Here is a 57,671-nt window from a genome sequence, read left to right on the forward strand (position 1 = left end):
CACCTTCATGTGCCCCGGCCATGAGCGCTGGCATCCCAACCCCGCCTTTTATTACGAAGTCGGCGGCGGGCCGATGCTGGATATGGGACCCTATTACATCACCGATCTCGTCAACCTGTTCGGCCCGGTCGCCAAGGTGGCGGGTTTCGCCTTTGCGCCGCGCAACGAGCGTCTCATTACCAGCGAGCCAAAGAACGGCGAAAAAATCCCCGTCCATGTCGCCACCCATGTTTCCGGGGTGCTGGCTTTCCAGAATGGAGCCGTGGTGCAGGTGGGTATGAGCTTCGATGTGGCCGGCCACAAACATGTGCCGCTGGAAATCTACGGCACGGAGGGCACGTTGATCGTGCCTGATCCGAACCATTTCGGCGGCGAGGTGCAATTGCTGAAGAAGGGCGGCCAGTTCGAGCCGCAGGCGCTGTCGTCGCCCTATGCCGATGGCAACTACCGCTCCATCGGCGTCGCCGACATGGCCTATGCGATCCGCGAAAACCGCCCGCACCGCGCCAATGGCGATCTTGCCCTGCATGTGCTGGAGGTCATGGAAGCCTTCCAGACGGCATCGGACAGCGGCGCCACCATTTCCATCACCACCGAGGTGGAGCGCCCTGCTCCCCTTGAAACTTCGCTGGTCGACGGCCAGCTCGGCATATAATCCCGAGGAGGAAATAAATGCGCGAAGCACTCATCGTCTGGGGCGGCTGGAGCGGCCATGAGCCGCAGGAATGCGCCACCATCGTCAAGGACATATTGGAAGAGGACGGCTTCAAGGTCTATGTGGAGCACAGCACGGAGGCATTCGCCGATCCTTCCGTGCATGATCTGAGCCTTGTCGTGCCGATCGTCACCATGTCGAAGATCGAAAAGGAAGAGATCAAGAACCTCACCGCCGCAGTGGAAAACGGCGTCGGCATCGCCGGCTTTCACGGCGGCGCTGGCGACAGTTTCCGTGACTGCGTCGAATACCAGTTCATGATCGGCGGCCAATGGGTCGCCCATCCGGGCAATATCATCGACTATCACGTCAACATCACCCGTCCCGATGACCCGCTGATGGAGGGAATTTCCGATTTCCCCTACACGTCGGAGCAATATTACATGCATGTCGACCCATCCAACGAGGTGCTGGCAACGACAAAATTCACCGGCGACCACGCCTGGTGGATCGACGGCGTGGTGATGCCGGTGGTCTGGAAACGCAAATACGGCAAGGGCCGCGTCTTCTATTCGGCGCTCGGCCATCAGGCCAAGGAGTTTTCCGTGCCGCAAATGAAGACCATGTTCCGCCGCGGCGCCAACTGGGCGGCGCGCTGAGATTTTAGGTCGAGGCGGCCAAACAAGGCCGCCTTTTCCTTTCATCAACCCCGAACGATCTCTTCCGCAGCCATCGCCGCGACCAGAACATGATCATCCGTGCCGTGCAGGCCGGAAAGCAGCAGGCCAACGGGCATTCCCGCCTCACCGGTGCCGCAGGGTATGGAAACGCCGCAGAGATCGAAAAAATTGCCGATCTGGGTGTTGCGCAGGGTCTTTGCATTCATGGCGAAGAAAGCCTCGTCATTCTCGACAAGCGGCGCGACCTTGGGCGCGACATGCGGCAGTGTCGGCGACACCAGCAACTCGTTCTTGCCGATCATGTCCGAAAAAGCCGCTGTCATGCGTTCGCGCGCCTCGATAATGGCGATGTAATCCGGCATGGAGATATTCGCGCCGAGTCTGGTTCGGGCGACCACGCGCGGATCCATGCGCGCGGCATCCGTGCCTTCCAGCCGCGCTTTGTGTAGGGCGAAGGCTTCCGCCGTCACCAGCGCACCCTTTTCCTTGATGAGATCGAACAATTGCGAAAAGATCGGGAATGCCTGCCGCCGGACCGAAGCGCCGGCGCGGGAAAGCCGTTCCACTGCATGCTCGAAAGCGACGGCGACGCCCTCCTCAATGCCGTCGAAAAACACCGTTTCCGGCACGACCAGCGACAGGCCGGACAACGGCGCACGCATCGCATCGGCAGCGGTCTTGCAGCGCATGGCGGCATCCACCCACACGGCATCCTGCACGGTGCGGGTGAGTGGCCCGAGTGAATCGAGGCTTTTCGAAAGCGGATAAACGCCGCGCATCGAATAACGGCCACGGCTTGCCTTGTAACCCACCACGCCGTTGAAGGCGGCGGGAATGCGCACCGATCCGCCGGTATCCGTACCGATCGCCACCGGAACCAGACCAGCGGCAACCACAACGCCCGCGCCGGAGGAAGAACCGCCCGGCAGCCGATGGCCGTCCGTGGAGGCGGGATTGCGCGGCGTGCCGTAATGCGGGTTAATGCCGAGGCCGGAAAAAGCGAATTCGCTCATATTGGTGCGACCGACGCAGACCATTCCAGCCTCTTTCAGCGCTGTCACCACATCCGCGTCACGGGACGCGGGCACATTGTCCGACAGCACCGTCGATCCGGCGGTGGTCACTGTGCCTTCAAGATCGAAAAGGTCTTTCCAGGCCACCGGAATGCCGTCGAGCACGCCACAGGAACGGCCCTCGCGAATGCGCTTCGAGGCACCTTCCGCCTCCGCCATGGCCCGTGCCGCCGTCAGACCGACAAAGATCGCTCCATCTTCCGATTTTCCGATTGCATCGAGCGTCTCCTCCGCCAGCGCGCGTGGATCGAGATGGCCGCTCTGGATGAGAGTGGAAAGCTGCGCGATGTTTTTGCCCGTGTGAGCCATGATATGTTCCTTGAAACCGGCTTGTTGCACACAACATGCCGGTTATCGGCCGCTTGGCAAGGCCAATGGCCGCAACATCTACAGCCGGAAACCGGTTTGGGAAACGCGCAGAGGAGGCCATAAAGCATCTGCGAAGCCGGCGTCTGCCTCCCGTTTCGCACGATCTGATTTTTCAACCTAAGGTATAGGTACGCCGCACCTTATATAAGCGACGACTATAAAAAGACGGATTAATTCTTAATCGCATCTAAACTTTGTTGAATTATTTAGCAGACATCGCTGAAATACATGCCCTATAAAAATTCCATAAAACAATCATAACGCGACATCGCGGGGGAATATCGCGAATGGAAGAGACTGCCTATCGGGGGATAGATAGACAGGTTGAAGCCGGCCAAACGCTTCACTCAACGACGCAGCCGGCAACAGGCCGATTTTCGCGGCGGCGTTCGCTCGCCAGCAAGATAACCATGATATTTCTGGGCGGCGTGATCTTTTCCTACAGCATCGGGGCGCTCGTCGGCTGGTACATGTTCGTTGCCGCCGCCAGCGAGCAATGGCTTAACCAAGCCCGCGTCAATTCGCAGATTGCCAGCGCCACCCTGCGCAGCATCTATACCTACGTCAGCGTCACCGCCGACACGGACGGACAGGTAAACGGCATCTTGACCGACAAGCCGATTGGCGACGACGCATCCATTCTCGTTACCGGCTTCAACCCCAGCGACGTTCTCGCGCTCATCGGCGCGCAAACCAAAAATGCAGTCTGGCTTTTCCGTTACGACGAGACCGATTCCGGCTTCCGTCAAATCGCGGCGGCCTTCGACAACGCCACCGACGACGACGAAAAACCGATCGCCACCGATCCCATCTTCTCCAGAGACGCGGTCGCCGCGCGTTTCGCCACCGGCTTTGCGACGATTGGCGATTCCAGTCACTTTATCGGCCTGCTGCCGATCATCAGTACGGAAACGAAAAAACCGATTGGCGCGGTCGCCGTCAGCATCGGCGGTTCGGATGCGCTCTATGGCGCGCAGCGCAAGCTGATCTACAATTCGCTCGTCGCCCTGATCGTGGTTCTGACCGTCACCGGCGTCCTCGTGACGCTGATCGCCAGACACTTTCTGAAACCGGTTCCGGCTCTGGTACAGGCGACACTCAGGATAGCCCGCGAGGAAACCGATGTCGTCACACCGTTTCAGGAGCGACGGGACGAAATCGGCGACATGGCCACCGCCATCGAAACGCTGCGGGAGGCGGTTCTGGAACGCGGACGCCTCCGGCAGATACGCGACATGGCGCAGCAGCTGGAACATATGGCCCATCACGATGCGCTGACCGGACTTCCCAACCGCGTGTTGCTGATGAAGACGCTGGAAAACCGTCTCGAACTTCTTTCCACCTCCGGCCAGCCGTTCAACGTCATGCTGCTCGACCTCGACCGGTTCAAGGCCGTCAACGATACGCTGGGACATGCGGCCGGCGACGCGCTGCTTGTAGCCGTGGCCTCGCGGATTTCCTCCGTGCTCGGTGAAAACGACATGGTAAGCAGGCTCGGCGGCGATGAATTCGCGATCATACAATCGGTGACCGACGATTGTCGGGAGGATGCGGGCGCGCTGGCAAAGCGGGTTGTGCATGCGGTTTCGCGCAGCTTCGGCCTCGAAGGCAGCCATATCAGCGTCGATACCAGCATCGGCATCGCCTGCGCACCCGATCACGGTACTTCCGGCACCCAACTTCTGCAACATGCGGATCTCGGCCTCTACCGGGCGAAATCCATGGGATGCGGCTTCTTCGTATTTTACGAGCCCGGCATGGACATGGCGGCGCAACATAAGCACGCGCTCGAAATAGACATGAAATCCGCCCTCGAAAACCACGAATTCGAACTGCATTACCAGCCTGTGGTCAACTTGCAGAGCGGCCGCATCGTCGCTTACGAGGCCCTTGCCCGCTGGCGGCACAGCAAGCTCGGCATCATCACGCCGGACCGTTTCATCTCGCTTGCCGAAGAAAACAATTTCATCAAGCCTTTGGGCGAATGGGTTCTGGCGCAGGCCTGCATGGACGCCATGACCTGGCCGAAGGATATCCGGCTCGCCGTCAATCTTTCCGCCGTGCAGCTTTACAATGACGATATCGTCCCGATCGTCGGCAAGGCGCTTGAAACATCCGGCTTTCCGGCAGAGCGACTGGAACTGGAAGTGACCGAAACCGCGATGCTGGAACGCGACAGCAGCGCCAGGGCTCTGAAATTACTGAAGGAAAGAGGCGTCCGCCTCGTACTCGACGATTTCGGCACCGGTTATGCCGGCTTGAGCACGCTGACCCATGTTGCCTTCGACAAGATCAAGATCGACCGTGAATTCGTTTCCGGCCTGCCGGAAAACCCGATGTGCTCGGCCATCGTCAATACCATCATCGACATGGCGGAGCAGATCGGCCTGAAAGTCACGGCCGAAGGCGTGGAAAACAAGGAACAGGTCGAGGCGCTGAAGCTTTCCGGATGCGACGAGGCGCAGGGTTATTATTTCGCCGAGCCGGCGCCGCTTGCCCGGATATTCAAGAACCGTACCGTCATCGCCCAGACCGGAAACGAGGAGCAGTCGCCTCACGACGCCGGTCTACCGATGCAGGAAACCTATTATCCGCCACAAAAAGCGATTTGAGAAACCGGCCCGCCAGCCAAGAGGACATAAAATGCGTATTTCAGTATTTTGCCTTTTCCTCACATGCTTTGTCCCCGCCACCGCGTTGCAGGCTGCAGGCGAAAGCGACACGCTTCGGCAGATCGCCAAGACCGCAAAAATCCGCATCGGTTATCGTGAAGCCGAGCCGCCCTTTTCCTACCAGCTGCCGGACGGGGAAGTCACAGGTTTCTCAACCGATCTCTGTCATGCGATCAGCGAGGATATCCGCAAGCAGCTGAAGCTCGACAAACTCGACATCGAATATGTGAAAGCCACGCCTGCGACCCGCTTCATTCTCGTGCGCAGCGGCAAGATCGATATCGAATGCGCGGCAACGACCAACAACACCGAACGCCGGAAAATGGTGGATTTCTCCTATCCGAATTTCATGACCGCGACGCAGTTCCTCTCGCGCAAGCAGGATAATCTGAAAAGCCTTGCCGATCTGGCCGGAAGGTCGGTCACGTCCGCCTCCGGAACGGTCAACATCGAGCAGCTGAACGCTGTGAACCGGCAAAAGAACCTCAATATTTCGGTGATGCCGACGAAAACCAACGAGGAGGCCTTCGAACTCGTGGTTGCCGGAAAGGCTTCCGCCTTCGTCATGGATGGCATATTGCTGGCGGCGCTGGCGGCGACATCCGAAAATCCTGACCTCTACGCGCTTTCCGAGGAAACGCTAAGCGCACCGGAGCCTTACGGCCTGGTTTTCCGGCGCAACGACCCGGACTTCAAGGCGGCGGTCAACGAAAGCCTGCGGCAGATCTTCACCGGTCCCGCAATTTATGACCTTTATGAAAAATGGTTCACCAAGCCCATTCCGCCGAACGGCATGAACCTGAACCTGCCGATGACGACCTCTCTGAAACAAGCCTATGAACATCCAAGCGAATACCGGGACTGAGGGCGCAACGCCCCCACCATGCCTCTATTTTTATGAAAACGTTTTGACAGATAATTTTGGCTGGAGATGCGCGATGCAGAGATCGACATTGTGGCTCATACTGGGGATTTTAGGTCTTCTGCCCACCATTGCGGCGGCCGACGACACCCAACCGCCTACACTCGAAACCATTGCCCGAACCGGCACCATCCGGCTGGGTTATGCCGACCGCAATCTTCCCTTCTCCTATCTGGGCACAGGCCCGGAGCCGATCGGCTACAGCATCGAGCTGTGTTTGAACGTGGCGGACTCCATCAAGAAAAAACTGGGTCTGACGGAATTGAAGATCGATTTCGTCAAGCGCACCCCTAGCAACCGCATCACGCTTCTCAATGACGGCACGATCGACATGGAATGCGTGGCGAGCACAAATACGGAGGAAAGGCGCAAGGCCGTCTGGTTTTCCTACAGCCACTTCATCACCGGTACCCGCTATGTCGCGCTGAAATCGAGCGGCATGAACAGCGTCGGCGATCTTGCCGGACGAACCGTGGTGGTGACGACGGGAACCATCAATATCAGCCAGCTGAATGTGCTCAACAGAAAATTGGGACTGAACATCGCCGTTCTGCAAAATGACAGCACCGAGGGCAGTTTCGACATGGTGACCGAAAACCGCGCCTCGGCCTTCGTCATGGACGACATTCTTCTGAGGTCCTTCGTCGCCGAAACCGGCAGGCCGGACGACTATTCCATCTCGAACGAATATCTCGCGCCGCCGCAGCCCTATGGCCTGATGCTCCGGCACGGCGATACCGACTTCAAAAATACCGTCAACGAAGCGTTGGGGCAAATCTATGCAAGCGGTGAAATCGAGAGAATCTACGACAAGTGGTTCAACGCTCCGATTCCGCCGAACGGCATAAACCTCAAGCGCCCGCTTCCCGGCGATCTGGCCGAGGTATTTCGAAAACCCCTCGATACGACGGCCGAATAAAAAAAACGCCGCCCGGCAAGGGGCGGCGGCTTTCTTAAAAAACGTCACGCGGCGCGCAGGTCGGCACTCAAGGGGATTTCGACATCGATCTCCAATATGGAGACGTGCTCGTCGCGATCCATCTTCACATGCACCCGGTCGTTGTCGATCTGCACGTGTCTGGCGATGACGGCGAGAATTTCTTCCCGGAGGACGGCGACGAGATCGGTTCCCGACGACGCCCTTTCGTGAGCGAGCAGCACCTGCAGGCGCTCACGCGCAAGCGGTGCCGACTTCTGTTTACGGAACAGGGCGAAAATGCTCATGCAGCCCTCCTTGCAAAAATCTTGGAGAAGATACCCCGCTTCTCGCCCGGAATGACCATCGGAATTTCCTCGCCGGCCAGGCGGCGGGCGGCATCGAAATAGGCCATGGCCGGCGCGCAACGGGCATCCGCCAGCGTAACCGGCGCGCCAACGTTGGAGGCGCGCAGCACATCCATGCTTTCGGGAATGATGCCGAGCAGCGGTATGGACAGAATTTCCAGAACGTCGTCGACCTTCAGCATGTCGCCGCGCTCAGCGCGGGCCGAATCGTAACGCGTCAGAAGCAGGTGCTTTTCCATGCGCTCGCCGCGTTCGGCCTTCAGCGTCTTGGAATCGAGCAAGCCGATGATACGGTCGCTGTCGCGCACCGAGGAGACTTCCGGATTGGTGACGACGACGGCCACATCCGCATGGCGCATGGCCAGCGTCGCGCCGCGTTCGATACCGGCCGGGCTGTCGCAGATCACCCAGTCGAAATGTTTCTTCAACTCGGCAATGACCCACTCGACACCTTCCGGCGTCAGATTGTCCTTGTCTCGCGTCTGCGAGGCAGGCAGCAGGAACAGCGTCTCGAGGCGCTTGTCGCGGATCAGCGCCTGCGTCAGCTTGGCGTCGCCCTGGATGACGTTGACGAGATCGTAAACCACCCGGCGTTCAGCACCCATGACGAGATCGAGGTTGCGCAGGCCGACATCGAAATCGACAACCACGACCTTCTGCTTGTTCTGCGCCAGCGCGGCGCCAAGCGCTGCGGTCGAGGTGGTCTTGCCAACCCCGCCCTTGCCGGAAGTAACAACGACTACCTTCCCCATACGGCTCTCCTGTTCCTGTGTTGTTTTCTCTATGTCGTCAGCCAAGTTTTTCGGCCTTTATCGTATCGTTTTCCAGCCACAGCTGAACGGGCTGGCCGCGCAGCTTTTCGTCAATATCCTCGGCGACCTTGTAGACACCATCTATCGCCAGCAGCTCCGCCTCCAGCTTGCGGCAGAAGATGCGCGCAGAAACATTGCCGAGCGAACCGGCCATGGCACGGCCGCGTAACGCCCCGTAAATATGCACCGAACCGCCCGCGATGATTTCCGCGCCCGAGGCGACCGAACCGATGACGGTCACATCGCCTTCGGGAAACATGATCGACTGGCCCGAGCGAACCGGCTCGTTGATGACCAGCGACTGTACGACGGCGCGAACCTCGCTTGACGCACGCGGCTTCTCCTCCGGCAATTCGGCGGAAGCGACGGCGACCGGCTCAACCTCGACATCGGAAGCGGGCTTTCCGCCCTTCAGCGACGGCGGCATACCCGGCTCGATCATCGAGGGGCGAACGCCCTCAATCCCCATGATGCCGACATTGCGCTCCGTCAGCGCCGCCAGCAGAGCCTTCAGCCCGGCCTTGTCGAGCGACAGATCGGAGGCATCCAGAACCACTGGACGCGACAGGAAGAACCCGGCCGAACGCGCAGCAAGATCATCCAGCCGTTCCAGCCATTGATCGAGCGGAGCTTCAGGGGACAGAACGACCGCGAGGAAGGAGCGGCCTTTGATACGGATCGAACGCTGGTCTGTTAGCACTTTGGTCATCTTGGTAAACAAATCATTGACAATTAGGTACCTCGGATATGGTTAACAAATGGTTAACAACACCCCTAAAACGACGGTTTCGTTAAGGGAATTCCGCTACGAAATTTTTCATGCGAAACATTCAAAAATTTCGCCTACCTTTTGATTTTACCTATTTTTGTTTCTTTTCAAAACTCACAATAGCAGTTGATCCTTGCTGCAACCTGACGCCCCGCACAGTTTGATGGAGGACGCCGTCTCTTCGCCTCGTCCTGCCGAGTCGCAGGCAGGGCAAGCTGACCGATTCCGGAACAATATCCATGGCTGACCGACAGGCCGCCGTTTGGCGGAAAAACGATTCCGTTATGCCTGCCGATACTATAGACACGAGACAGCCCCATACATCCAACGGAAGAATGCAATGCACAGCAAAGTCCCACCGACCTTTTCTCGCGAGTATGCCGCCTTCCTGTTCGACATGGATGGAACGCTGCTGAATTCTATTGCGGTGGTAGAGCGGGTCTGGCGCGAATGGGCTGTGGATAATGGCATAGAGCCAGAGGCCTTCCTGCAGCGCATCCACGGCATGCGCGCATCGGAAGTGGTGCGTCGCGAGGCGGTTCCGGGTCTCAATGTCGAGGAACAGGCGGATATGCTGCTGCAAAAAGAAATGGACGACGTCGACGGCATTCTCCAGATCCCGCAGACAGCCGCCTTTCTTGAAAAATTGCCGGTCGGAAAATGGGCCATCGTCACCTCCGCGGCCCGCGCACTCGCCGAACGGCGGCTGGCCGCAGCCGGCCTTACACCGCCTGCGGTGATGATCTGCGCCGAAGACGTGGTGAATGGCAAGCCGGATCCCGAGGGATACAAAAAAGCGGCGGAAAAACTTGGCGTCGCGCCTGAAGACTGCGTCGTGTTCGAGGATGCGCCCGCCGGCATTCAGGCGGGAGAACGCATGGGCGCGACAGTCGTCGTCATCAACGCCACCCATTCGCACCCCATCGAAACACCGCATCTTTCCATCGGTGGGTACGATGAGCTGGAGGTTACCATCGGCAGCGATGGCGGCTTAAAGCTCGCATATGACAAAGGCTGAAACGTCAATGAGGCAGCACACGGAACAATGATTTCGTGTGCAAGCCAAACGGTACGCCATACGCTTTTCCGCCAATCCCGGATTGACAGCACCGCATAAATGCTCCCTAATAAAATTGGTAAGACAATCTTACCGCTTGCGCGACGGGAGGAGACCTTCGCGCTGGGAGGATATCATGTTTGTGGCACTGGAGCCGCGCCGCCTTTATCGGCTGGTCGCGGAACAAATTCGCTTGCTCATAGAGAGCGGGGAACTGGTGGATGGCCAGCGCCTGCCGGCGGAACGCGACCTTGCGGAACGCTTCGGCGTATCCCGCCCGACGGTGCGGGAAGCCCTGATCGTTCTGGAAGTGGAAGGCCATATCCATATCCGCATGGGTTCCGGCGTCTACGTGAATGCGTCCCGCAAGGCAGATAAGGAAAAGCCGCCGGTACCGGACGCTCACGGTCCATTCGAAATCCTGCAGGCGCGCTGCATCATCGAAAGCGCAATTGCAGAGGAAGCAGCGCGGCTTGCCACGCCCGCATGCATCGCCAGGCTGGACGATATCATCGAACGCATGGCCGGTGCGCTCGACAACTCGCCGCAGGCCCTCAACCTCGACCGCGCCTTCCACACCGCCATCGCCGATATCATCGGCAATTCGGCACTGAACCGTTTCACCGGCCTGATCTACGACGAGCGCAGTCTTTCGCCCTATTTCGAGAAGCTGGCCAGCTATTTCGAGGGACCGCATACATGGATCCTTGCCGTTCAGGAACACCGGTTGATCCGCAACGCGATCGCCGCGAATGACCCGGAAGGCGCGCGTGAAGCGATGCGGCAGCATTTGACGCTGTCGCAAAAGAGATTTTCCGAGAGTTTCGGGGAGGAACCGCTCGGAGAGGAGTGACCGCCGCCAAGACCGGCGACGGGGAAATACTGAAATCTGTCTTTAATTCGGGAGGAATTAAGAATGAAAATCAGATTGTCGACTTTGATGGGCGCAACAGCCGCAGTTCTGCTTTCGGCTCTGGCGGCCCAGGCGCAAACCGCGCTCAAATGGGCGCATGTCTACGAAACATCCGAACCGTTCCATACGGATTCGGTCTGGGCGGCGGAAGAGATAGCCAAGCGCACCGACGGCCGCTACAAGGTGGATGTTTTCCCCGCCTCGCAGCTCGGCAAGGAAGCCGATATCAACCAGGGCCTTAAGCTTGGCACGGTGGATATCATCATCTCCGGCTCAAGTTTCGCCGCGCGGGATCACAAGCCGATCGGCGTCACCTACTTTCCCTATATCTTCCGTGATCCGAGCCATTTGATCGCCTACACCAAAAGCGATGTCTTCAAGAAGCTTGCACAGGGCTACGAGGAAAAGACGGGCAACCATATCGTCGCCGTCAGCTATTACGGAACGCGCCATACGACCTCCAACAAGCCGATTGAGAAATGCGCCGACATGGCCGGCCTGAAAATGCGCGTACCCGATGTTCCGGCCTATCTCGCCATGCCGCGCGCCTGCGGCGCCAACACGACGCCCATCGCCTTTGCCGAAGTCTATCTTGCGCTTCAAAACGGCACCGTCGAGGCCCAAGAAAACCCGCTGACGACGATTGAGGCGAAGAAATTCTTCGAGGTTCAGAAGAACATCGTTCTGACGGGCCACATCGTTGACCATCTCAACACGCTTGTTTCCAAAACCCGCTGGGCCAGCCTGTCGGACGAGGACAAAAAAATCTTCACCGAAGTGATGCAGGAGGCGGCGGCCCGCACAACGAAGACGATCGAAGCTCGTGAAAAGGCTCTGGTCGACGAGTTCAAATCCAAGGGCATCACCGTGGCGGAAGTCGACAAGGCGGACTTCGAGAAGAACGTCATCGACAAGGTGAAGCTTGAAGACTTCGGCTACGAAAAAGCCGACTGGGACGCTATCCGCGCCATCAAGTAACGCGTGAAGCTGTCCCGGCGCTATCCGGCGCCGGGACAGTTCAACCGAGACCCTCGGACTGGAGTTCCCGCCAATGACCGATCCTCACAACGCGCCCATCAGCGTGGAAGAAATGGCGCATGCCTTCGAAGAAGACACCGGCCCCGTCGATCTTTCGCCCTATGCGGTGGAAGACTGGGTAACCCTTGCCGTGTTCTGGGGCATGGGTCTGAGCGTCTTCCTGCAATTCTTCACCCGTTACGTGTTGAACGACAGTTTCGCCTGGACGGAAGAAATCGCCGCCAATTGCCTCGTCGTCGTTGTCTTTCTCGGCTCTGTCATGTGCGTGCGCATGTTTCGGCATATTCACGTCGACCTGATCTATCGCTTCGTGCCGAAACCCGTCGGACGGTTTCTGGAACTGATCGTAGATCTCATCACCATCGGCTTTTTCGCCTACATCACCTGGCTGATGTGGCGTTATCTGGAAATCGTCGGCGATGAGCGCATGGTCACCGTCGACCTGCCGCGCGGCATTGTCTTCTACACCGTTTTCGCCGCTTTCGCGCTGATGTTCCTTCGTGCCCTGCACAATTTCATCAAGGACCTCACCGGCAAGCAAACCGTGCGTGAAAAGGCTCAGGAAGCCGTAAACACACAGGGAATCTAGACCATGCTTTTGCTCATCGGCTCCTTTCTTCTGCTTCTTATCATCGGCACGCCGGTGGCCGTTTCCATGGCCGTCAGCTCGCTTCTTTATCTCATCATCTACAACGTCGCGCCCGATATCATCGCCGCGCAGCGCATGATTGCCGGCGTCGAAAGCTTTCCGCTTATCGCCGTTCCGTTTTTCATCCTTGCCGGCAATCTGATGAACATTGCCGGCGTCACAAGCCGCATCTACCGTTTCGCGCTTGCGCTCGTCGGCTGGATGAAAGGCGGCCTCGCCCAGGTCAACATCATCGGCTCGGTGGTTTTTTCCGGCATGTCGGGAACCGCGCTCGCGGACGCCGCAGGCATCGGCACCATCGAAATCAAGGCCATGAAGGATCACGGTTATCCTGTCGAGGCGGCCGTCGGCGTCACGGCAGCTTCGGCGACGCTCGGCCCAATCTTCCCGCCATCTCTGCCCTTCGTGATCTACGGCATGATGGCCAACGCGTCGATCGGCGCGCTGTTTATGGCGGGCATCATACCTGGCGTCGTCATGACCGTGCTGATGATGGTGACGGTCTATATTTTCGCAAAACGCAAGGGCTGGGGCTCTGACACGCCCTTCGAGCTGAAGCAGCTGCTTTCAGCAGCGCTGGAAATAGTGATCGTCTTCAGTTTCCCCGTCGCTGTCTATCTGATGATCCTTGCCGGCGTCTCGCTCAATGTCGCGGTCCTTATCGGGCTTGCGGTGCTTGTCGCACTCGACTGGTATTATGATTTCTCGGCCGTGATGGCGTTGATGACGCCGGTTCTTCTGATCGGCGGCATGACAATGGGCTGGTTTACACCGACCGAAGCAGCTGTCGCCGCAGTGCTTTGGTCGCTTTTCCTCGGCTTGGTTCGCTACCGCACCATGACGTTCAGGACATTGGCCAAAGCCAGCTTCGACACGATAGAAACGACAGCGTCCGTTCTTTTCATCGTGACAGCGGCATCGATCTTTGCATGGTTGCTGACGGTCAGTCAGGCGGCTCAGCTGTTCTCCGACTTCATGTTCGCGATGACGGATAACTGGTGGACCTTCCTCATCATCGTCAACATCCTGCTTCTGATTGTCGGCGCGTTTCTGGACACCATTGCCGCCATCAGCATTCTGGTTCCTATCCTGATGCCGGTTGCCGCCCGATACGGCATTGACCCTGTCCATCTCGGCCTGATTGTGACGCTCAACCTGATGATCGGCCTTTTGACCCCGCCTGTCGGCATGGTGCTGTTCGTCCTGTCGCGTATTTCGAAAATGTCGGTGGAGCGGACCACGCTCGCCATCCTGCCCTGGATGATCCCGCTTTTCGTGGCTCTGGCGCTGATCACGTTCATACCCGCGATCACGCTCTGGCTGCCCACCCAGCTCGGCCTTATTCGCTGACCGAAAAGAACCTGCGCGCCCCCCCCGGCGTCGCGCAGTTCTCCAACAGGAATGCCAATGAAAGGACCCCATCATGCAGACACGCGTGGCACGTTTATACGGCGCTAAGGACATCCGCGTCGAAACGCAGGACCTAGCCGCCCCCGGTCCCGGCGAAGTGCTGCTTACCATGGCGGCCGGCGGCATTTGCGGCTCCGATCTTCATTATTATCAGGATGGCGGTTTCGGCCCCGTCCGGGTGCGTGAGCCGATCATCTGCGGCCACGAGGCATCCGGCCATGTACGGGCGCTGAGTGAAGGCGTCAGCGGGCTTACCATCGGCCAGCTCGTCGCCGTCAATCCCTCGCAACCCTGCGGCCATTGCCATTTCTGCCTGAAGGGCCAGCCGATCCATTGCCTCGAAATGCGTTTCATGGGCAGCGCCATGCGCCTGCCGCATGAACAGGGCATGTTTCGCGACCGGCTCGTCGTGCCAGTGACACAGTGCGTGGCTTTCAAAGAGGGTACATCGCCAGCCGAGGCCGCCTGCACCGAGCCGCTCGCGGTTTGCCTGCATGCTGTCGCCCAGGCGGGAGACCTGAAGGGCGCAAAGGTGCTGGTAACAGGTGCAGGGCCTATCGGCCTCCTGACCATCGCCGCTGCCCGCCATGCTGGCGCGGACATCATCGTCGCGACGGATCTGACCGACGCCGCGCTGGAGCGGGCGCCCGCCATGGGTGCCGACCGCACGATCAATGTCGCCAAAGACGCCGAAGCGCTTCTGCCCTATCAGGACAATAAGGGTTATTTCGACGTCATTTTCGATTGCTCCGCCGCAGCGCCGGCGCTCCGCACGGCATTTGCCTGCGTGCGGCCGCGCGGCACCATCGTGCAGGTGGGCGTCACCGGCGACATCACCATTCCGCTCAACGCGCTGGTCGGCAAGGAAATCCTCTGGCGCGGCTCGCAACGTTTCCACGAGGAGTTCGCGATCGCCGCAGGGTTGATTCCCACGCGGGAGATCGATGTGCGGCCGATCATTTCCCACAGCTTCCCGCTTTCCGAGGCGAAAGCCGCATTCGAACAGGCGGGAGACCGCTCCACCGCCTGCAAGGTACAACTGACATTTTCCGCAGAATGATATTTGAGGATTAAAGATGAGACACACATGGCGCTGGTTCGGTCCGGTGGACAAGGTCACGGTTCAGGATGCGGCTCAGGCGGGAGCGGAAGGCATCGTCAGCGCGCTGCACCACATCGCAACTGGTGACGTGTGGCCGGCGGATGAAATCGCCAAACGACATGAGGCGATCAAGGCCGGTGGACTTTATTGGGACGTTGTCGAAAGCGTACCGGTTTCCGAAGAGATCAAGACGCAGACGGGCGACTGGAAAAACCATATCGCCAACTGGCAGGAAACGCTACGCCGCCTCTCCGCCTCCGGCATTCGCACCGTCTGCTATAATTTCATGCCGGTGCTGGACTGGACCCGTACCGACCTGCGCTGGGAAACGAAGCACGGCGCAAAAGCGATGCGTTTCGACCTCACCGATTTCTCGGCCTTCGATATTCACATCCTGAAACGCCCCGACGCTAAAACCGATTATCCCGACTGGTTGATCGAGGCTGCGGCAAGACGTTTCGCCGAAATGCCGGACGCAAAAATCTCTGCACTCGGGCGCAATATCGGCGCGGGCCTGCCCGGCTCGGCGGATGGGTACACGCTCGATCAGCTTCTGGAAAAACTCCGCTCCTACCATGGTATCAACCGTGAGAGGCTGCAGCAAAACCTGATCGATTTTCTCTCGGAGGTCGCACCCATTGCCGATGAAGTCGGCATTAATATCTGCGCCCACGGAGACGATCCGCCATGGCCGCTGCTCGGCCTGCCGCGTATCCTCTCAACTGAGGCAGACTACGCCCATATGTTGTCGCAGGTCGATAGCCGCGCCAATGGCGTGACGCTGTGCACCGGTTCGCTCGGTGCGCGGGCCGACAACGACCTGCCCTTCATCGCCAGCCGTTTTGCCGATCGCATCCATTTCGTGCATCTGCGCAACGTGACGCGCGACACCGACACCGTGCCCTGCTCCTTCTTCGAGGACGAGCATCTGGAAGGTGGAACGGATATGGTGGCCGTTATTGCCGCCCTTCTGTCAGAGGAAGCCCGGCGCCGGGCCGAAGGACGTGAAGACCACACCATTCCGATGCGGCCCGATCACGGCCAGGAAATCCTTGATGACCTGACGCGCGGGGCGCAGCCGGGTTATCCCGCTATCGGCCGCCTGAAAGGGCTCGCCGAACTGCGCGGTATCGAGCGCACGCTGTCGCATGGCCGTTTCGGATTGGCGAAACCAGCGCATTGAGCGGAAATATTGGCCGCCGGCAGCTCCTCAGCTTGCGGCCAATCGCGTCCTGAACAGGAGATATGAACAGACAGCAAGCCCGCCAGCGATGGCACCTGCGGCTTTCACCACCGCATCCATCATATGCGGATGCCGCGTCGGCGACAGAAATTGCAGCGCCTCGATGCCGAAAGCGGCAGCGACACCCGCCGCTATGACGGCAAGCCAGTAACGCGGATAGGCCACCACAAAGGCGGCGGAACAGAAGGCAAAAGCGGCGGCGCGGTCCAGACCGACCGTGGTCAGCGTGTGGGGCCGAAGTCCGATCGGGCAAACCGTGACAATCACGATCAGCAAAAAAATTGACCAGGCGACGTATTTCGGAAATCTGTTTGTCATCATGGCGTCACAATAGAGCGCCGTGCGCGTAAACGGAAGATCGTCTTTTTCTTTCACCGCCCAATAAATCACACTTTTTGAACGGATACTGCACAAACCGGCTTTCGCTGACGCCCTACTCGGGCTAAGGCAGAAGGCGACCGGACAAGGATCGCGGCTGATGGCCATGAGGCTGTCGCCCTTCGGTCCGGTTTTACGGTATCGGGTGGATTTTCCACACAGGATCAGATTTTTCAGGGAAGAGCACAATGAGTTTCAAGCCGCACGGCAAACATCTGGTTGCAGGAGAATGGGTCGCTACGGATGCGAAATTCCGCAGTGAGCCTGCACATGGCGAAGCTTTCGATTTTTCGGTCGGCACCGTCGATCTGGTGAATGCGGCCGCAGAAGCAGCCGAAGAAGCCTTCTGGAGCTATGGTTACACCACCCGCGAAGAGCGCGCTGCATTCCTCGACACCATCGCCGATGAAATCGAGGCCCGCGCCGACGCCATCACGGAAATCGGCTCGTCCGAAACCGGCCTGCCCGCAGGACGCCTGCAGGGTGAGCGCGGCCGCACCACCGGCCAGCTTCGCCTGTTCGCATCGCATATCCGCAAGGGCGACTATCTCGACCGCCGCCATGACGAAGCGCTGCCTGACCGCCAGCCGCTGCCGCGCCCGGATATCCGTCTGATGCAGCGCCCGATCGGCCCTGTCGCAGTGTTCGGCGCTTCCAACTTCCCGCTCGCCTTTTCGACGGCTGGCGGCGACACGGCGGCCGCTCTGGCAGCCGGCTGCCCGGTTGTCGTCAAGGGCCATTCGGCCCATCCCGGCACCGGCGAAATCGTGGCTGAAGCGGTTCTCGCAGCCGTCAAGAAGCACAATCTGCATCCCGGCGTCTTCTCGCTGATCCAGGGCGGCCGCCGCGATGTCGGTTCCGCGCTCGTCCAGCATCCGCGCATCAAGGCAGTCGGCTTCACCGGCTCACTCGCCGGTGGCCGCGCGCTGTTCGATCTCTGCGCCCAGCGCCCCGAGCCGATCCCGTTCTACGGCGAACTCGGTTCTGTCAACCCAATGTTCCTGCTGCCGGAAGCCGTTTCCGCGCGCGGTGAAGCCATCGCCAAGGGCTGGGCCGGTTCGCTCGCCATGGGTGCCGGCCAGTTCTGCACCAATCCCGGCATCGCCGTCGTTCTTGCTTCGCAGGCCGATGCAGTGGCGGAAACTGCCCGTGCAGCTCTTTCCGAAGTCGGCCCGCAGGTGATGCTGACCGACGGTATCGCCGCTGCCTATCGTGACGGTCGTGACCGTATCGCTGCCGGTAGCGGCGTGCGCGACGTGCTGACCACCAGCTGCGACCTGCGCAACGCGACACCCTATCTGTTCCGCGTTTCCGGCAAGGACTGGGTCGCCAACCACGCGCTTTCCGAAGAGGTCTTCGGACCGCTCGGCCTGATCGTGACGGTCGACAGCGCCGAGGAAATGATCGAAGTCGCAAAAAGCTTCGAAGGCCAGCTGACGGCGACCATGCATCTCGATGCCGGTGACGCCGAACTTGGCCGCAAGCTTCTGCCGATTCTCGAACGCAAGGCAGGCCGCGTTCTCGCCAACGGGTTCCCGACCGGCGTAGAAGTCTCCGAAGCCATGGTTCACGGCGGCCCTTATCCGGCCTCGACGAATTTCGGCGCAACCTCGGTCGGCACAATGTCGATCCGCCGCTTCACGCGCCCGGTTTCCTACCAGAACATTCCTTCGGACGTTCTGCCGCAGGATATCCGCTGATCAGAAAAATGGGAGGGCGCTCACGCGCCCTCCCATTCATTGAATAAAACCAGGGCTCAGGCCGACTGGATTGCCTGTATCTTCTCGACGCCGCCGACCGTGCCGGCGAAATCCTGCCAGACACCCTGCGCGCCCTTGCGCCATTCATCCAACGCTTCCGGCTGCAACACCTTGCCGCCCTTAGAGACCGCAAGCTCGACGGATTTCGCCTCGTCCTCGACGATCAGCTGGTTGAAATAGAGAGCGCCTTCGCTGGAAGCCTCCGAGAGAACCTTCTTCTCCTCATCGTCCAGCTGGTTCCAGAAAGCCGCACCGTAATAAACCACGCCCGATGCCCAGATATGGCCGGTCTCGGTCATATAGGGCACGACCTCGTAAAGCTTGAATCCGGCATAGGCCGACTTGGTCAGATCCATGGCGTCGGCCACGCCGGTTGACAGCGCATTATAGGTCTCGGTGATGGGAATACCGACCGGCGTGGTGCCGAAGGCGCTCCACAGCTTGGTGTGCAGCGGGCTCTGGATGACGCGGATCTTCTTGCCTTTCAGTTGCTCCGGCCGGGTCACCGGCTCCTTGGTCAGGAGATGGCGCGCGCCGTAATTGATGAAGTCCACGGCAACGAACTGCTGCGCGCCAAGCTTGGTCTTCAGCTCGCTGCCGGTCTCGCCCGTCACCACTTTGCGCACATGGTCGGCATCGCGGAACAGGAAAGGCAGATCGAGGATTTGCAATTCCGGAACCCAGCCGGAGAGCGAGGAGACCGTGGAAAGGCTCGCCTGAACCGATCCGAGACGGATGTTTTCCGCCACTTCCTTTTCACCGCCCAGCGCACCGCTTTTGACAATGTTGAAACGGAAACGGCCGGGCAGCTTCGCCTCCACCAGCTCGCTGATCTTCACCCAGATTTTCGTCTCCGGCTTGTCGTCGGCAAACAGCGAGGCGACCGTAATGTTACGGGTCCTGGCGTTTGCGGTGCGGACGAAGGCGGGCGCGGCAAGTGCCGCAGCGCCTGCTGCGGAGAGCTTCAGGAGATTGCGACGATCGATAATAGTCATGAATAAAACCCCGAATTTAGAAGACAATGGCCCAGGCGCACAGAATGGCGAGGGAAACGAGAAGGGATAAGAGATAGGGAATGACGGCCTGGAAAAGCGCCGTCGCTGGAATGCGGGTGACGCCGCTGACCACGAAGATCAGCATGCCGAGCGGTGGTGTGAGGCCATGGATCATCAGGTTGACCACCAGAATGACGCCGAAATGGATCGGATCGATACCGGCGGCAACGGCTGCGGGCAACAGGATCGGCCCGAACAGCAGGATGGCCGCACCGATATCCAGCACCAGCCCGACCGCGAGCAGGATGAGGTTGGAGAGCAGAAGCACCGCGATCTTGCTGCCGCCGAGCAGGGTGACGAAATCCGTGACGAGGCCTGAAACATTGTCCACCGCCAGCAGGAAGGCGAAGGGACCCGCCGTGCCGATCAGAAGGCCGATGGCCGCCGCCTCCCCGGCCGATTGCCGGAAGGTTGCGAAAATACGGCCCGCGCCCAGCCGGTAACCGAAGCCGAGAAGCAGCGTATAAAGCGCCGCAAGTGCCGCCGCTTCCGTGGTGGTGACGACGCCGATGCGGATGCCGACCACCACGATGACGCCGAGACCGAAGGCGGGAATGGCCGCCACGGCCGAACGCCAGCGTTCGCTACCCGTGGCGCGCGGCAGCGTATCAACGCTGCGCACGCTCAAATGGATCGCCACCGCAAGGCAGATCGCCATCAGCCCGCCGGCAAAGAAGCCGCCGACCAGCAGCGAACCGACCGACAGGTTGGTGGCCGTTGCAAGGATCAGGAAAGCGATGGAGGGCGGGATGACATTGTCAAGCACCGAAGTGGCAGCGATGATCGCACCCGCCTGTGCCGGCGGATATCCGTGTTTCACCAGTTCCGGCTGGAAGGTGGAGGCGCCGAAGGCGGCGTTGGCGACCGAGGAACCGGATGCGCCAGAAAACAGCACGCTGGTCAACAGCGTCGTTTGCGCCAGTCCCGCCCGACGATGCCCGACCATGGAAGCGGCGAACCGGACCAGCTGGTTGGCGACGCCCGATTCCGTCAGCAGGCTTCCGGCCAGCAGGAAGAAGGGGATGGCGAGCAACAGGAATTTCGACATGCCTGTTACCGTCGAGGAAACGATGGCCGGCTCCGGCAAGGTGCTACCGAAGGCGATCGCCACATAGGCGGCCGCGAGAAAGGCATGGGCGAGCGGTGCCGCCAGCACCAGCCCCACCGCCGCCGTCAGCGCCAGAAACAGGCTGGGCGGCAGGCTGGTATCGACGAAAACTTCCGGCAGACCGACATAGGCCAGAATTGCGATGGCGAGAGACGCGAGAACGGCAAGCGCCTTACCTTCACTGACGCGCTGAAGCGCGAGATAGAGAAGGATCAGCGCACCGCCTGCGCCGAGAAAGCCGAAACGCACCCATTCCGGCAGGCCGAGCGTCGGAGAGGTTCCGCCCAGCATCGCCGCGATCTCCACCCCGCCGAAGGCGAGGATGAGCGCTGCGACGAAGGAGAAGGCGTCGGCCAGAACTTCAGTTGCGGCGTGAAAACGCTCAGGCAAAAATCGCACGAAAACATCGAGCCGCATGGCAAGCGCACTTTTGAGACTGAGCGGCGCGCCAACCGCGATCATGGCCACATGCAGCCAGATGCCGAGGTCTTCCGCGCCGATGAAGCCGGTGTGAAACAGATAACGCAGGGCGACATTGACCAGCACCACCACAAGAAGCGTGGCAAGGATGGCAGCGGCGACCGCGCCGAGCGCCTTGTCCAGAACGGCAAGCGCCCGCTCCGCCACGCGCTGCGGGCCGATGCGCCGTTGTGCAATTGTTGTTGCCGGACTTGCCGTCATGTCTTTTTCCTCCACTCCCGGAAGGCCATGCTCAGGATGCCTTGGCCGAGAGGTCGCGGTCGAACAAAGTCGACCAGGTGAATTGTTTCGCCGACGAGACTTCGCGCGATACATCAAGTCGCGGAAGAACCTTTTCCCCGAAGCGGAAAGCCTCTTCCAGCAATGGCATGCCGGACAGAATAAAGGTATTCACGCCCGCCTTTTTATAGGCCTCAAGCGTGCGGATGACGGTATCGGGCGAACCGACAATCGCGGTGCCCGGCCCCGGCCGGACGAGGCCGATGCCGGCCCAGAGATTGGGTGCAATTTCGAGATCGCGCAGGTTCTCAGGCTTCTGCCCGCCATGCATCGCCGTCATGCGCTGCTGGCCGACGGAATCCGTCTTACCGACGAAACGCTGGTTGGCGGCAATGGCACGCTCGTCCATGCGCCCGTAAAGATCGGCGGCGGCAGCCCATGCCTCTTCATCGGTATCACGCACAATAACATAGAGGCGAATGCCGTATTCCAGCTCGCGGCCAAGCTTTTCCGCTCGTGCCTTGACGAGATCGACCTTCGCCCCGATCTGATCGGGCGTTTCGCCCCAGGAAAGATAGGTCTCGACATGTTTGGCCGCAACATCGATCGCCTTCTCCGAAGAACCGCCGAACCATAGAGGCGGCGGCTCTATGCCCTGCCCCACCGGCAGCGCGAGCTTTGCGCCTTCGGTCTGGAAATGCCGCCCCTTGAAATCGACCGTCTCACCGGCAAAAAGACGGTGCCAGATCTGCAGATATTCATCCGCCATATCGTAGCGCTCATCATGCGGCATGGTCATGCCGTAAGCGCCGAGCATCTTTGCATCGCCCGAAACGACATTGATCAGCAGGCGTCCACGCGAAAACTCCTGAAGCGTCGCCGCCATCTTGGCGAGCAGCGTTGGCGCGACAAGGCCCGGGTGAATGGCGACCAGAAACTTCAGCCGCTCGGTATAAGAGAGAAGTGCGCCCGCCAGAACCCAGACGTCATGCGCGCCAGTGGCAAACAGTGCGCCGGTGTAACCAAGCTGGTCATAAGCAAGCGCCAGCTGCTTGTAATAACCGAGATCGACCTTGCGGGATCCTTCCGGTTGCCAGGGATAGGCGCCATCGGGCGCGCACATGTACCAGAAAACATTCATCTGTCGCCTCCCGCGCTGGCTGATTGTGGGGTCGGGCTTTGCCCGGTCAGAACCGGTAAAGAGAAATGGCCGTGCCTGTAAAGCGTATCGGCCTCCTCCTGCTGTTCGGCAAGGATATTTTCGGCGGCGGGCACCACCGAAAGATCGCGCGAGCGCAATACCTTCGCCCAGGACTGCGCGTCGCCCTCGCTGCCCGGCTCGGCGGCGAGAAGGGCTGAGGCCTTGTCTATATCCGCCATGACGGCGCGGCCAACGCGGTCCAGTTCGGCGGCAATCGCCTGCCTCATCTCAAGTGTGATGTTGTGACGCGCAAGCGTCCAGAACAGCGAGCGGTTGGGAATGGTGGAGCCGCAACGGACCAGAAGACTGATCCCGTCATGGGTCAGGGCTTTTTCCAGCCGAGGCGACATCGTCACCCAGGCATCGACGCGGCCTTCCACGAGGTCGCGCAGGCTATCGCTGTCGCCGCTTTCGATGCGTGTCACATCCGCAAGACCAAGCCCCGCTCCTTCCAGGCTTCGCGCCAGAAGATAAGTATGAAACGACCCGTCGATCAGCGATATGCGTTTTCCCGAGAGATCTGCCGCAGAGCGGATCGGGCTGTCACGCCGCACAAGGATCGCGCCATTTGCAGGCCTCGGGGCCGAGGCGGCGATATAGACTGCGGAAAGCCCACGCGCATCCGCTTCGATGGGTGGCGTCGAACCCGTGCCGCCGAAATGGATGTCGCCCTTCTCCAGAAGCGCCGCCGTATCACGCCCTTCACGATAGGGCACGAATTCCGGATCGAATTCCTCAAAGGCGCCGGGCCAGAGCCGGGCGAGCCGCAAATGCAGATTGTTGGGATGGACCCCGATTTTCATGTCGACACCTCATTTCGCAATCAATCTACTTTTTTATAGAGTGTTTTCGAGGAACGTTTTGGCGATCCTTCACCGGAATGCGAAAGAGAAATCTACCAATCCTGTAGATTTTAAAAAATGCTCGATCCAGCCAAAGTGGAATCTCACCAAGCCATTGAAATTTATCGCTAGACAATTTACTTTTTTATAGTTTGAAAAAATGGGCCTGTAATCGTGACGAAACCGGTTTCCAATCTCATCTGCCGCAGCGTGGTGGAAGCGAGCGAACTTTTGAAGCTTGTCGCCAATGCCAATCGCCTGGCCATCGTCTGTTATCTCATGGAAACGGAAGCCTCCGTTTCCGCGCTGGAATATGAACTCGGCATTCAGCAGCCAACGCTTTCCCAGCAGCTTGCCGAATTGCGCGACGCGGGTGTGATCGAAGGCTCGCGCGAAGGTAAGCAGGTGATCTACCGTGTCACCGATCCGCGCATTATCCAGCTGGTTCTGACATTGCGTGGTCTTTATATTGATCTTTCCGACGTGACCGGCAAGAAAGGCAGGGGCGCTTTGCCCTTAGATGAGGCGATGTTCGATTAGCATGATCGATCTTTACACTTGGATCACTCCGAACGGCCTTAAAATCTCGATTGCGCTGGAAGAACTCGGCCTGCCCTATGTTAGCCACACCATCGACATCGAAAAAGGCGAACAATTCTCAGCCGACTATACCCGCATCAATCCCGGCTCGAAAATCCCGGCGATCATCGATCGCGATACTGGCACCGTTCTGACGGAGTCAAACGCGATCCTTATGTATCTCGCTGAAAAGGCCGGGCGGCTTCTGCCTGCCTCCGCTGCTGCGCGGCTGACAGTCACCGAATGGCTGATGTGGCAGGCCGGCAATTTTGGCCCGACACTCGGTTATGCCCACTATTTCCTGACCTACAATGCCGGACAGGCACCCTTTGCCGAGACGCGTTTCGCTTCGGATACGGAGCGCCTCTATCGCACATTGAACGAGCGACTAACGGGCAGGGAATTCATCGCCGGAGATTTTTCGATAGCTGATATCGCCATCTGGCCATGGGTCTCGCGTTTCGCGCGCCACAGGATCGACCTCGACGAATTTCCGGCGGTACAGCAATGGTATCGCCAGCTCGGACAACGCGAAACCTTCCGGCGCGGTTACCGCGTGCCTTTCGCGACTTCCGACGTACCGGGTCTTTAATCTGCTTTAACAGGCGACAAGGTGGCCGGGGGAGACCTCGCGATACTCACGCGGTTTCACGACATAATCGACCGCGCGGATCGGGCTTTTCAGCTCGTCATTTGCCGCACCGCGCCGGGTGTTGCGGCGGTCCGGGTCCGGCACCGGCACCGCGGCCATCAGCTTGCGAGTATAGTCATGCTGCGGATTGTCGAACACCGCCGCGCGCGGGCCGATTTCAACGATTTCGCCGAGATACATCACCGCCACCCGGTGGCTGACGCGTTCCACCACCGCCATGTCATGGCTGATGAACAGGAAGGCGAGATCGAGGCTCTGTTGTAAATCCAGCATCAGGTTGATGACCTGCGCCTTGATCGAAACGTCGAGCGCCGAAACGCTCTCATCGGCAACGATCACCTTCGGGCGGAGCGCAAGCGCGCGGGCGATACAGATGCGCTGGCGCTGACCGCCAGAAAATTCATGCGGGTAACGCGCCGCCATATCGGGTGCCAGACCGACCTTCTCCAGCATGTCGGCAACCACATCCTTCGCTTCACAGGTGCTTCCCATGCGGTGTTCCAGAAAGGGTTCTGCAATCGCCGCACCCACCGTCATGCGCGGATTGAGCGAGGCATAGGGGTCTTGAAAGATCATCTGCACCGTTTTGCGCATTTCGCGCATGCCGGACTTGTCGAGAGCGAGAATATTTTCACCATTGACCATCACCGAACCTGCATCCGGCTCGATCAGCCGCATGATGGCGCGCCCGGTGGTCGATTTGCCGCAACCGCTTTCGCCCACCAATGACAATGTTTCACCAGCCCTGAGATCGAAGGAAACATTCTCCACCGCATGCACGCGGCCACTGAGCCGTCCTAAAAGGCCAGAGCGAATGTCGAAGCGCTTGGTCAGCCCTTCGACCTTGAGCACCGGCTGTGCGGTAGCGTCAACGGTATCGGCCGGGCGCGCCGGTTCCTGCGTTTCTCCCGTGGTCGTGTTGACGATCGGAAACCTGAGCGGCCGCTCTTCGCCCGTCATGGAGCCGAGAACCGGAACGGCAGATAAAAGCGCCCGCGTATAGGGGTGCTTGCCGCGATGGAAGATATCGGCTGTCGCGCCGACTTCCACCTGCTCACCGCGATACATGACGACGGTGCGGTCGGCGATTTCCGCCACCACGCCCATATCATGGGTGATGAACAGGACGGAGGTGCCTTCCTCCTCCTGAAGCGTCTTGATGAGATCCAGTATCTGGCCCTGAATGGTCACGTCGAGTGCCGTCGTCGGCTCATCGGCAATCAGCAGCTTCGGCCGGGAGGCAAGCGCCATAGCGATCATCACGCGCTGGCGCATGCCGCCGGAAAAGCGATGCGGATATTCATCGAAACGCGATGCGGCGGACGGTATGCGGACCTTTTCGAGCAGGCGAACCGTCTCCGCCCTGGCCTCGGTTTTCGACATCGGCTGGTGGCACAGCAAGGCTTCGGAAATCTGGTCGCCGATTGTGAACAGCGGGTTGAGGCTGGTCATCGGCTCCTGAAAGATCATGGCAACATCGTTGCCCCTCACCCGCCGCATGGCATCTTCGGAGAGGGACAGCAGGTTGCGCCCACCCAGCAGGATTTCGCCCTCTACCCTGCTGCTTTCCCGATCCAGCAACCGCATGATGGAAAGCGAAGTGACGCTTTTGCCCGAACCGCTTTCGCCGACGATCGCGACCGTCTCGCCCGGCCCGACATCGAAGGAAACATCGCGAACCACGGGCTTCCATCCGCCATCCACATGAAAGGATGTCGTGAGATTGCGGACGGAAAGCACAGCGTCTTCGGCACCAAGGGGTGTTGCCTGCGGCATGGTCATGATCGTTCCCTTCTTTTCCTCTGGTTGCAATGCGCAGGCAGGTGGCTGCCGCCTGTTTAACTCAATTCGGCCAGCGCAGCATGCCGTCGAAACGATGGCGGCTGCGGTCATCGAACGGGGTTGCAATCACCTCGTTGGAGGCGCGCGCCTTGTCGAGTTCCTCAGCCAGACGGGAAGCCACGATGGTTTCCTGACCGGGATGCAGGTTGCATGGGTCGAGATAGAAATAACGGTGCTCCACCTCGTGATCACGGGTAATGATCGGAGGATTGCCTTTCGCCAGCGCCGTCGTCAGGTCCCACGCGGTGATATGCGCTTGCTCGGCATCGATGATGACGCGCAGCCGGTCGAGTGGGTTGTTGGTCGGGTCCGGCTCGATCAGCGCCGTGACGCCGGGGCGTCCGTCCAGCGTTTCCTTCCAGAGATGGAGATAGCCGGTTTCACGCTCACGGATGCCGGCATGGTCGCGTTTTTCCCAGGCTTCCAGCGCCGCCATGACGCCGTAGATACTTTCCTTGCCGACCTTCATGCCGCGGCCGATGCCCATATTCTGCAGGAAGGCGTGCCGCACCAGTTCCTTCTTGCCGGCCACGATGCCTGACGTGGGGCCGCCGAGGAACTTGTGGCCGGAATAGAGCACCACATCCGCGCCCGTGGCCAGAAACAGCTCCAGATCATATTCGGAAGCCGCATCCACGATAACCGGCACACCTTTGGCATGGGCGATCTCGACAAATTCGGAAAGATGCAGCAGACCGTAATCAACCACATGGTGCGAGACGACATAAACCGCCGCCGCCGTCTTTTCGGTGATGGCGTTTTCCATGTGATAGCGATGGGTGGATGTCGCCTGCCCGATCAACACCACCTTGCCGCCGCCAAGCCGGATGGCCTGATCCACCGGCGCACCGTAGCTCACCACATGCCCCATCTGCACCAGCACCTCGTTCTTCTCCGGCGCGACATCAGGCAGTTGTTCGATGGCCAGGAGATTGTTGCCGGTGATGGTGCCGGCAACCGCAAGGCTGATGCCGGAAGAGCAGGACGCCGTCACAAAACCGGCCTCTCCGCCCGTCAGCCTTGCGATGATCGCACTCGCCTTGCGCTGCAGATCGTTGATCTCGACGAATTGCGGCAGGATCGCCGCCATGGCCTCAACCGCCTCCGGAACGACGATGGAAGCACCGAGCGACGTCATGGTGCCCGAGACGTTGATGACCGGGCGAAGGCCGATCCTGCTTCTGATATCCTCGGTCATGTCTTTCTCCTGTCTTTGCGATGCGATGGGCATCGACATATATGCCATAATAATGTAATAGCTTCTCAAAATTCATGAGGAGCCGGAAATTGGACGCCCATAGACTGGACGAATTGTCTTCACCCGCCCTGTCCCCGACCGAGGAAAACCCGGATGCCAAGGCGGCCAAGCGCTCGCGCGTCAGCGGCATTGACCGCGCCCTTCAGGTCATTGATTATCTTTACGAAACCGGATCGCCAGCCGGCGCTTACGCCATTGCCAAGGCAATCAAGGCGCCGCTTTCCACCGTCTATGTGATCGTCGAAGATCTCGTCGAAAAGAACATGCTGGCGCGCAATGCCGACGGCAATATCTGGCTCGGCGCGCGGCTTTATCACTATGGTCTTGCCTATGCCCGCTCGCTGGATTTCATGGGTGTCGCCACCCACGAAATGCACGATCTCTGCCGCCATGCGGGTGAAACCGTGCAGCTTTGCGGCCGCGATGGCGACCATATGCTGGTGCTGGCAATGGCGGATGGCCCAAGTCATTTTCAGGTTGCGTCGCGCGTCGGCACCCGCGTTCCACTGAACTGGACGGCGTCCGGCCGCCTGCTTGTCGGGCATCTGCCGGAGCAGGAGCGCGTCGAACTGTTCAGACGGTGCGCCCGCACGTCGCCGACCGGCCGCGCGGAAATCAACCCGGAGGCCCTTTCGCAATCGGCAGGAACGGCGTTCCGTGACCGGCTGTCGATACAGGTCGCTGAGTCCGACTATGCCGTCGCCTGCATCGCCTCGCCAATCTGCGACCGCAGCGGCGAATGCGTGGCGACTATTTCCATCGTGCTGCCGGAACAGAAGGTGCTGGCGGACGAGAACCACTATACCGAACAGGTCAGGGTTTCGGCCGAGAGGATCGAGAAGCTGATGGGCTGGCGCAACCATTGAACGGCCTCAATCCCTAAGCGCGATGATCGCTTCAATCTCCACGGTGATGTTGCCCGGCAGCGAGCCGAACCCCACGGCGGAGCGGGCGTGCTGCCCGGCATCGCCGAAGACATCAATGAAGAGATCCGAACAGCCGTTGATGACGCTTGGGTGATCGCGGAAATCGCTGACCGCATTGACCATGCCGAGCAGCTTGACCACCTTCTTCACCCGCGACAGATCCCCCAGCGCCTCATGCATGACGGCAAGAAGATTGATGCCGGTGAGGCGCGCATGCTGGTACGCTTCATCCAGCCCGATTTCCGCGCCGACCTTGCCGGCGTATAGGTGGCCGTTCTCCTCCCTCGGACCCTGGCCCGAAAGATAAAGCATGTTGCCTTCCACCACATGTGTGACGAAATTGGCGATCGGCGGCGGCGGTGGCGGCAGCGATATGCCGAGCGCGGCAAGCCGGTCGTAGGGCGAATGACGCCCATCTGCCTCAAGCGAAGACTGTTTCACGCGAATTCCTCATAATGCCGGGACTGGTATCCCATAATCTCTGCGGAAGGCGGAGAGCATCCCTCCCCGCCGTTCCAGTCGGGTCAGCGCCAGGAATAGCCATGGCTGTGGCGCACCAGCTTGCGCGCCCTTGGAATGTAACGGCTGGCGGCAATGGCTTCGGCGCCGATCACCGCATAACGCGGCTCGAACAGGCGCTTGAGACGCGAAACATCACCGTTGGAATCGGTCGCCTCCAGATCGGCATCCACGAGATCGAAAATCGTGAAATCGGCACGGGTACCGACATCGAGGCGGTTTTCCATGTCGAGGCGGATGACGGAGGCCGGATTGCGGGTGACCGCCTCAACGACTTTTTCGAAAGGCATCTCCACCGACAGCAGTTTCGACATGGTCGTCGCCAGATCCCAGACCGGGAAATTCATCGAATGGCTGTGCAGGTCCGTCGAAATCGAGAACGGCAAAAGGCCGCGTGCAATCGCCGCTTCCGCCACCCTGAAGGAGAAGGATGCGCCGCCATGGCCGATATCCAGCCGGATGCCTTCGCCGGCGCAGCGTTCGGCAAGGTTGAACAGGTCCTCGTCTTCCATGATGCTGGAGCCTGACTTGCCGTTGAAGCAATGGGTCACGACATCGCCGGGGCCGAGAATTTCCAGCACCTCGTCGTAAAGTGCCGGCGGTTCGCCGACATGCACCATCATCGGCACTTTCAGAATTTTTGCGATCTTCTTGCCGAGTTTGACCGGCGTGACACCCCAGGAGCCGGTGATGACATGGCTCGCCCGCACCTTGATGCCGACGATATGCTCGCTGTTTTCGGCATAACATTCGAGGATGCGGTCAAGGTCGATATCCTTGATATCGCGCAGTTCGGGCACCCGGTTGCAGGCGACAAGCCCGATGGAGCCGAGATTGAGGAAGGCCTTGATGCGTTCCTTCGAGGGCTCGATGATATATTCGCGGAAACCGTGGAAATTCGCCTCGCCTGCCGAACCGGCATCCACCAGCGTCGTCACGCCGCGCTCGGCCCCGCATTCTGAGGGACGGATGGAGATATCGGTGCCGCCATGCCAGATATGCACATGCAGATCGACCCAGCCGGGCGAGATGAACGCGCCCTTGGCATCGATGCGCTGCGCATCCGCTGGCGCTTCAAGAGCAAGTCCGACCGCCACGATCTTGCCGTCGCCGCCGATCAGAATATCGGTCACACCCTCAGGCGCACCCTTTCCGAAACCGACGGGTTTCACATTGGAGAGAAGAATGGGAGCTTGAAGAGGCTTTTTCGCCTGTTCACCGGATGTCATCTTACAAATCCCTTCGCAGTCTTGGGTCGAGCATGTCCCGCAGCCCGTCGCCGACCATTTGCAGCGACAGCACGGAAAGAATGATGGCAAAGCCGGGGAAGTAGGTCATCCAGTCCGCCTGGCCGATATATTGGCGGCCGGCGGAGATCATGGTTCCCCAGGTTGGAATTTCGGGGCTGACACCAAGCCCCAGAAACGAAAGACCGGCCTCCGCCAGCATGGCGCTGGCAAAGAGGAAGGTGCATTGCACGAGGATCGGCGAGATCAGGTTGCGCAGCACGTGCCGGGTCATGATGTGGAAGGTGGAGATGCCGAGCGCTTTTGCCGCCTCCACATAGGGCAATTCGCGGATGACCAGCGTCGAGGCGCGCACGATGCGGGCGAGACGCGGCGAGTAAACGACCGAAAGCGCGATGATCACCGTCGTCAGTGACGGCCCGAGTGCGGCAACCAGTGCGATGGCCAGCAGAATATCCGGAAACGCCATCATGGCATCGATCAGCCGGGCGATAGGCGTATCCAGCTTCTGGAAAAAGCCGGCGAGCAGCCCGAGCGTGATGCCGATGACGGACGACAGCACCACAACGGCAGCCCCCACAAGAAGTGAAAGTCTTCCGGCGTAAATGGTGCGGGAAAACACGTCGCGACCGAACTCGTCGGTACCGAACCAGTAGAGTTCGCTCGGCGGCTTCAGTCGGTTCACGATCGACAGTTTCGACGGCGAATAGGGCGCGATCATCGGCGCGAAAACGGCGAGCAGCACGAAGACGAACAGCACGATTAGGCCGGCGGCGACCGTCTTGCGCTTCAGCAGGCGCCGAATAAACAGGATCGCCGGCTTGCGCGCCGGTTGGGCGGTGGAGGTGATATCGGCCATCAGTAACGAACCCTCGGATCGACCAGCAGATAAAGCATGTCGATGGCAAAATTGATGAGCACGTAAAGCCCGGCGATGACGAGAAGCGCGCCCTGAATGACCGGATAATCGCGCCTGAGCACGGCCGACACAACGAGATTGCCGACGCCCGGCAGGCCGAAAACGGTCTCCGTGACGACGGCACCGGAGATCAACACGGCGGCGGTAAGACCAAGCACGGTGAGGATGGGGATGAGCGCGTTCTTCAGCGCATGTTTCATCACCACCCGCCGCTCCTTGACGCCTTTGGCTCTGGCGGTGCGGACATAGTCGTCGCCGAGAACATCCAGCATCGAGGCACGGGTGAAGCGCAGAATGAGGGCTGAAGAGACGAGGCCAAGCGCGATTGCCGGCAAGGTCAGGTGATACATGCGCTCGAGGAAGCTTGCGCCCGGACCGCCATATCCCGACACCGGGAACATATCGAGCCGGACGGCGAAGAACTGCATGAGGATGAGGCCGAGCCAGAAGCTCGGAATGCTCGCCGCCAGCATCGCAATGGTGGTCGCGGCCTGATCCACGAAGGAGCCGCGCCGGTAAGCGGCATAGATACCGATGGGAAGCGCGATGGCACTGGCGATCAGCAGCGAAAAGATCGTCAGGAAGAAGGTCGGTTCCGCCCGATCCAGAAGTGCTGCGCCAACCGGCATGTTGAGAAAGATCGACTGGCCGAGATCACCGCGCAGCAATTGGCCGATATAATAGACATATTGTATGCCGAGCGACTGATCGAGCCCGAGCCGGGTGCGCAGCTCCGCAATGTCCTGCGCCGAGGCATCCGGCCCCAGCATTACAGCGGCAGGGTCCCCGGGTGTGACGCGCAAGATGACGAAGACGATGGTGACGACGAGGAACATCACCACGATCATTCCCGCAAGTCTCTGGAAAATATACCGTATCACGTATGTATGCTCCGAAGCGCGTGATGGGCCGCTATCAGGCGACGGTTGAACAGAGTTGTTTAAAAGCCGACCGCTCACTTCCGTCATGCCGGTCCCCCGGTCAGGCCCGAGGATGATCCGGCATCCAGCCACCGCGCGTCTGCGTGGTGAAAGGGTCCCTTGCGATCAAAGACTTGATCGCGCTGGACCCCGGACCTAGTCCGGGGTGACGGAGTGCGAAGCCGATCTTACTTCGTGACCGAAGCGTTCCAGAAATACGGCCAGGGAGCCGGATCGACGCCATCAAGCTTGTTGGACTTCGCCGCCACGGCGTTGAAGTCACCAATCTTGATGAGCGGCAACTCGGCATAGATCGTCTTCTGCACATTAGCCCAGAGCGCGATGCGCTTGTCCGGATCTGCCTCGGAGGTAAAGGCGTCAACCGCCGCCTTGCGCGCCGGCGTATCCCACCAGCCGGGTGAACTGGCGGAGAGTGCGCCGATCAATGCCGGCTCCGGCAGGAAGGGGCTATGGCTGATGTAGATATCCCAGAGCTTCGGGTCGGCACGGCGCTGCGTCAGCGTCGCCCAATCGACCACCTGCATGTCCACCTTGAAACCGGCAAGTTTCAGATATTCCACAGCAACCTGCGCCATCTTGTAATGGAACTCGTACTGGCGGCTGGTGAGGATGCGCAATGGCTCGCCATTGTAACCGGCCGCCTTCAGCTTTTCGGCAGCGGCTTCCGGATTGCCGATATTATAATTGCCCTCGACGCCCTCTTCCGTATGCCAGGAGAAATTGTCGGGATAATAGGCGCCATCGAGCGCGTAGAAATCCGTGCTGCCGAAAGCGGCCGCCAGCATGTCTTCCATGTTGAGCGCTTCAGTGATCGCCTTGCGAACTTCGAGCTTGGACGACAATCCTTCCTTGGTGTTGAACACGAAGACAGGATAACCGAAGGGCTTCAGCATCATCGGCTGCGAGGCCGAGGAAGACTTCACCTTGTCGAAGGATTCGACGGGAATGGAATCGACATAATCATACTGGCCGGAAACGGCGGCCTCTACGCGGGTATTCGGATCGGGAACCGGAACGAAACGGATTTCATCGAGATATTGATGCCGCGCACCGCCATAGCCGTCGCTTTCACCACCGCGAGACTTGTAGCCGTCGAAACGAACAAGCTGGATATATTGGTCCGCCTTGCGTTCCTTCAGCATATAGGGGCCGGTGCCGACAAATTCGGCCATCGGCTCCGCCTGCTTTTCAGCGGGCAGAATGATGGCTGCAGAATTGTTGAAAGCGAGCAGCGAGGTCAGCGGCGCATAGGGTTGCTTGAGAGTGATCGTCACCGTTGCGGCATCCGGCGCGGAGATATTGTCGATGAAGCCGGCGGCCTGCTTGCCACGCGAGGCGATTTTCATCCAGCGGCCGAGCGAGGCAACGACATCTTCCGAGGACATGTCGCTGCCATCATGAAACTTGATGCCCTGCCGCAACTTGATCGCATAGGTTTTGCCGTCCGCACTGATCTCGGGCAGGCTTTCCGCCAGAAGCGGCGTTACCTTCCAACCCTTGTCGAAGGTGTAGAGCGTTTCGAAAATATGCTGCGTGACGATGCCGACGAGATCGGCGGTGGAGGCCATCGGATCGAGCGTCGGCGGTTCGCCGATCGTGGCGACATTTATGACGCCGCCCTTTTCCTGAGCCATCATCACACCCGGCACAAGCAGCAAAGCAGCGGTGGCGAGAAATGCAAGTTTACGTCTCATTTTAAGCTCCCAGCTCTTAGTTTCAACCGTATTGTTCCATTATTATGTTATATGCATCTTTATAACAGAATATCTCGATAAGACGCCTTGTCAATGACAATGAGATGCGATGACGGTTTCCGGCATCGGGAAGATGAATCGGAGCTCAATGGCGGGTATCGCCCATGGATCGCGCCCGTCTGCGGGAATGCGCCAATATCGTGAATTTCGCTCTGGCGGAGCGGGCTTGATGGAAAACAAGTAAAAACGATGTATTCCTGTCAGGTGTGCTACGCTCTGGCAGCTCGCGGCTGCAGACAAAATAATCTTTCAGAACAATCGATTAGCATGTTTTCCATACAAACATGAAAGAAACCGCGCAAGCGTGACAAAACTGCACTAGCGCAATGCGGCAATCAAAGAGATTATGAGACCTGATTGAATATTGACGAGCAATAATACTGACACCGTTCGGGAACGTGAATATTGCGCTTGATACGGATTTTCCGGCGTCATTGAGCAATGAGTGAACTTGAAGCATCGCCTGAAATTAGGCATAGGCCTGATGCTGGTATAAATATTTCGGGACGCGATTCTGCTGAACGGATGTAATTCCGGTTGATGTTTCATTTACCGGCGTCATTTATGAAGTTCTTATTTTTATAAACTTATACGATGTCCGATTGTTTCTTTTTTTCGGACGATATTTATTTTGAGGACCAAATGCGTTTATTGAATGTTTCGATTCTGCTTGCCTCCGCAGCACTGGCAGGTTGCACGGTTACTGCGGCCTCCGGTCCCGATGCGGCATCAATCGAATCCAACGCTTCGGTGAAATTCGGTTCCAAGGGCAAGCATAAATCCGCAGGTGTCGATTACGCCCTCATCGACATAAACAGTTCCGTCCTGAACTTTGTCGACGATACCACCGCATCCACGCTGCTCGGCAGTTTCGGCGGCGGCAAGGGTGGCGTTCCGGCGTTGCCGATGGGTGTCGGCGATGTGGTGCAGGTCGCTATTTTCGAAAGCCAGGCCGGTGGCCTGTTCATTCCAAACGACGCAGGCAGCCGTCCCGGCAACTTCATCAGCCTGCCGAACCAGACGGTGGACCGGGAAGGCAATATCAGCGTTCCCTATGCCGGCAAGATCCGCGCGACCGGCCGCAATGTCGAGGACGTGCAGAGCGAAATCGAAGAGCGGCTCGCCAACCGCGCCATCGAACCGCAGGTCCTTATCACCAAGATTTCCAGCCGCTCCGCACAGGCATCCGTGCTTGGCGACGTCAAGGAGCCGACAAAGGTCCAGCTTTCGGAAGCCGGCGATCGCGTTCTCGACGTCATCTCCTATGCTAAAGGCCTCAGCGCTCCGAATATCGAATCCTATGTCACGTTGATCCGTCGCGGAAAGACCGCGCGCATCAACTACAATCACCTTGTCAGCACGCCCTCCGAGAATATTTACGTCGTTCCGGGCGACACGGTCATGGTGGAGCGTGAGCGTCGCACCTATCTCGCCTTCGGCGCTTCCGGTCTCAACGGCCGTTTCGAGTTCGAGGACGCCGCTCTCAAGCTCTCGGATGCGCTCGGCAAGGCGGGCGGGTTGCTCGATTCCCGCGCGGACCCCGCTCAGGTCTATGTCTATCGCACCGTCAAACGCGATCTTCTCGTGAAGCTCGGCATCGACACGTCGAAATTCCCGGGGCAGGAAGTTCCCGTCATTTTCCGCGCCAACCTGCGCGATCCGTCGACCTTCTTCGCCACCACGAAATTCCCGATGCAGGATCGCGATATCATCTACGTCACCAACTCGCAGGCCACCGAACTCTACAAGTTCCTGGATCTCGTCGGCTCCGTTCCCGCAACGGCGGGCAATGTCTCCGACGATGTGCTTGCGACACGCAACGCCATCCGGGCCTTCTGACCCTCGGCATCTCGCCGCTCACACCAAAGCCGCCCCGGAAACGAGGCGGCTTTTTCTTTGGCCGGGAACAGGCGTGTGCAACCGCGATCACCGCCCGCCGAGCCTGGCGACAAGCACATGGCGAAGACCGCCATGTCCCTGTTTCGCAGAGCAACATGGAGGCGGACATTGTCGCCGCCATTACAAAAGTTTAAGGTGATTTCGCAGCGCATTGGGTGTCTTGTGGAGAAAAGCTGCTCCCAAGGCTTACCGCACATGTTCGGGAAACATGTATTGCTCTCATTTTGCGGAACCGTCAGATGAAACGTTTCTGGACCGCTCTCAGCGTTCTTGCCATCGCAGCCGCCGGCGCGTGGCATTTTAAAGATCGCCTGCCGCTGGATCAAATTCCCTATCTCAAACAATTCGCCAGCGTTTCGCCACAGGCGGAAACGGCCGCGGCAGATGGATCCGCCGGTAAGAAGGAACAACCGTTGCAGAACGGTCAATCCGCCCAGCGAACGGGACAAAAGCAAGGCAGCGGGCGGCGGAATGGCGGCCCCCCTACTGTCAGCACCATCGCGGTCGGCAAGGCGACGTTACCGCTGGACGCAACGGCGACGGGATGGGCCGTTGCCGCCGACATCACCAATATTGCGCCGCTTCAGGTCGGCCTCGTCACGGAAATCTCGGCGAAGGACGGTCAGCATATCAAGGCGGGCGATCTGATCCTCAAAATGGACGACCGCATCGCCCGCGCAGCCGTCGACAAGGACAAGGCCAATATCGCCGCCGATCAGGCGACGCTGGAACAGACGGAGGCCGCCCTCCAGCGTGCCGCCAATCTGGTCAAGCAGAGCGCCGAGTCCCAGCAGGTGCTGGATCAGGCAAGGGCAGCACGGGACAGCGCCGCCGCCAAGATCGATGCCGACAAGGCAGCACTCGCTTCCGACCAGGTGACGCTCGAACATATGGAGATCCGCGCGCCTTTCGACGGGCGGCTCGGCGATATCACCGTCAGCCCGGGCGCTTATCTCAGCGCCGGCATCAACATCGTGACGATCACGAAATACGATCCCATCTCGGTCAGTTTCCGCCTGTCGCAGCGTTACCTGCCGCAATTGCGCGAAGGCGTCCAGAAGAACACCGCGGTGGATGTCGACCCGGCGGCAACGGGCGGCGAGCCCATGAGCGGCGTGCTGCGGTTTTACGACAACACCGTGGACCAAACGTCCGGCACCGTGCTGGCGAAAGCGGAATTCAAGAACGACCGCGGTCTTTTGTGGCCCGGCCAGTCCGTCAACGTCACGGCACATTTCGTCTCCGACAAGGAGATGGTCGTCGTGCCGACGGTCGCGGTGCGGCCGGGGCCAAAGGGCAATTTCGTCTATTCGGTCGATGACAACCATCACGTCCATATGACGACAGTGGAAGTCGCCCGCTCGAACGGCGATCTCACCGCCATTGCAAGCGGCCTGTCCGGCGGCGAGCATGTAATCGTCGAAGGCCAGTCGGAACTTGCCGACGGTCAGCAAGTGATCGAGCAGTTCTCCGACAAGGGCGGCGCGGCCGGCAATCTGGCCGCCAATATTCCGCAGCAGGAACAGGTTGGTAGCCCATGATCCCGAATTTCTGCATCAACCGGCCCGTAGCCACCACCCTTCTCGCCATAGGGCTTGTGCTCGCCGGGTTTGCCGGTTTCAGCCTGCTGCCGGTCGCCGCCCTGCCAAAAGTCGATTTCCCGACGATCAACGTCTCATCGGCATTGTCCGGTGCGTCGCCGCAAACCATGGCCACATCAGTCACCACACCGCTGGTGAAGCAGTTCGAGACCATTCCGGGCGTCAGCGAAATCAGCGCCACCAACACGCTGGGCAACAGCTCAATCGTGCTGCAATTCGATCTCAACCGTAACATCGACGCGGCAGCGGCCGATGTTCAGGCCGCGATCTCGCGCGCGCAGCGGCAATTGCCGAGCAACATGACGACGACGCCAAGCTACCGCAAGACCAACCCGGCCGATGCACCGGTGCTGCTGCTTGCCATCAACAGCAAGGAAATGCCGACCAGCAAGGTGGACGAAATCGCCGAGAATATCATCTCGCCGCTTCTGTCGACCATTTCCGGCGTCGCGCAGGTGAGCGTCTACGGCGCGCAGACCTACGCCGTGCGTATCGGCCTCGATCCCTCACAGCTCCAGGCAAGAGGGCTCGGCGTCGATACCGTCACGACCGCCATCGCGCAGGCGAACAATCAGGTGCCGGTGGGCGCGATGCAGAACGACAATCAGCGCCTGACGATCGAGGCCGATACCCAGCGCACCGATGCGACGGCCTTCCGCTCGCTGGTCGTGGCGACGAGCAACGGCGCTCCCATCCATCTTGGCGATATCGCCAACGTCACCGACAGCATCGACAATCCCAATGCCGGCAGCTGGTTTGACGGCGAACAGGCGATCGTTCTTGCCGTACAGCGTCAGCCGGACGCCAACACGGTGGACGTGGTGGATGCCATCAAGGCCAAGCTGCCTGCGCTTCACCAGCAATTGCCGCCCTCGGTCAATATCCACGTCATGAACGATGCCTCGACCGCAATCAAGGACGCAATCTCCGACGTGCAGTTCACGCTGCTCCTCACCATCGGGCTGGTGGTCGCGGTCATTTATCTCTTCACCGGACATCTGACGGCGACCATCATTCCGGGCCTTGCCGTGCCGCTGTCACTCATCACCGCCTTCGGCGCCATGTATGTTCTGGGCTACAGTATCGATAACATCTCACTGCTCGGGCTTACATTGTCAGTCGGGCTTGTGGTGGACGATGCGATCGTCATGCTGGAAAACATCCTGCGACTACACGAAAAAGGCCTGACGATGCGCGAGGCCGCCCTTCAGGGGGCTGCGGAAGTCAGCGGCACCATTCTGTCCATGTCCGTCTCGCTGGTTGCGGTGTTCATTCCCATTCTGTTGATGGGCGGAGTGGTCGGCAGGCTCTTCAACGAATTCGGCATGGTCGTCACGCTGGCGATCATGGCGTCGGCGCTGGTTTCGCTGACCGTTACGCCGATGCTCGCCTCGCGCCTCTCCGGCCATTCCTCCAGACCGCCAGCCATCATCCGCTGGTTCGACGCCGGCTTTGAGCGCACGCTTCACCTCTATGGCAAGGCCGTCGGCTGGTGTCTTTCCCATCGTCGCGTGGTTCTCGTCTCGTTTCTGGCCTCGATTGCAGCCTCGCTCTATCTATTCGAGACCCTTCCCTCCAGCTTCTTCCCGCAGGAAGATATCGGTCGTCTTTCCGTGTCAACGCAGGCGCGCGAAGACATTTCCTATACCGCAATGCGTGATCTTCAGGCGCAGGTGGCCGATCAGATCCGCAAGAACCCGGCCGTGGTGCATGTCACTTCCACCGTCGGCGGCAATTCCCGCAATCCGCTGAATAATGGCTCGATGTTCGTCGAACTGAAACCCAAGGAGGAGCGCGCGCCGCTCAGCCAGGTGCTGGCGGAACTGGGGCAGGCTACATCGAAAGTGGCCGGCATCCGCACCTATATCAATCCGCAGCAGAGCCTGCGTTTCGGTGGGCGCAGCTCCGCCAGCCAATACCAGCTCGTCGTTCAGGGCCTGAATGCCGACACCACCAATGAATGGTCGAACAAGCTGATGGAGGCGATGCGCCGCGACCACACATTCACCTCCGTCACCTCCGATGCCCAGAACGGTGCGATCGCCGCAACGATCTCGGTCGATCCGGAAAAGGCCGCCGCTTTCGGCATCACCAACGATCAACTGCGCAAGACGCTGGAGATGTCGTTCGGCGGTTATACGGCGGCGCAAATCCAGTCGACCGGCGACAGTTACGACGTGATCGTGGAGTTCGACAGCTCCAAGCAATGGAATGACAATTTCCTGAGCGACATCAATATTCTCTCGGCAAAATCGGGTGTCCTGGTTCCGCTTTCCAACTTCGCCACCCTCACCCGTACGCAGGCGCCGGTCACCATCAACCAGACGGGCCAGCTCGTTTCCACCACGGTCTCCTTCAACCTGCCGGACGGCGTGGCGCTTTCGGATGCGACCAGCCGGATCGACCAGATCAAGAGCGCCATAGGGCTGCCGCAGGACGTGTTCACCAGCTATGGCGGCACGGCGGCGATCTTCCAGCAGAGCCAGGGCAATACCGGCATTCTCATTCTGGCGGCAGTGCTGACCATTTATGTGGTTCTCGGTGTGCTTTATGAGAGCTTCATTCACCCGCTGACCATTCTTTCCGGCCTGCCGGCGGCGGCCTTCGGCGCACTGGTGGCGTTGAAGGTGATGGGTATGGACTTCTCGATCATCGCGCTCATCGGCCTTCTGATGCTGATCGGCATCGTCAAGAAAAACGCGATCATGATGATCGACGTGGCGGTGGAACTGATCCGCGAACAGAAGGAACCGCCCGCCCGGGCCATTCACGAGGCCTGCGTGCGCCGTTTCCGGCCGATCATGATGACGACCTTCTGCGCGCTGCTGGGCGCCCTGCCCATCGCGCTCGGCTCCGGCGCCAGCTCGGAATTGCGCCAGCCGCTCGGCGTCGCAGTCGTCGGCGGGCTCATCGTCTCGCAATTGCTGACGCTGTTCATCACCCCGGTGATCTTCGTGGAAATGGATCGTTTCGGCAAGTTCCTCGCCGGGCTGTTTTCACGCAAGAAATCAGCCGAACAACACGCCGAACCGCAAAAAACGGAAGGCGCCAGCGAACCCGATTCCGTCGCTGCCTAGCGCGGCTGAAACGGGGTCGCTGTACACGCGCTGGTGTCAGCGAGCGGTTGCTGAAAGCGGCAGGGCATGGCTCATTGCTTCGAAAACCGGCCGAAGGCACCGCCCGAAAAACACAAGGGGTCGCCATCTCGATGGGCGGCCCGCAGCACTTCACCGATAATGATCGTGTGATCGCCAGCGTCATGCGCCGCTGCCTGGCGGCATTCGAACCGCGCCAGCGTGCCGGGAATAACGGGAACGCCCTCGTCGTTGATTTCCCAGTCGAGATCGTCAAAGGCGCGACCGTTGCGGGTGAAGCGGGCGCTCAGCACATCCTGATCGGCGCTCAGCACATGGATGGCGAAATGGGTTGCGCCGCTGAAGGCCGGGTATCGGGACGAACTCTTGGCGGGTGACCATAGCACGAGCGGCGGATCGAGCGACACGGACGCGAAGCTGTTGACCGTCATGCCGATCGGGCCATTTGGCGTGGCGGCCGTCACCACCGTAACACCGGTGGTGAAAGCGCCAAGCGCGTTACGAAAGCTGCGGCTGTTTTCGCCGCCGGGAACGAATACATGTTCATTCGGCGTTTTGACTGCTTCGGCGACTGACATCAGGGGACCTCACTTCCGATTGCAAGTGTGTAAAGTTCAAACCATGTCTGGCGGTCTATCTTTACGCGCATCGCGTCCGCTGCGGTCTTGATGCGTTGCAGATTGTTGGTGCCGAGCACCGGCAGAATCTTTGCCGGATGCCGCAATAGCCAGGCAATGGCAACGGCGGTGGCGTCGACGCCCTGCTCCCTGCCGATGCGTTCCAGCGCTGCCGTTGTAGCGCCATGGGCGCCGGAAAAAAGCGAACCGCCGCCAAGCGGTGACCATGCCATGGGCGACACATGCTTTTCCTGAAGGAAGGCAAGATCGCCGTTGGTGAAGCTATCCGTTGCAAGAAGGCTCATTTCGATCTGGTTCGTCGCCAGCCTGCTGGTCATGGCGGATTGCAGCAGAGAAAAATCCCACGGGCGGAAGTTCGAAACACCCAAGGCCCGGACCTTGCCGGTCGTCACCAGCGCATCCAGCGCCCTGCCCGTTTCCTCGGCATCTATCAGTGGATCGGGACGGTGGATCAACAGCAGGTCGACGTAATCCGTACCCATGTCGCGAAGCGACGCTTCGACCGATTTATTGATGTGGTCAGCCGTCGTGTCGTAATGCTTGACGCGGGCGGAGGAATGACGCCCGGCAGGTGCAACGATGCCGCACTTCGTCACGATTTCAATTTTGCCGCGGAGCGAAGGCGCAGTCTTAAGCCCCGAACCCAGAATGGCTTCAGCCGTGTATCCGCCGTAGATATCGGCCTGGTCCATCGTGGTGATGCCCTGCGCCAGGCATGCTTCGATCTTGGCCTGCACATGGGCGGGCGAAGTGTCGGCATCGTCGCCGATGCGCCACATGCCGTAAACGACGCGGCTGAGTTCCAGTGTTTCAGAAAGAGCGATACGTTCCATCAGTGGCGTTCCCCGTTGCCGAGCGGCGTGGCAGGTGTTTCAGAAGGCACCCGGCCGTAGGCGTGCGGCAGGGAGCAGGTTTTCATCTGAGGCAGGACCTTGGTGCCGAAGTGTTCAGCCTCATCGAGATGCGGATAACCGGAAAGGATGAAGGCGCGAATACCCATCTTCTGGTATTCCTCCAGCGCCGAAAGGACCTTGTCGGTGGAGCCGACAAGCGCCGCGCCGCAGCCGGACCGCGCCCGGCCAATACCGGTCCACAGATTGGGTTCGACATAACCGAATTTGTCAGCGAGTTCACGGGCACGCGCCTGATGCGACACACCCAATGAGCCGCTGTCATGCGCGCGGTTGCGGATCAGTTGCCCATATTCGTCATCGAGCTTCGAGACAAGATGCTCGGCATATTCCCGCGCTTCCTGCTCGGTATCGCGCACGACCATATGGACACGCAGGCCGTAATCCAGCGTACGGCCATGGGCTGCGGCTCGCTCATGGGCGGCGCGCATGCGGTCGGCAAGCTGGTCTTTCGTCTCCGGCCACATCAGATAGACGTCGCATTGCGCGCCGCACAGCTCCAGCGCATCGGGAGAATAACCGCCGAAATAGAGCAGCGGACCACCATTCTGCTGGTAAGGCCGCGCCGGCTCGGTGGAGACACCCTTGAACTGGTAGATTTCACCATCGTGATCGATGGTGTCGCGCGTCCAAGCTTGGCGGAGAATCTGCACGACCTCGTGGCTGCGCCTGTAGCGAAACGCGCTGTCAGCCACCTCTCCTGGAAAATCGGAGCTGATGACGTTGAGCGTCAGGCGGCCCTTCAGCATGTGATCGAGCGTCGCCACCGTACGCGCCAGCATGATCGGCTGCATTTCGCCGCAACGGATCGCCGCGAGGAAATTGATACGGTCGCTGATCGGAGCGCAACCCGCCACGAAGCTCAGCGTGTCCTGCCCGACCTGATAGGACGAGGGGCAGAGAATGTTACGAAAACCGAGTTCTTCGGCCTTTTTGACGATATCGGAGCAATGTCCGAAGCTGGAGCGCAGGCTGCCATCCGGCACGCCCAGATAGGCGTAATCATCGGAACACAGGGCGGAAAACCAGGAGACCTCGGCAGCATTGAGATCAGCGGATGTAACGGGTACGACGGTCATTCAATTCCTCCTCAAGGCCGCTCTCGTTTTTCTTGCATAACATCAAGAAATATGTAAATCAATGATGTATCAATTTTTGTTTCGCGGAGGGGATGGCACCATGAAACACACGGGCGGCAGCCTGCCTATATATTTGCAGATTGCAGAAATGCTGGTGCGCGAAGTCGCTGCGGGCCGGCTGATAGATGGTGAAAAGCTCGCGCCAGAACGGGATATGGCAGCCGATCTCGGCATAGCTGTCGGCACGCTCCGCAAGGCGCTTGCGGAGTTGCAGGAGCGCGGACTGCTGGAGCGCGTACAGGGTTCCGGCAATTACATCCGCGCAGTCAGCGATCCGCAAAGCGTCTACGCCTTCTTCCGGCTCGAGATGATCGAGGGCGGCGGCCTGCCAACGGCGGAGGTGCTGGATGTTGCCCGCCTCGCCAAGCCATCCACCCTGCCCACCTTTGGCACATCGACAGAAGGCCACCGTATCCGCCGCCTGAGGCGTATCGCCGGGAAACCGGCGGCAATCGAGGAAATCTGGCTCGACGGCTCCTATGTCGATACGATCACCGTCGAGAACCTGTCAGAATCGCTCTATCTCTATTATCGCACCCGCCTCAATCTCTGGATATCGAAGGCCGAAGACCGCATCGACCTCGGGGAAGTGCCGGAGTGGGCGCCTGTACCATTCGGCCAGAAACCCGGCGCATCGGTGCCACGCGTCCTTCGCCTGAGCCAGGGGCAGGACGGAGCCGTGGCTGAAGTCTCATGGACATGGTTCGACCATACCGTCGCGAGGTACGTTTCACGCATACGTTGAGAATGTATCGAATTCGCGTGATCCACATGGGCACAGAAAATTGATGGCAGGCAAGGAAGCAGCAACCTGCGGCGCAGAGAATTGCGTTAAAATATTTCTTTGAATCAAAGCTTTGCCGGTTTTTGATTTCTGTCAGAAATAAAATTGATACACTATTGATTTCCTTTTGACGAAAGGTAATATCACGAGCCTAGGGAGACAGGCGTTTCGCCGTCCCACGATATCGCCGCACGATCGGGATGATTTTTTCGAAAAGCGATGCGTGGATTTGAAGGTTGATGCCGGTTTGCGTTCATCCGATTTCGGGCGCGCCGGACGTGAGGAGGAAAAAATGGCTTCAGTCAGCCTGCGCAAACTGGACAAGAGTTACGGTGCCCTGCGCATCGTCAAGGGTATCGACCTTGAAATCAACGATGGTGAATTCGTGGTTTTTGTTGGCCCGTCCGGCTGCGGCAAGTCCACGACACTGCGCATGGTCGCCGGGCTGGAAAGCATCAGTGGCGGCGAAGTGATGATCGGTGACCGGGTCGTCAACAAACTGCCGCCGCGCGAGCGGGACATCGCCATGGTATTTCAGGACTATGCGCTTTACCCGCACAAGACAGTGCGTGAAAACATGGGCTTCAGCCTGAAGGTCCGCGGCGTCAGCGCCTCGCAGGCTAATGCCAGCATCGATGAGGCGGCGAATATGCTGGGCATCGGCCATCTGCTGGACCGTCGTCCGGGCCAGCTTTCCGGAGGTCAGCGCCAGCGTGTGGCTATGGGCCGCGCCATCGTGCGCCGCCCCCAGGTGTTCCTGTTCGATGAACCCCTCTCCAACCTCGACGCGAAGCTGCGCGGACAGGTTCGCACGGAAATCAAGCGCCTGCACCAGCAGCTCGGCACCACCATCATCTACGTCACGCATGATCAGGTGGAGGCAATGACGCTGGCTGACCGCATCGTCATCCTGCGCGGCGGCGATATCGAGCAGGTCGGCACCCCCGATGAGGTCTACAATCGCCCGGAAAGCGTGTTCGTCGGCGGTTTCGTCGGTGCGCCCGCCATGAATTTCGCCCGCGCCAGAGTGAACGGCGACAGGCTCACATTTACGGACGGCAATTCTCTTCCGTTGGCGGCCGTCAGGCCGTCCCGCGAAACGGCGCTCGATGGACGGGAGGTCATCGTCGGCATTCGCCCTGAACATTTCGGTCCAGCCGGGGGATTTGACACACAACTCTCCGTCAAGGTGCAGGTGGTGGAGCCGCTGGGTTCGGACACGCTGGTGCATTTCACTCTGGGTGATGCAGCGTTGACGGCCAGAATGCCGCCAGAGATGAAACCGGCACCGAACGAGGAACTGAAGATCGGCCTCGACCCATCGAAGGTCCACCTGTTCGACGCGACGACGGAACGCTCCATTCAGTGACAGATCGGGCCACCGCAGGCCCGGTTTCAAGATTTCAATAACGGGAGGAAAACATGAAATTCAAAGCCCTTACGGGAGCGGCGCTCTGCGCGACGATGCTCAGCTTTTCGGGACAGGCCTTTGCCGACTCCGAACTCAAAATCTTCGTTTCCAGCCAGCATCAGCCCGACGTCTGGCGCAAGGCGCTCGATCAATATGAGGCGAAGACGCCCGGCGTGAAAGTCTTGATCGAGACCGGCGGCAATACGTCCGAAATGCAGGCGCAATATCTCAACACCGTGATGTCCGCCAAGGATTCGAGCCTTGACGTACTGATGCTCGACGTCATCCGTCCGGCACAATTCGCAACCGCCGGCTGGACCAGCGATTTCTCCGGTAAGGACTTGTCTGCCTACCTGCCGACCTATGCAGAAGCGAACACTGTGGACGGCAAGATCGTGGCCCTGCCCGCCTTTGCCGACTCCATGTTCCTCTACTACCGCAAGGACCTGCTGGACAAATACGGCATTCAGCCGCCAACCACCTGGGACGAGCTGAAGGAAGCGTCCAAGAAGGTCATGGAAGGCGAAAAGAACCCCGAGCTTCAGGGCTTGTCCTTCCAGGGCAAGGCAATTGAGGGCGCCGTCTGCACCTTCCTGCTGCCCTACTGGAGCGAAGGCAAGTCGCTGGTTGAAAACGGCAAGCTGAATTTCGACAACCAGGCGGCCGTGGATTCGCTGAAGCTCTGGAAGAGCTTCGTCGACGAAGGCATTTCCAAGAAGAACATTTCCGAAGTGGCGACCGACGACACGCGCAAGGAATTCCAAGCGGGCAAGGTTCTCTTCGCCGTCAACTGGTCCTACGCCTGGACCCATTTTCAGGGCAAGGAATCCCAGGTGAACGACAAGGTCGGTGTCGCCCGCCTGCCGGCCGTCAAGGGCGGAGAGCAGACGACATGCCTTGGCGGCTGGGAATTCGGCGTTTCCGCCTACTCCAAGCAGCAGGACGAAGCCAAGAAACTGGTGGAATATCTGTCCAGCCAAGACGTTTCCAAGTTCATGGCTATCAACGCCGCGCTACTGCCCACCTATGCCTCGCTCTACAAGGATGCTGATGTGACCAAGTCCATCCCTTGGTTTGCGGATGCGCTTCCGGTCGTTGAAACGGCAAAGGCCCGCCCGGTTACGCCGCGTTACAACGAGGTCAGCGAAACGATCCGCACAACCGTCAACGGCGTGCTTGCGGGCGTGATGTCGCCGGAAGACGGCGCAAAGCAGATGGAAAGCCGTCTGCGCCGCGTGCTGCGCTAAGTCTGTGGCCGGAGGCAGCATGCACGCCATGCCGCCTCTGGCCTGTTGACCGAACCAATGAAAATCGCCTGAACGGCACGACAAGCGGGCCGGAGACAAACCGGTCCGATCGGGAGAAAATGACGTGAATCCAGTTGCGGGAGTGGCAGACGTGACGATGCCGGAAAGATCGATGGTCAGGGTGGACGAGAAGCCGCTGCCGCGCTGGACGCGGTGGCTCGATCTCGGCGACCGTTCGCTCGCCGTGGTGCTTCTGGCGCCTGCCGCCATTCTTCTTTCGCTCATCATCGTCTATCCGGTGGCGCGTCTCGTTTATACCTCGTTTTTCAGCCTTTCGCTGACATCAGGCCTGCCGGCAGAATTCATCGGTTTTGAAAACTATACGGCGATGTTCGAGGACCCGATCTTTTGGGAAACGACCTGGAATACCGTACTGATAACGCTGATAACGGTGCCGGGCGCACTGTTCATGGGGCTTGGTCTTGCCCTTCTCGCCAACCTGCCATTCTCCATGCAGTGGCCGATGCGGCTGTCGCTGCTCATCCCGTGGGCGCTGCCGCTGTCGTTTGCGGGCCTCATCTTCGCGTGGTTTTTCCATTACGAATACGGTGTGGTGAACGATGTACTGAACCGGCTGGGCTTTGAAGGCATCATCTGGTTCAACTCACCGAACTGGGCCTTCGCCGCGATCTGCCTCACCATCATCTGGAAGACATCTTCCTTCATGGCGCTGATGATCCTCGCCGGGCTGCAGACAATCCCCCGCTCGCTTTATGAAGCCGCGGATGTGGATGGCGCCGGAAAGGTGCGGCAGTTCTTCGAAATCACCCTGCCGCTGCTCAAGCCGGCGATCGTCGTCGCCCTCATCTTCCGTACCATCACGGCGTTGCAGACCTTTGATATACCTTACATGATGACCGGCGGCGGACCCGGCACATCCACGACGACGCTCGCCATGTACATTCACCAGAACACCGTTTCTTTCCTTGATCTCGGTTACGGTTCGGCGCTGGCGGTCATGATGTTTGCGCTCTCTATGTGCGTCACCGCCGTTTATCTCCGCATCATACGGACGAAGGACTAATTCCCATGAGCACCGTTGCGACCTCCTCCGGTCTGTCCTCTTTCTTTTCCGGGAAGCCGCTGCGCTTCATCGCGGCCTCCATATTGCTGGTCAACGGCCTGTTTCCGGCAATCTGGATTCTGTTCACCTCGCTGAAAACTGAAGCGGAGCTGACGGTGAAGCCGATCACGTGGTTTCCACACGCGCCGACGCTTGCCAATTACGTGCAGGCTTTTTCCGACCAGCCTTTGCACCTCTTCCTGTTCAACAGCTTCATGGTGGCGCTGCTTTCCACGGCGCTCACCATTCTGATTTCGGTGCTGGCAGCCTATGCGCTGGCGCGGCTCGATCTCAAATACCGGGCGCTGATACTCTCGCTCATCATCGCCGTTTCCACCTTCCCGCTGGTTACGCTGCTGGTGCCGCTGTTCGAAATCATGCGTGCGCTGAACCTGCTCAATAGCTGGACCGCCCTTATCCTGCCTTACACCGTGCTCTCCCTGCCGGTCTGCACGCTGATGCTGGTGTCCTTTTTCGAAAGCATTCCGCGTGATCTGGAAAACGCCGCCATGATCGATGGCTGCACCCGCATCGGTGCGCTGTTCAAGGTGGTGGTGCCGCTGTGCGCGCCGGGCGTCTTCACCGCCGGCATTCTCGCTTTCGTGAACGCCTGGGACGAATTCCTGCTGGCGCTTTCTTTCAATTCCAATCCCGCACTTCGCACCCTGCCGGTCGGCATTCAGCTTTATCAGGGCGAGTTCGCTTTCCCCTGGCCGGTCATCTCGGCGGCGCTGGTTGTCGGCATCGTGCCGGTCGCAATCCTGATCGTCATCTTTCAGGAGCGGGTTGTCTCCGGTCTCACCGCTGGCGGTCTCAAGGGTTAAATAGGGAAAAGTCATGCACTTCGAAAAGACCAGAGACGGCTTCACGCTCGCGATCGGCGGCCGGACCATCCTTTCCCATTCGCCCAAAAACCCGGCCTTCTTTGCCGGTTTCGGCAAGGAACGAATGGATATGTACCGTGGCAATTTCGATATCGAGGACTATGTCGTCGAACGAACTGCGCTGCGCCATGCCGAAGTCAGTGGCGACAGCGTCATACTGTCTTCCGCACCTGGCCAGGAACCGCGCCTTCATCTGACGCTGGATGGAAATGCCATCCGGTTCACGGCACTGGACGAGACCATCAACCGCCTGTGGCTGCGGGTCGTCGCGGATGAGGACGAGCATGTCTGGGGCGGCGGCGAGCAGATGTCCTATTTCGACATGCGCGGCCGCCGTTTTCCGCTCTGGACTTCGGAGCCCGGGGTCGGCCGCGACAAGACCGCCGAAATCACCTTCAAGGCCGACATCAGCGGCAAGGCGGGCGGCGATTATTACAACACCAATTACCCGCAGCCCACCTGGCTGTCGTCACGCAAATACGCGCTGCATGTGGAAACGAGCGCCTATTCGGTTTTCGATTTCCGTAATGGCGATTTCCATGAAATCGAGATCTGGACGATCCCCGAGCAGATCGAGCTTTTCGTCGGCGAACACTTCACTGATATCGTTTCCGCCCTCTCGCTGCGGTTCGGACGCCAGCCGGAACTGCCGGACTGGGTCTATAGTGGCGCCATCATCGGATTAAAGGACGGCGCCAACTCCTTCGCGCGGCTGGAGAAAATCCGTGCCGCCGGAACCAGGGTCTCAGGCCTCTGGTGCGAGGACTGGGTGGGGCTTCGCCAGACGTCCTTCGGCGCGCGGCTATTCTGGGACTGGCAGGCCAACGAGACCCGTTATCCGCATCTGCGCCAGAAGATTGCCGAGCTTGCCGATCAGGGCATTCGATTTCTCGGCTACGTGAACCCCTATCTCTGTGTCGATGGCCCGCTCTTTCCCGTGGCCGAGAAGGCCGGCTATTTCGCCACCGGCGCGGATGGCAAGACGGCGCTCGTCGATTTCGGCGAGTTCGATTGCGGCGTGGTGGATTTCACCAATCCGGCGGCGGCGGACTGGTTTGCCGAAGAGATCATCGGCAAGAACATGCTGGATTTCGGCCTTTCCGGCTGGATGGCCGATTTCGGCGAATATCTGCCGATCGACATCACTTTGTCGAATGGCATCGACGCCAAACTGATGCACAATGCCTGGCCGACACTCTGGGCCGAAGTCAACGCAAAAGCCGTGGAAAGCCGCGGTAAAACCGGCGAGGCGCTGTTCTTCATGCGGGCGGGCTTTACCGGCGTGCAGGCCCATTGCCCGCTCCTATGGGGCGGCGACCAGTCGGTGGATTTTTCCCGCCATGACGGCCTCGTCTCCGTCATCTGCGGTGCGCTGTCTTCCGGCCTTTTGGGCAACGCCTATCACCACTCCGATATCGGCGGTTATACCAGCCTGTTCGGCAATGTCAGAACGCCGGAACTCATCATGCGCTGGGCGGAAATGGCCGCCTTTACTCCAGTCATGCGCACGCATGAGGGCAACCGCCCGCGCGACAATCTCCAGATCGACCAGGACGAGACGGTGCTTGGTCATTTCGCCCGCATGACGGCGATCTATGTCGCGCTCGCCCCCTATCTGAAATCGCTCTCCACCGAGGCGGCCGAAACGGGCCTGCCGGTGCAGCGCCCGCTTTTCCTTCACTACGAAAACGACCGGCAAACCTATGCCATTCAGGACAGCTACCTCTATGGTTCGGACATGCTCGTCGCGCCCGTCTGGAAGGCAGGGGAAACGCAACGTACGCTCTATCTTCCGAGCAATAGTGAATGGCTGCATCTGTGGAGCGGTGCGCGACACCTTGGCGGACGCGAAGTCACCGTTGATGCTCCAATAGGTGAACCGGCTGTGTTTTATCGTGCCGGCACGCCCTTTGCTGTGCAATTTGAACGGCTTCGCAGGATCGGCTGAATCGTCACATGTTGCGGCGTTCGGGAGATGATTCAATCGCCGGCCAAGCCGCCATCAGCCTGTCAGGCGTGGTGATGTGATGGCTTTCTTGAACAGGACCGTCATCGCGTCGCTGATGCCCTGAGAGGGGCTGACCTCGAAAAACAGGCCGGGGGAAGCGCAGCTCTGCATGCGCGAACCGATTTCCGACTGAAAGGGCAAAATCCAGCTATTGTACCAGTCATTCGTCGGCAGCGGCAGATAGGTGGTATAGAGCACTGCGATACGAAAGCCTTTCTCCTTCAGCTTCGTACAGGATCTGACGTCGATCGGCTCCTGACAGCGCCCGCTCGTCAATTTTTTCGTGCAGGAGGAAGGCTTGTAGCTATCGCCCACACCATCCGAAACGAAAAAAATCACCTTTTCCGGGTTCGCCGAGCTGGCGCCCGTGCCCGAGGTGCCGACCTTGTCGCCGATCTGGGCCAATGCCCGATCGAAGTCGGTCTGCTGGTCGTTATTGTATCCCTGATAGGGAATGGACATCAGGTCGATTTCGCCCGCTTTTTTCTTCGCGGTCTCCAGATCCGAAGTCAGCGGAACAACCTCAAGCAGCTTCGTGTCTTCCGCCCGCTCCCCGAAGGTGTAGACAGCCATGCGATATTGATTGCTGCTTTTGCGCGTGGATTTCGCCGTGTCCATTAGGCTGGCGGTTGCTTTGGCAACCACGTCGATGCGTGTGGTGACCCCAAGGCTCTTTGCCCTAAAATAGTAGCTGCTCGCGTCTGCCACACCATTTTTCACGATATGACAGGCAAAGGCGCATCGATCGCTTGTATTCGCAACCAGCTTGGCGACATCCAGGGGTGTGGCGCCCACTCCCATGGAGGGCGTATTATCCAGCAGAAGATAGAAATCGCTGAAGGTTTCCGTTTCGTATTTGGCTGTGGCCGTACCGCCAACCGAGACAAAATCCTTTCCCAGAAGCCCGGACAGCGTCGTGTTGACGGACGCCCTGAAGCTCACGGATGACTCGACCACATTGCCGTGCTTGATGACCGATACATCGACAGACGTAAGGCTGTAGTCTGCATTTCCCCGCTGGTTGTCATCGAAGAACGCCCGGGCCTCTTCATTGCCGACGGGAATGATACCATCCCCGGACATCTTCTTTGCCGCCTGAATACTTGCGGACGTATCTGCAACAGCCGCCAACGCCGCGGAATCCGCGGCCTGCTGCAAATCGGCTTTGGCCGACATGCCCCGCGAGATATCGAGAGCCACACCGGCAGCACCGCACAGGGGCACCAAGAGCAACGCGGTAAGAATACCAAAATTTCCCGATTTTTCTTGCCAGAAGTTTTTCAAACTCGCCCCCACCCATTCAGGAAGCGGAAGCTAATACAGCGGAATTGAAAAGCGGTTTCAATAGATAACTAATTTTTGATAAACTTATATAAAAGATAACTAATATATTCGCGACGAACCGGCCCGCCTCCGCATTGAAGTTCAAAGTTGACATTACTTCAAAACCCTCCTAGCAAATCAGTCTCTTCCGAGGGGAGCACTGCACAGTGCTGAGATGGCGATGAGCCGGACCCTTGAACCTGATCCGGGTCATGCCGGCGTAGGAACGGAAACTGTCGCGCTAGTCAGCTGCTGCCCTTTCTCTTCTCCGCTTTGCCCGGGTCTCCGTGATAGTCACAGCTGGAGACCGAACGATGATGCTGAAACATCCTTCCCTTCGTAAACGGTGCGGTTGCGTCTGAGGTCCGGCCCATGCGTCCCTCCCACGCGCTGAACGGCGTCTTGCTTCTGCTCATTCTCTGGCAGACAGGGACATGGCTGTTTGCGCCGCCCCGCTATATCCTGCCCTCGCCCGCCGATGTTGCCGCCGCATTTCTACGCCAGCCGGCCTTCCTGTTCGGACAGGCCATGGTGACATCAGCTGAAATGGTCGTCGGGCTTGTGGCAGGCATCGTCGCCGGTCTTCTCGTTGCCTTCACGATCGCGGCAATCCCGCGTCTCGGCCGCCTCGTCTGGCCCATGGTTCTCGTGTTGCAGGCGTTTCCGGTCTTCGTGCTGGCCCCTATCCTCGTCCTCTGGTTCGGCTTCGGCATGGCCTCGAAAGTGGTCATGACGGCGATCATCATCTTCTTTCCCGTCGCCTCCGCCTTCACTGATGGTCTCAACCGCACGGATCGCGCCATCCTCGACGCCGCCTCGCTGACAGAGGCGAGCCACTGGCAGATCCTCACCCGACTGCGTGCGCCGCTGGCGCTCCCCTCGCTCATTTCCGGGCTTCGGGTGGCAGCGCCGCTCGCCCCGCTTGGCGCCGTCATCGGCGAATGGGTGGGCGCGTCGGCCGGGCTCGGTTTCGTCATGATCCAGTCCAATGCCCGCATGCAGACCGACACGATGTTTGCCGCCATGGCCATTCTTGCCGTCATGGCGGTGCTGCTGCGGCTTATCGTCGATCGGGCGACAGCCAATCTGGCCCCATGGGCCGAAGAAACAGAACATTTCATTCCTTTCAAATATTTGCGGAGGCTTTCAGCACCATGAAACGAACTCTTCTTTCCCTCGTCGTCGCGGCAGCAAGCGTGCTTGCGCCCGTGCAATCTCAGGCGGCCGACAAGCTTACCGTGTTGCTGGAATGGTTCGTGAACCCGGATCACGCGCCGATGGTGATCGCGAAAGAACGCGGCCTGTTTGCAGATGCGGGGCTGGAGGTTGAGCTGGTTCCACCCGCAGACCCATCCGCCGTGCCGCGCCTCGTCTCGGCAAAACAGGCCGATATCGGCGTCCACTACCAGCCGAACCTTTATCTCGATCACGAAGCCGGGCTGCCGCTCGTCCGTTTCGGCACGCTGGTCGAAACCCCTCTCAATACCGTCACCGTTCTGGCTGACGGACCGATCAAGAGCCTGAAGGACCTGAAGGGCAAAAAGGTCGGTTTCTCCGTGTCCGGTTTCGAGGATGCGATGCTGAAGCGCATGCTGGAAAAGGACGGGCTGACGAAAGACGATGTGGAACTCGTCAACGTCAACTTCTCGCTCTCGCCTTCCCTGATCGCGGGCAAGGTGGATGCCACACTTGGCGGTTTCCGCAATTTCGAACTGACGCAGATGAAGCTCGAGGGTCACGAGGGCCGCTCCTTCTTCCCGGAGGAGCATGGCGTGCCTGCCTATGACGAGCTGATCTTCGTCACCCACCGTGATCTCGCCAAAGACAATCGCCTGCCGCGTTTCCTCTCCGCCGTCGAGCAGGCCGCGATCTTCATCACCAACCACCCGCAGGAGGCGTGGCAGCTTTTCATCAAGGCCTATCCGAACCTTGACGATGCGCTGAACAAACAGGCCTTTTTCGACACGCTGCCGCGTTTCGCCAAGCGCCCGGCCGCACTGGACCGCGCCCGCTACACCCGCTTCGGCGAATTCATGCGGGACATGCAGCTGATCAAGCAGGCACCGGCGGCGGAAGACATCGCCGTGGAGCTGCAATAATCATGGCGAATAATTTTCCGACAGCGGCAAAGGCCGCAGAGATCTTGGAAAGAGTAAGGCAGACACGCCCGCGCGTGCATTGCCTGATGAACACCGTGGTGCAGAAATTCACCGCCGACGGTATCACCGTCGTCGGCGGCATTCCCTCGATGACCACCTCGCTCGAGGAAATCGGCGCTTTCGTCACGAAAGCCGATGCGCTGACGATCAATCTTGGCACACTCGATGCCGAACGGCGCAAAGTCATACGGTTTGCCGCCGAGATCGCCCGCGCGGCGGGCAAGCCGTGGATTCTGGATCCCGTGCATTGCGATTATTCTCCCTCGCGGCTGGCATTTGCGCGTGAACTGATCGCATTTCGACCCACCATCGTGCGCGGCAACAGCGCCGAAATGAGCCTGATCGGTGATGTTCCGAACGCGGTCAGGATTGAGACCGGGCCGGTCGATCACCTGCGCGATGCCACCCGTGACATCAGGATCGTCAATGGCCACTCGTGGATGGCAAAAGTGACCGGCACAGGTTGCCTTTCGGGCGGTGTCATCGCCGCTTTCATGGCGGTGGAAAAAGATGCGCTGACGGCTGCCGCCTCCGCCCTCGCCATCACGGGTGTCGCAGCCGAACTGGCCGCAATGCACGCAAAAGGCCCCGGCACATTCGAACCGGCGTTTCTGGACGCGCTTTCCGAAATTTCCGGCGAAGACATCATAAACCATGCGAGGATCGAGCATGAACAAGGTTGATTACCGCCTCAACGCGCTGGTCGATGCCAGCCTCGGCGATGTCGCGCCCTTGGCCGAGCTTGCTCTGGCGGCCGCGCTCAATGGCGCGACCATCCTGCAATATCGCGACAAACACGCTTCAACTCGGGAGATGATCGAAAACGCCCGCGCCATTCATGAGGCCATTGCCGGTACCGGCGTGCCGTTGGTCATCAATGACCGGGTGGATGTCGCGCTCGCCTCCGGAGCGGACGGGGTGCATCTCGGCGCTGATGATATGGATGCCGAAACCGCCAGACGCATCCTCGGCGAAAAGGCGATTATCGGCCTCACCGTCAAGAACAGGGCCGATGCCGAACGGGTGGCGGCAATGCCCGCCGATTACGCCTGCATCGGCGGCGTGTTCGAGACCGTATCCAAGGTCAACCCCGACAAGCCGGTCGGTATCGACGGTTTTACGCTACTGCGTGATCTTTTGCGGGAGTGGCGGCCGGAAATGCCGGTGGGCGCCATCGCTGGCATCGATCTTGCGCGCGTGCCATCCGTCATCACCGCCGGCGCAGACGGCGTCGCGGTCATTTCCGCCATCTTCCGCGCAGGCGATATTGCCAGCGCAACCAAGGACTTCCGCGCTGCAATCGACACTGCGCTGAAAGCGAGGCAGCCATGACAGCCATTGCATTAACCATTGCCGGCTCCGATAGCGGCGGCGGTGCTGGCATTCAGGCCGACATCAAAACCTTCTCGGCGCTCGGCGCCTATGCCGCAAGCGTCATCACCGCCATCACCGCCCAGAACACCAAAGGCGTAACGGCGGTGGAGGATATTTCCGTTGCCACCATCGTCGCGCAGATGGACGCGGTTTTTTCCGATCTCGCCATCAATGCGGTGAAGATCGGCATGGTCTCGCGGATCGAAACCATTGCCGCCATCGCCACACGGCTTAGGCAGCAACCGCAGCCGGTGGTGCTCGACCCGGTTATGGTAGCGACCTCCGGCGACCGGTTGCTGCACGAGGACGCCATCGAGACGTTACGGCGCGACCTGCTGCCGCTCGCCGCCATCGTGACGCCGAACCTGCCCGAGGCGGCACTTCTGACCGGTGCGCCAGTCGCGACGACGGAAAAAGACATCGCCCACCAGGCCGAGATGATCCTGATGGCGGGCGCAAAAGCCGTGCTCATCAAGGGCGGCCATGGCGACGGGCCGCAAAGCACGGATTATCTCTTCGCCGACGGTACCATGCAGGCGCTTTCCGCGCCAAGGGTGGACACGAAAAACGACCATGGGACCGGCTGCACGCTGGCGGCGGCGATTACCGCCTATCTCGCTATGGGGCATGACTTGGCGGAGGCGGTGGGTCTTGCGAAGGAGTATCTGAATGGGGCGCTGGAAGCTGGTCGGGGGCTTTCGGTTGGGCAGGGTCGGGGGCCGGTGCATCATTTTTATCGGTGGTGGGGGTGAAGGGCCTGGGCGGGCACAGAGTATGCGGCCACCCCCCTCTGTCCTGCCGGACAGCTCCCCCTCAAGGGGGGAGATCGGATGAGGCTTCTGCCTCAGTCCCGAGTAGTCCCCTCAATGTGAGATACGTCGCTTATTGAATAAGGAGTATTCCGCTTGTCGATCTCCCACCTTGAGGGGGAGATGTCCGGCAGGACAGAGGGGGGTAAGCCCCACACTCCACGCTCTATCATCACTTCACCTTCGCCGTCGCCAACACATTCCGGATCGCAAAACTCGAATGAATCCGCGAAACCCCCGGCAGCTTCGACAATATCTCCTTGTGAATGCGCTCAAAATCCCCCGCACTTTCCGCTTCACATCGCAGGAAATAATCCGAGCCGCCCGTCATCAGGTAACATTCGCGAATTTCCGGATAACGCCGTACCGCATTCTCGAAACGGTTGAGGAAATCCTCGGTCTGGCGGTCGAGCGTGATCTGCACGATGACCGAGATCACCTCCCCGCCCGCAAGACCGCTGGTCAGCGCCGTATAGCCCCGGATGATGCCTTCCCGCTCCAGAATATCGACCCGGCGAAGGCAGGCGGATGCCGAAAGCCCGACTTCTGCGGCAAGCTTCGTATTGCTGATGCGGGCATTGAGCCGAAGCAGGCGGATGATATGGCGGTCGGTCGCATCGAGAGACGACATAGGAAATTCCAATTCAGCAAGGAAAATTGCGTATTTGTGAATTTTATCGCATTTATTCGAACAATAGCCAAGATATTCGATAATCGTTGCAATACCCTCAGAGGATAAAAATGAGGGTGAACGACAATGGACATGCAGATCAGCCGCCAGCAGGCAGCCGGTGGTGCAAGCGGCCATCTGACCATCGATCTTGGCGCATTGCGCGACAATTATCTGGCGCTTGCGGTCATGGCCCCTGCCTCGCAGACGGCAGCCGTCGTCAAGGCCGATGCATACGGCCTCGGCGCCGATATCGTCTCGCAGGTGC

The 57,671-nt window shown here is 59.5% G+C and carries 52 protein-coding genes and 1 riboswitch (2 of these 53 cut by a window edge); of the genes, 31 read left to right on the plus strand and 21 right to left on the minus strand.

Annotation, left to right across the window (positions count from 1 at the left end):
* Both QSK43_RS15215 and QSK43_RS15220 read left to right on the plus strand, forming a co-directional pair.
* Positions 1-655, plus strand: the 3' portion of a protein-coding gene (locus QSK43_RS15215; RefSeq protein WP_332304133.1) for a Gfo/Idh/MocA family protein. Its footprint begins 446 nt before the window's first position; 655 of the gene's 1,101 nt are visible here — the last part of the coding sequence; the start codon falls outside the window, past its left edge; the stop codon is at positions 653-655.
* 17 nt (positions 656-672) lie between these two features.
* Entirely contained in the window at positions 673-1,314 is a 642-nt protein-coding gene (locus QSK43_RS15220; RefSeq protein ID WP_003510737.1) for a ThuA domain-containing protein, read from the plus strand.
* A 44-nt stretch (positions 1,315-1,358) separates the two neighbouring features.
* On the opposite strand, the gene QSK43_RS15225 is transcribed toward QSK43_RS15220, so the two are convergent.
* The gene (locus QSK43_RS15225) at positions 1,359-2,717 is read right to left on the minus strand and encodes an amidase (RefSeq protein ID WP_332304134.1); all 1,359 of its coding nucleotides are present in this window, start codon (positions 2,715-2,717) and stop codon (positions 1,359-1,361) included.
* 347 nt (positions 2,718-3,064) lie between these two features.
* Between QSK43_RS15225 and QSK43_RS15230 the strand changes: the two genes are divergently transcribed.
* From QSK43_RS15230 to QSK43_RS15240, 3 genes are all read left to right on the plus strand, one after another.
* Entirely contained in the window at positions 3,065-5,389 is a 2,325-nt protein-coding gene (locus tag QSK43_RS15230; protein WP_045021874.1) for an EAL domain-containing protein, read from the plus strand.
* Between the two features lie 31 nt (positions 5,390-5,420).
* Positions 5,421-6,314, plus strand: coding sequence for an amino acid ABC transporter substrate-binding protein (locus QSK43_RS15235; RefSeq protein ID WP_332304135.1), 894 nt, complete (start codon positions 5,421-5,423; stop codon positions 6,312-6,314).
* A gap of 73 nt (positions 6,315-6,387) precedes the next feature.
* A complete protein-coding gene (locus QSK43_RS15240; protein ID WP_332304136.1) occupies positions 6,388-7,290 on the plus strand; it encodes an amino acid ABC transporter substrate-binding protein in 903 nt (300 codons plus the stop codon).
* 44 nt (positions 7,291-7,334) lie between these two features.
* Here QSK43_RS15240 and minE read toward each other — a convergent pair whose 3' ends face one another.
* From minE to minC, 3 genes are read right to left on the minus strand one after another with little or no spacing between them, the layout of a single operon-like run.
* On the minus strand, positions 7,335-7,595 hold the full coding sequence (gene minE / locus QSK43_RS15245; RefSeq protein ID WP_045021877.1) for a cell division topological specificity factor MinE: 261 nt from the start codon (positions 7,593-7,595) through the stop codon (positions 7,335-7,337).
* Positions 7,592-8,407: a septum site-determining protein MinD gene (gene minD, locus QSK43_RS15250; RefSeq protein WP_045021878.1), complete on the minus strand. Its 816-nt coding sequence runs from the start codon at positions 8,405-8,407 to the stop codon at positions 7,592-7,594. The genes minE and minD overlap by 4 nt, the downstream gene beginning before the upstream one ends.
* Positions 8,408-8,444: 37 nt before the next feature.
* Positions 8,445-9,176: a septum site-determining protein MinC gene (minC, locus tag QSK43_RS15255; protein WP_332304137.1), complete on the minus strand. Its 732-nt coding sequence runs from the start codon at positions 9,174-9,176 to the stop codon at positions 8,445-8,447.
* Between the two features lie 400 nt (positions 9,177-9,576).
* On the opposite strand from minC, the gene QSK43_RS15260 reads away from it, so the two are divergent.
* The 7 genes from QSK43_RS15260 to uxuA all read left to right on the plus strand — a co-directional run bounded on the left by QSK43_RS15260 (position 9,577) and on the right by uxuA (position 16,588).
* Positions 9,577-10,254: an HAD family hydrolase gene (locus QSK43_RS15260; RefSeq protein WP_332304138.1), complete on the plus strand. Its 678-nt coding sequence runs from the start codon at positions 9,577-9,579 to the stop codon at positions 10,252-10,254.
* A gap of 175 nt (positions 10,255-10,429) precedes the next feature.
* Complete coding sequence (locus QSK43_RS15265) at positions 10,430-11,146, plus strand: FadR/GntR family transcriptional regulator (RefSeq protein ID WP_332304139.1); 717 nt, start codon at positions 10,430-10,432, stop codon at positions 11,144-11,146.
* Positions 11,147-11,209: 63 nt separating this feature from the next.
* On the plus strand, positions 11,210-12,184 hold the full coding sequence (locus tag QSK43_RS15270) for a sialic acid TRAP transporter substrate-binding protein SiaP (RefSeq protein WP_045021882.1): 975 nt from the start codon (positions 11,210-11,212) through the stop codon (positions 12,182-12,184).
* Positions 12,185-12,257: 73 nt separating this feature from the next.
* A complete protein-coding gene (locus tag QSK43_RS15275; RefSeq protein ID WP_332304140.1) occupies positions 12,258-12,833 on the plus strand; it encodes a TRAP transporter small permease in 576 nt (191 codons plus the stop codon).
* 3 nt (positions 12,834-12,836) lie between these two features.
* Positions 12,837-14,243, plus strand: a complete 1,407-nt coding sequence (locus QSK43_RS15280; RefSeq protein WP_332304141.1) for a TRAP transporter large permease — start codon at positions 12,837-12,839, stop codon at positions 14,241-14,243.
* A gap of 73 nt (positions 14,244-14,316) precedes the next feature.
* A complete protein-coding gene (locus QSK43_RS15285) occupies positions 14,317-15,363 on the plus strand; it encodes an L-idonate 5-dehydrogenase (protein ID WP_332304142.1) in 1,047 nt (348 codons plus the stop codon).
* Between the two features lie 16 nt (positions 15,364-15,379).
* The gene (gene uxuA / locus QSK43_RS15290) at positions 15,380-16,588 is read left to right on the plus strand and encodes a mannonate dehydratase (protein ID WP_332304143.1); all 1,209 of its coding nucleotides are present in this window, start codon (positions 15,380-15,382) and stop codon (positions 16,586-16,588) included.
* 27 nt (positions 16,589-16,615) lie between these two features.
* Here the strand turns inward: uxuA and QSK43_RS15295 are convergent, their stop codons facing one another.
* Positions 16,616-16,969, minus strand: a complete 354-nt coding sequence (locus QSK43_RS15295; protein ID WP_332304144.1) for an antibiotic resistance protein VanZ — start codon at positions 16,967-16,969, stop codon at positions 16,616-16,618.
* Between the two features lie 245 nt (positions 16,970-17,214).
* On the opposite strand from QSK43_RS15295, the gene QSK43_RS15300 reads away from it, so the two are divergent.
* Positions 17,215-18,726, plus strand: a complete 1,512-nt coding sequence (locus QSK43_RS15300) for an aldehyde dehydrogenase (NADP(+)) (protein WP_332304145.1) — start codon at positions 17,215-17,217, stop codon at positions 18,724-18,726.
* Positions 18,727-18,782: 56 nt separating this feature from the next.
* Here QSK43_RS15300 and QSK43_RS15305 read toward each other — a convergent pair whose 3' ends face one another.
* Genes QSK43_RS15305 through QSK43_RS15320 form a run of 4 tightly spaced genes read right to left on the minus strand, consistent with a single transcriptional unit; the run spans position 18,783 to position 23,652 of the window.
* The gene (locus QSK43_RS15305; RefSeq protein ID WP_332304146.1) at positions 18,783-19,781 is read right to left on the minus strand and encodes a TRAP transporter substrate-binding protein; all 999 of its coding nucleotides are present in this window, start codon (positions 19,779-19,781) and stop codon (positions 18,783-18,785) included.
* A gap of 16 nt (positions 19,782-19,797) precedes the next feature.
* Positions 19,798-21,630, minus strand: coding sequence for a TRAP transporter large permease (locus QSK43_RS15310; RefSeq protein ID WP_332304147.1), 1,833 nt, complete (start codon positions 21,628-21,630; stop codon positions 19,798-19,800).
* A 31-nt stretch (positions 21,631-21,661) separates the two neighbouring features.
* A complete protein-coding gene (locus tag QSK43_RS15315; protein ID WP_332304148.1) occupies positions 21,662-22,789 on the minus strand; it encodes an LLM class flavin-dependent oxidoreductase in 1,128 nt (375 codons plus the stop codon).
* Complete coding sequence (locus QSK43_RS15320; RefSeq protein ID WP_332304149.1) at positions 22,786-23,652, minus strand: ABC transporter substrate-binding protein; 867 nt, start codon at positions 23,650-23,652, stop codon at positions 22,786-22,788. The genes QSK43_RS15315 and QSK43_RS15320 overlap by 4 nt, the downstream gene beginning before the upstream one ends.
* A 213-nt stretch (positions 23,653-23,865) precedes the next feature.
* Between QSK43_RS15320 and QSK43_RS15325 the strand changes: the two genes are divergently transcribed.
* Both QSK43_RS15325 and QSK43_RS15330 read left to right on the plus strand, forming a co-directional pair.
* Positions 23,866-24,231 carry an ArsR/SmtB family transcription factor gene (locus QSK43_RS15325; RefSeq protein WP_332304150.1) on the plus strand — a complete coding sequence of 122 codons (366 nt, stop codon included), beginning with the start codon at positions 23,866-23,868 and terminating at the stop codon, positions 24,229-24,231.
* Position 24,232: 1 nt separating this feature from the next.
* Positions 24,233-24,862, plus strand: a complete 630-nt coding sequence (locus QSK43_RS15330) for a glutathione S-transferase family protein (RefSeq protein WP_332304151.1) — start codon at positions 24,233-24,235, stop codon at positions 24,860-24,862.
* Positions 24,863-24,868: 6 nt separating this feature from the next.
* Here QSK43_RS15330 and QSK43_RS15335 read toward each other — a convergent pair whose 3' ends face one another.
* Together QSK43_RS15335 and QSK43_RS15340 are read right to left on the minus strand one after the other, a co-directional pair.
* Complete coding sequence (locus QSK43_RS15335) at positions 24,869-26,704, minus strand: ABC transporter ATP-binding protein (RefSeq protein WP_332304152.1); 1,836 nt, start codon at positions 26,702-26,704, stop codon at positions 24,869-24,871.
* Between the two features lie 61 nt (positions 26,705-26,765).
* Positions 26,766-27,962, minus strand: a complete 1,197-nt coding sequence (locus QSK43_RS15340; RefSeq protein ID WP_332304153.1) for an aminotransferase class V-fold PLP-dependent enzyme — start codon at positions 27,960-27,962, stop codon at positions 26,766-26,768.
* Between the two features lie 89 nt (positions 27,963-28,051).
* Here QSK43_RS15340 and QSK43_RS15345 point away from each other — a divergent pair, with 89 nt between their 5' ends.
* Positions 28,052-28,888 (plus strand): IclR family transcriptional regulator, encoded by an 837-nt coding sequence (locus QSK43_RS15345; RefSeq protein WP_332304154.1) that lies wholly within the window; start codon positions 28,052-28,054, stop codon positions 28,886-28,888.
* A gap of 6 nt (positions 28,889-28,894) precedes the next feature.
* Here QSK43_RS15345 and QSK43_RS15350 read toward each other — a convergent pair whose 3' ends face one another.
* The 5 genes from QSK43_RS15350 to QSK43_RS15370 all read right to left on the minus strand — a co-directional run bounded on the left by QSK43_RS15350 (position 28,895) and on the right by QSK43_RS15370 (position 34,268).
* Positions 28,895-29,389 (minus strand): RidA family protein, encoded by a 495-nt coding sequence (locus tag QSK43_RS15350; protein WP_019564632.1) that lies wholly within the window; start codon positions 29,387-29,389, stop codon positions 28,895-28,897.
* 83 nt (positions 29,390-29,472) lie between these two features.
* On the minus strand, positions 29,473-30,696 hold the full coding sequence (locus QSK43_RS15355; RefSeq protein WP_332304155.1) for an amidohydrolase/deacetylase family metallohydrolase: 1,224 nt from the start codon (positions 30,694-30,696) through the stop codon (positions 29,473-29,475).
* Between the two features lies 1 nt (position 30,697).
* Entirely contained in the window at positions 30,698-31,573 is an 876-nt protein-coding gene (locus QSK43_RS15360) for an ABC transporter permease (protein ID WP_332304156.1), read from the minus strand.
* On the minus strand, positions 31,573-32,514 hold the full coding sequence (locus QSK43_RS15365; protein WP_332304157.1) for an ABC transporter permease: 942 nt from the start codon (positions 32,512-32,514) through the stop codon (positions 31,573-31,575). The genes QSK43_RS15360 and QSK43_RS15365 overlap by 1 nt, the downstream gene beginning before the upstream one ends.
* Positions 32,515-32,741: 227 nt before the next feature.
* Positions 32,742-34,268, minus strand: a complete 1,527-nt coding sequence (locus QSK43_RS15370) for an ABC transporter substrate-binding protein (protein WP_332304158.1) — start codon at positions 34,266-34,268, stop codon at positions 32,742-32,744.
* A gap of 702 nt (positions 34,269-34,970) precedes the next feature.
* Here QSK43_RS15370 and QSK43_RS15375 point away from each other — a divergent pair.
* The 3 genes from QSK43_RS15375 (at position 34,971) to QSK43_RS15385 (ending at position 40,905) form a co-directional block, all read left to right on the plus strand.
* Positions 34,971-36,167 (plus strand): polysaccharide biosynthesis/export family protein, encoded by a 1,197-nt coding sequence (locus QSK43_RS15375; protein WP_332304159.1) that lies wholly within the window; start codon positions 34,971-34,973, stop codon positions 36,165-36,167.
* A gap of 299 nt (positions 36,168-36,466) precedes the next feature.
* On the plus strand, positions 36,467-37,768 hold the full coding sequence (locus tag QSK43_RS15380; protein ID WP_332304160.1) for an efflux RND transporter periplasmic adaptor subunit: 1,302 nt from the start codon (positions 36,467-36,469) through the stop codon (positions 37,766-37,768).
* Positions 37,765-40,905 carry an efflux RND transporter permease subunit gene (locus QSK43_RS15385; protein ID WP_332304161.1) on the plus strand — a complete coding sequence of 1,047 codons (3,141 nt, stop codon included), beginning with the start codon at positions 37,765-37,767 and terminating at the stop codon, positions 40,903-40,905. The genes QSK43_RS15380 and QSK43_RS15385 overlap by 4 nt, the downstream gene beginning before the upstream one ends.
* 71 nt (positions 40,906-40,976) lie before the next feature.
* Here the strand turns inward: QSK43_RS15385 and QSK43_RS15390 are convergent, their stop codons facing one another.
* From QSK43_RS15390 to QSK43_RS15400, 3 genes are read right to left on the minus strand one after another with little or no spacing between them, the layout of a single operon-like run.
* Positions 40,977-41,501: a flavin reductase family protein gene (locus QSK43_RS15390; protein WP_332304162.1), complete on the minus strand. Its 525-nt coding sequence runs from the start codon at positions 41,499-41,501 to the stop codon at positions 40,977-40,979.
* Positions 41,501-42,394 (minus strand): aldo/keto reductase, encoded by an 894-nt coding sequence (locus QSK43_RS15395; RefSeq protein WP_332304163.1) that lies wholly within the window; start codon positions 42,392-42,394, stop codon positions 41,501-41,503. The genes QSK43_RS15390 and QSK43_RS15395 overlap by 1 nt, the downstream gene beginning before the upstream one ends.
* The gene (locus QSK43_RS15400; protein WP_332304164.1) at positions 42,394-43,551 is read right to left on the minus strand and encodes an LLM class flavin-dependent oxidoreductase; all 1,158 of its coding nucleotides are present in this window, start codon (positions 43,549-43,551) and stop codon (positions 42,394-42,396) included. The genes QSK43_RS15395 and QSK43_RS15400 overlap by 1 nt, the downstream gene beginning before the upstream one ends.
* A gap of 100 nt (positions 43,552-43,651) precedes the next feature.
* Between QSK43_RS15400 and QSK43_RS15405 the strand changes: the two genes are divergently transcribed.
* From QSK43_RS15405 to QSK43_RS15430, 6 genes are all read left to right on the plus strand, one after another.
* The gene (locus QSK43_RS15405; protein ID WP_332304165.1) at positions 43,652-44,356 is read left to right on the plus strand and encodes a GntR family transcriptional regulator; all 705 of its coding nucleotides are present in this window, start codon (positions 43,652-43,654) and stop codon (positions 44,354-44,356) included.
* A 331-nt stretch (positions 44,357-44,687) separates the two neighbouring features.
* Complete coding sequence (locus QSK43_RS15410) at positions 44,688-45,764, plus strand: ABC transporter ATP-binding protein (RefSeq protein ID WP_332304166.1); 1,077 nt, start codon at positions 44,688-44,690, stop codon at positions 45,762-45,764.
* 53 nt (positions 45,765-45,817) lie between these two features.
* Positions 45,818-47,053: an ABC transporter substrate-binding protein gene (locus QSK43_RS15415; protein ID WP_045021906.1), complete on the plus strand. Its 1,236-nt coding sequence runs from the start codon at positions 45,818-45,820 to the stop codon at positions 47,051-47,053.
* Between the two features lie 172 nt (positions 47,054-47,225).
* A complete protein-coding gene (locus tag QSK43_RS15420; protein ID WP_332304319.1) occupies positions 47,226-48,137 on the plus strand; it encodes a carbohydrate ABC transporter permease in 912 nt (303 codons plus the stop codon).
* Positions 48,138-48,142: 5 nt separating this feature from the next.
* Positions 48,143-49,000 (plus strand): carbohydrate ABC transporter permease, encoded by an 858-nt coding sequence (locus QSK43_RS15425; protein WP_332304167.1) that lies wholly within the window; start codon positions 48,143-48,145, stop codon positions 48,998-49,000.
* Positions 49,001-49,013: 13 nt separating this feature from the next.
* Positions 49,014-51,008 carry an alpha-glucosidase gene (locus QSK43_RS15430; protein ID WP_332304168.1) on the plus strand — a complete coding sequence of 665 codons (1,995 nt, stop codon included), beginning with the start codon at positions 49,014-49,016 and terminating at the stop codon, positions 51,006-51,008.
* A gap of 54 nt (positions 51,009-51,062) precedes the next feature.
* On the opposite strand, the gene QSK43_RS15435 is transcribed toward QSK43_RS15430, so the two are convergent.
* On the minus strand, positions 51,063-52,352 hold the full coding sequence (locus QSK43_RS15435; protein WP_332304169.1) for a pilus assembly protein TadG-related protein: 1,290 nt from the start codon (positions 52,350-52,352) through the stop codon (positions 51,063-51,065).
* Positions 52,353-52,532: 180 nt separating this feature from the next.
* Positions 52,533-52,635: riboswitch (TPP riboswitch) on the plus strand.
* A 128-nt stretch (positions 52,636-52,763) separates the two neighbouring features.
* Here QSK43_RS15435 and QSK43_RS15440 point away from each other — a divergent pair.
* From QSK43_RS15440 to thiD, 5 genes are read left to right on the plus strand one after another with little or no spacing between them, the layout of a single operon-like run.
* Positions 52,764-53,549 (plus strand): ABC transporter permease, encoded by a 786-nt coding sequence (locus QSK43_RS15440; protein ID WP_332304170.1) that lies wholly within the window; start codon positions 52,764-52,766, stop codon positions 53,547-53,549.
* On the plus strand, positions 53,546-54,490 hold the full coding sequence (locus tag QSK43_RS15445) for an ABC transporter substrate-binding protein (protein ID WP_045017823.1): 945 nt from the start codon (positions 53,546-53,548) through the stop codon (positions 54,488-54,490). Before QSK43_RS15440 ends, QSK43_RS15445 begins: the two co-directional genes overlap by 4 nt.
* Before the next feature lie 2 nt (positions 54,491-54,492).
* Complete coding sequence (locus QSK43_RS15450) at positions 54,493-55,233, plus strand: hydroxyethylthiazole kinase (RefSeq protein ID WP_332304171.1); 741 nt, start codon at positions 54,493-54,495, stop codon at positions 55,231-55,233.
* A complete protein-coding gene (thiE, locus tag QSK43_RS15455; protein ID WP_332304172.1) occupies positions 55,220-55,882 on the plus strand; it encodes a thiamine phosphate synthase in 663 nt (220 codons plus the stop codon). The genes QSK43_RS15450 and thiE overlap by 14 nt, the downstream gene beginning before the upstream one ends.
* On the plus strand, positions 55,879-56,676 hold the full coding sequence (gene thiD, locus QSK43_RS15460) for a bifunctional hydroxymethylpyrimidine kinase/phosphomethylpyrimidine kinase (protein ID WP_332304173.1): 798 nt from the start codon (positions 55,879-55,881) through the stop codon (positions 56,674-56,676). The genes thiE and thiD overlap by 4 nt, the downstream gene beginning before the upstream one ends.
* A 229-nt stretch (positions 56,677-56,905) precedes the next feature.
* Here thiD and QSK43_RS15465 read toward each other — a convergent pair whose 3' ends face one another.
* Positions 56,906-57,364, minus strand: a complete 459-nt coding sequence (locus tag QSK43_RS15465; RefSeq protein ID WP_045017819.1) for an Lrp/AsnC family transcriptional regulator — start codon at positions 57,362-57,364, stop codon at positions 56,906-56,908.
* Between the two features lie 126 nt (positions 57,365-57,490).
* Between QSK43_RS15465 and alr the strand changes: the two genes are divergently transcribed.
* Positions 57,491-57,671 carry the start of an alanine racemase gene (gene alr, locus QSK43_RS15470; RefSeq protein ID WP_332304174.1) on the plus strand. It continues 986 nt past the right edge of the window, so 181 of the gene's 1,167 nt are visible here — the first part of the coding sequence; it begins with the start codon at positions 57,491-57,493; its stop codon lies beyond the right edge, outside the window.

It is taken from the genome of Rhizobium sp. GR12 (assembly GCF_036596185.1).
Taxonomy (GTDB): domain Bacteria; phylum Pseudomonadota; class Alphaproteobacteria; order Rhizobiales; family Rhizobiaceae; genus Agrobacterium; species Agrobacterium nepotum.

Excerpts from the sequence above, each read along its gene's own strand:
- QSK43_RS15240 (WP_332304136.1), top strand. The coding sequence starts at position 6,388 with ATGCAGAGATCGACATTGTGGCTCATACTGGGGATTTTAGGTCTTCTG.
- QSK43_RS15465 (WP_045017819.1), bottom strand. The coding sequence starts at position 57,364 with ATGTCGTCTCTCGATGCGACCGACCGCCATATCATCCGCCTGCTTCGG.
- thiD (WP_332304173.1), top strand. The coding sequence starts at position 55,879 with ATGACAGCCATTGCATTAACCATTGCCGGCTCCGATAGCGGCGGCGGT.
- QSK43_RS15235 (WP_332304135.1), top strand. The coding sequence starts at position 5,421 with ATGCGTATTTCAGTATTTTGCCTTTTCCTCACATGCTTTGTCCCCGCC.
- QSK43_RS15370 (WP_332304158.1), bottom strand. The coding sequence starts at position 34,268 with ATGAGACGTAAACTTGCATTTCTCGCCACCGCTGCTTTGCTGCTTGTG.
- QSK43_RS15375 (WP_332304159.1), top strand. The coding sequence starts at position 34,971 with ATGCGTTTATTGAATGTTTCGATTCTGCTTGCCTCCGCAGCACTGGCA.
- QSK43_RS15275 (WP_332304140.1), top strand. The coding sequence starts at position 12,258 with ATGACCGATCCTCACAACGCGCCCATCAGCGTGGAAGAAATGGCGCAT.
- QSK43_RS15305 (WP_332304146.1), bottom strand. The coding sequence starts at position 19,781 with ATGACTATTATCGATCGTCGCAATCTCCTGAAGCTCTCCGCAGCAGGC.
- QSK43_RS15300 (WP_332304145.1), top strand. The coding sequence starts at position 17,215 with ATGAGTTTCAAGCCGCACGGCAAACATCTGGTTGCAGGAGAATGGGTC.
- QSK43_RS15425 (WP_332304167.1), top strand. The coding sequence starts at position 48,143 with ATGAGCACCGTTGCGACCTCCTCCGGTCTGTCCTCTTTCTTTTCCGGG.
- QSK43_RS15335 (WP_332304152.1), bottom strand. The coding sequence starts at position 26,704 with ATGACCATGCCGCAGGCAACACCCCTTGGTGCCGAAGACGCTGTGCTT.
- QSK43_RS15430 (WP_332304168.1), top strand. The coding sequence starts at position 49,014 with ATGCACTTCGAAAAGACCAGAGACGGCTTCACGCTCGCGATCGGCGGC.
- QSK43_RS15415 (WP_045021906.1), top strand. The coding sequence starts at position 45,818 with ATGAAATTCAAAGCCCTTACGGGAGCGGCGCTCTGCGCGACGATGCTC.
- minD (WP_045021878.1), bottom strand. The coding sequence starts at position 8,407 with ATGGGGAAGGTAGTCGTTGTTACTTCCGGCAAGGGCGGGGTTGGCAAG.
- QSK43_RS15445 (WP_045017823.1), top strand. The coding sequence starts at position 53,546 with ATGAAACGAACTCTTCTTTCCCTCGTCGTCGCGGCAGCAAGCGTGCTT.
- QSK43_RS15400 (WP_332304164.1), bottom strand. The coding sequence starts at position 43,551 with ATGACCGTCGTACCCGTTACATCCGCTGATCTCAATGCTGCCGAGGTC.
- QSK43_RS15385 (WP_332304161.1), top strand. The coding sequence starts at position 37,765 with ATGATCCCGAATTTCTGCATCAACCGGCCCGTAGCCACCACCCTTCTC.
- minC (WP_332304137.1), bottom strand. The coding sequence starts at position 9,176 with ATGACCAAAGTGCTAACAGACCAGCGTTCGATCCGTATCAAAGGCCGC.
- QSK43_RS15380 (WP_332304160.1), top strand. The coding sequence starts at position 36,467 with ATGAAACGTTTCTGGACCGCTCTCAGCGTTCTTGCCATCGCAGCCGCC.
- QSK43_RS15320 (WP_332304149.1), bottom strand. The coding sequence starts at position 23,652 with ATGAAAATCGGGGTCCATCCCAACAATCTGCATTTGCGGCTCGCCCGG.
- QSK43_RS15225 (WP_332304134.1), bottom strand. The coding sequence starts at position 2,717 with ATGGCTCACACGGGCAAAAACATCGCGCAGCTTTCCACTCTCATCCAG.
- QSK43_RS15260 (WP_332304138.1), top strand. The coding sequence starts at position 9,577 with ATGCACAGCAAAGTCCCACCGACCTTTTCTCGCGAGTATGCCGCCTTC.
- QSK43_RS15450 (WP_332304171.1), top strand. The coding sequence starts at position 54,493 with ATGGCGAATAATTTTCCGACAGCGGCAAAGGCCGCAGAGATCTTGGAA.
- QSK43_RS15295 (WP_332304144.1), bottom strand. The coding sequence starts at position 16,969 with ATGATGACAAACAGATTTCCGAAATACGTCGCCTGGTCAATTTTTTTG.
- QSK43_RS15390 (WP_332304162.1), bottom strand. The coding sequence starts at position 41,501 with ATGTCAGTCGCCGAAGCAGTCAAAACGCCGAATGAACATGTATTCGTT.
- QSK43_RS15355 (WP_332304155.1), bottom strand. The coding sequence starts at position 30,696 with ATGACATCCGGTGAACAGGCGAAAAAGCCTCTTCAAGCTCCCATTCTT.
- QSK43_RS15340 (WP_332304153.1), bottom strand. The coding sequence starts at position 27,962 with ATGACCGAGGATATCAGAAGCAGGATCGGCCTTCGCCCGGTCATCAAC.
- QSK43_RS15405 (WP_332304165.1), top strand. The coding sequence starts at position 43,652 with ATGAAACACACGGGCGGCAGCCTGCCTATATATTTGCAGATTGCAGAA.
- QSK43_RS15230 (WP_045021874.1), top strand. The coding sequence starts at position 3,065 with ATGGAAGAGACTGCCTATCGGGGGATAGATAGACAGGTTGAAGCCGGC.
- QSK43_RS15310 (WP_332304147.1), bottom strand. The coding sequence starts at position 21,630 with ATGACGGCAAGTCCGGCAACAACAATTGCACAACGGCGCATCGGCCCG.
- QSK43_RS15410 (WP_332304166.1), top strand. The coding sequence starts at position 44,688 with ATGGCTTCAGTCAGCCTGCGCAAACTGGACAAGAGTTACGGTGCCCTG.
- QSK43_RS15270 (WP_045021882.1), top strand. The coding sequence starts at position 11,210 with ATGAAAATCAGATTGTCGACTTTGATGGGCGCAACAGCCGCAGTTCTG.
- QSK43_RS15440 (WP_332304170.1), top strand. The coding sequence starts at position 52,764 with ATGCGTCCCTCCCACGCGCTGAACGGCGTCTTGCTTCTGCTCATTCTC.
- QSK43_RS15285 (WP_332304142.1), top strand. The coding sequence starts at position 14,317 with ATGCAGACACGCGTGGCACGTTTATACGGCGCTAAGGACATCCGCGTC.
- QSK43_RS15280 (WP_332304141.1), top strand. The coding sequence starts at position 12,837 with ATGCTTTTGCTCATCGGCTCCTTTCTTCTGCTTCTTATCATCGGCACG.
- QSK43_RS15330 (WP_332304151.1), top strand. The coding sequence starts at position 24,233 with ATGATCGATCTTTACACTTGGATCACTCCGAACGGCCTTAAAATCTCG.
- QSK43_RS15360 (WP_332304156.1), bottom strand. The coding sequence starts at position 31,573 with ATGGCCGATATCACCTCCACCGCCCAACCGGCGCGCAAGCCGGCGATC.
- minE (WP_045021877.1), bottom strand. The coding sequence starts at position 7,595 with ATGAGCATTTTCGCCCTGTTCCGTAAACAGAAGTCGGCACCGCTTGCG.
- QSK43_RS15420 (WP_332304319.1), top strand. The coding sequence starts at position 47,226 with ATGGTCAGGGTGGACGAGAAGCCGCTGCCGCGCTGGACGCGGTGGCTC.
- QSK43_RS15315 (WP_332304148.1), bottom strand. The coding sequence starts at position 22,789 with ATGAATGTTTTCTGGTACATGTGCGCGCCCGATGGCGCCTATCCCTGG.
- thiE (WP_332304172.1), top strand. The coding sequence starts at position 55,220 with ATGAACAAGGTTGATTACCGCCTCAACGCGCTGGTCGATGCCAGCCTC.
- QSK43_RS15265 (WP_332304139.1), top strand. The coding sequence starts at position 10,430 with ATGTTTGTGGCACTGGAGCCGCGCCGCCTTTATCGGCTGGTCGCGGAA.
- QSK43_RS15220 (WP_003510737.1), top strand. The coding sequence starts at position 673 with ATGCGCGAAGCACTCATCGTCTGGGGCGGCTGGAGCGGCCATGAGCCG.
- QSK43_RS15395 (WP_332304163.1), bottom strand. The coding sequence starts at position 42,394 with ATGGAACGTATCGCTCTTTCTGAAACACTGGAACTCAGCCGCGTCGTT.
- uxuA (WP_332304143.1), top strand. The coding sequence starts at position 15,380 with ATGAGACACACATGGCGCTGGTTCGGTCCGGTGGACAAGGTCACGGTT.